The 56,048-nt window shown below is 63.9% G+C and carries 56 protein-coding genes and 1 tRNA gene (2 of these 57 cut by a window edge); 16 read left to right on the forward strand and 41 right to left on the reverse strand.

The features are described 5' to 3' along the window. Window positions 1-621: the start of a polyribonucleotide nucleotidyltransferase gene (gene pnp / locus DC522_RS08870; protein WP_116528343.1), read on the reverse strand. It extends 1,554 nt beyond the left edge of the window; the window shows 621 of its 2,175 coding nt (coding positions 1-621); its start codon is at window positions 619-621; its stop codon lies beyond the left edge, outside the window. A 289-nt stretch (window positions 622-910) separates the two neighbouring features. Then, window positions 911-1,180, reverse strand: a complete 270-nt coding sequence (gene rpsO, locus DC522_RS08875) for a 30S ribosomal protein S15 (RefSeq protein ID WP_116528344.1) — start codon at window positions 1,178-1,180, stop codon at window positions 911-913. Window positions 1,181-1,491: 311 nt separating this feature from the next. Here rpsO and DC522_RS08880 point away from each other — a divergent pair, with 311 nt between their 5' ends. Beyond that, window positions 1,492-2,010: a ferritin-like domain-containing protein gene (locus tag DC522_RS08880; protein ID WP_245444057.1), complete on the forward strand. Its 519-nt coding sequence runs from the start codon at window positions 1,492-1,494 to the stop codon at window positions 2,008-2,010. A 143-nt stretch (window positions 2,011-2,153) separates the two neighbouring features. Here DC522_RS08880 and truB read toward each other — a convergent pair whose 3' ends face one another. The 6 genes from truB to rimP all read right to left on the reverse strand — a co-directional run bounded on the left by truB (window position 2,154) and on the right by rimP (window position 9,633). After that, complete coding sequence (gene truB / locus DC522_RS08885; protein WP_116528345.1) at window positions 2,154-3,086, reverse strand: tRNA pseudouridine(55) synthase TruB; 933 nt, start codon at window positions 3,084-3,086, stop codon at window positions 2,154-2,156. 5 nt (window positions 3,087-3,091) lie between these two features. Next, a complete protein-coding gene (rbfA, locus tag DC522_RS08890; protein WP_116528346.1) occupies window positions 3,092-3,520 on the reverse strand; it encodes a 30S ribosome-binding factor RbfA in 429 nt (142 codons plus the stop codon). Window positions 3,521-3,674: 154 nt separating this feature from the next. Further along, window positions 3,675-6,677: a translation initiation factor IF-2 gene (gene infB / locus DC522_RS08895; RefSeq protein WP_116528347.1), complete on the reverse strand. Its 3,003-nt coding sequence runs from the start codon at window positions 6,675-6,677 to the stop codon at window positions 3,675-3,677. Then, window positions 6,674-7,345, reverse strand: coding sequence for an RNA-binding protein (locus DC522_RS08900; protein ID WP_116528348.1), 672 nt, complete (start codon window positions 7,343-7,345; stop codon window positions 6,674-6,676). The genes infB and DC522_RS08900 overlap by 4 nt, the downstream gene beginning before the upstream one ends. Before the next feature lie 32 nt (window positions 7,346-7,377). Beyond that, window positions 7,378-8,997 carry a transcription termination factor NusA gene (gene nusA, locus DC522_RS08905; RefSeq protein ID WP_116528349.1) on the reverse strand — a complete coding sequence of 540 codons (1,620 nt, stop codon included), beginning with the start codon at window positions 8,995-8,997 and terminating at the stop codon, window positions 7,378-7,380. Window positions 8,998-9,009: 12 nt separating this feature from the next. Continuing rightward, a complete protein-coding gene (rimP, locus tag DC522_RS08910; RefSeq protein WP_116528350.1) occupies window positions 9,010-9,633 on the reverse strand; it encodes a ribosome maturation factor RimP in 624 nt (207 codons plus the stop codon). Window positions 9,634-9,876: 243 nt separating this feature from the next. Between rimP and DC522_RS08915 the strand changes: the two genes are divergently transcribed. From DC522_RS08915 to DC522_RS08925, 3 genes are read left to right on the forward strand one after another with little or no spacing between them, the layout of a single operon-like run. Next, window positions 9,877-10,875 carry an efflux RND transporter periplasmic adaptor subunit gene (locus DC522_RS08915; protein WP_116528351.1) on the forward strand — a complete coding sequence of 333 codons (999 nt, stop codon included), beginning with the start codon at window positions 9,877-9,879 and terminating at the stop codon, window positions 10,873-10,875. Between the two features lie 2 nt (window positions 10,876-10,877). Then, a complete protein-coding gene (locus tag DC522_RS08920; RefSeq protein ID WP_116528352.1) occupies window positions 10,878-12,125 on the forward strand; it encodes an ABC transporter permease in 1,248 nt (415 codons plus the stop codon). Continuing rightward, window positions 12,122-12,823, forward strand: a complete 702-nt coding sequence (locus DC522_RS08925; protein WP_116528353.1) for an ABC transporter ATP-binding protein — start codon at window positions 12,122-12,124, stop codon at window positions 12,821-12,823. The genes DC522_RS08920 and DC522_RS08925 overlap by 4 nt, the downstream gene beginning before the upstream one ends. Before the next feature lie 171 nt (window positions 12,824-12,994). Here the strand turns inward: DC522_RS08925 and DC522_RS08930 are convergent, their stop codons facing one another. The 9 genes from DC522_RS08930 to miaB form a co-directional block, all read right to left on the reverse strand. Next, window positions 12,995-15,652: a cadherin domain-containing protein gene (locus DC522_RS08930; protein ID WP_165820100.1), complete on the reverse strand. Its 2,658-nt coding sequence runs from the start codon at window positions 15,650-15,652 to the stop codon at window positions 12,995-12,997. A gap of 273 nt (window positions 15,653-15,925) precedes the next feature. Next, entirely contained in the window at window positions 15,926-16,609 is a 684-nt protein-coding gene (locus DC522_RS08935; RefSeq protein ID WP_116528355.1) for a tRNA (guanosine(46)-N(7))-methyltransferase TrmB, read from the reverse strand. 6 nt (window positions 16,610-16,615) lie between these two features. Then, window positions 16,616-17,791 (reverse strand): methionine adenosyltransferase, encoded by a 1,176-nt coding sequence (gene metK, locus DC522_RS08940; protein ID WP_116528356.1) that lies wholly within the window; start codon window positions 17,789-17,791, stop codon window positions 16,616-16,618. A gap of 106 nt (window positions 17,792-17,897) precedes the next feature. Continuing rightward, window positions 17,898-18,311, reverse strand: coding sequence for a helix-turn-helix domain-containing protein (locus tag DC522_RS08945; protein ID WP_116528357.1), 414 nt, complete (start codon window positions 18,309-18,311; stop codon window positions 17,898-17,900). A 50-nt stretch (window positions 18,312-18,361) separates the two neighbouring features. Beyond that, window positions 18,362-19,969 carry an apolipoprotein N-acyltransferase gene (lnt, locus tag DC522_RS08950; protein ID WP_116528358.1) on the reverse strand — a complete coding sequence of 536 codons (1,608 nt, stop codon included), beginning with the start codon at window positions 19,967-19,969 and terminating at the stop codon, window positions 18,362-18,364. Continuing rightward, on the reverse strand, window positions 19,966-20,988 hold the full coding sequence (locus DC522_RS08955; RefSeq protein WP_116528359.1) for a hemolysin family protein: 1,023 nt from the start codon (window positions 20,986-20,988) through the stop codon (window positions 19,966-19,968). Before DC522_RS08955 ends, lnt begins: the two co-directional genes overlap by 4 nt. Before the next feature lie 32 nt (window positions 20,989-21,020). Continuing rightward, window positions 21,021-21,479 (reverse strand): rRNA maturation RNase YbeY, encoded by a 459-nt coding sequence (ybeY, locus tag DC522_RS08960; RefSeq protein ID WP_116528436.1) that lies wholly within the window; start codon window positions 21,477-21,479, stop codon window positions 21,021-21,023. Between the two features lie 14 nt (window positions 21,480-21,493). After that, window positions 21,494-22,588, reverse strand: coding sequence for a PhoH family protein (locus tag DC522_RS08965; RefSeq protein ID WP_116528360.1), 1,095 nt, complete (start codon window positions 22,586-22,588; stop codon window positions 21,494-21,496). A 66-nt stretch (window positions 22,589-22,654) separates the two neighbouring features. Further along, window positions 22,655-24,013 carry a tRNA (N6-isopentenyl adenosine(37)-C2)-methylthiotransferase MiaB gene (miaB, locus tag DC522_RS08970; RefSeq protein ID WP_116528437.1) on the reverse strand — a complete coding sequence of 453 codons (1,359 nt, stop codon included), beginning with the start codon at window positions 24,011-24,013 and terminating at the stop codon, window positions 22,655-22,657. A gap of 1,155 nt (window positions 24,014-25,168) precedes the next feature. Between miaB and DC522_RS08975 the strand changes: the two genes are divergently transcribed. Further along, entirely contained in the window at window positions 25,169-25,417 is a 249-nt protein-coding gene (locus DC522_RS08975; RefSeq protein ID WP_116528361.1) for a hypothetical protein, read from the forward strand. Window positions 25,418-25,552: 135 nt separating this feature from the next. On the opposite strand, the gene DC522_RS08980 is transcribed toward DC522_RS08975, so the two are convergent. Continuing rightward, window positions 25,553-26,236, reverse strand: a complete 684-nt coding sequence (locus DC522_RS08980; RefSeq protein WP_116528362.1) for a glutathione S-transferase family protein — start codon at window positions 26,234-26,236, stop codon at window positions 25,553-25,555. Window positions 26,237-26,247: 11 nt separating this feature from the next. Further along, window positions 26,248-26,487, reverse strand: coding sequence for a DUF1127 domain-containing protein (locus DC522_RS08985; protein ID WP_116528363.1), 240 nt, complete (start codon window positions 26,485-26,487; stop codon window positions 26,248-26,250). A 135-nt stretch (window positions 26,488-26,622) separates the two neighbouring features. Here DC522_RS08985 and gcvA point away from each other — a divergent pair, with 135 nt between their 5' ends. Beyond that, a complete protein-coding gene (gene gcvA / locus DC522_RS08990) occupies window positions 26,623-27,558 on the forward strand; it encodes a transcriptional regulator GcvA (RefSeq protein ID WP_116528364.1) in 936 nt (311 codons plus the stop codon). Between the two features lie 3 nt (window positions 27,559-27,561). Here gcvA and DC522_RS08995 read toward each other — a convergent pair whose 3' ends face one another. From DC522_RS08995 to fabA, 13 genes are all read right to left on the reverse strand, one after another. Further along, window positions 27,562-28,329, reverse strand: coding sequence for a 1-acyl-sn-glycerol-3-phosphate acyltransferase (locus DC522_RS08995; RefSeq protein WP_205769555.1), 768 nt, complete (start codon window positions 28,327-28,329; stop codon window positions 27,562-27,564). Beyond that, the gene (locus DC522_RS09000) at window positions 28,326-28,700 is read right to left on the reverse strand and encodes a Fur family transcriptional regulator (RefSeq protein ID WP_116528365.1); all 375 of its coding nucleotides are present in this window, start codon (window positions 28,698-28,700) and stop codon (window positions 28,326-28,328) included. The genes DC522_RS08995 and DC522_RS09000 overlap by 4 nt, the downstream gene beginning before the upstream one ends. A 133-nt stretch (window positions 28,701-28,833) precedes the next feature. Beyond that, window positions 28,834-29,319, reverse strand: a complete 486-nt coding sequence (locus tag DC522_RS09005; protein ID WP_116528366.1) for a GNAT family N-acetyltransferase — start codon at window positions 29,317-29,319, stop codon at window positions 28,834-28,836. Continuing rightward, complete coding sequence (gene tsaB, locus DC522_RS09010; RefSeq protein ID WP_116528439.1) at window positions 29,316-29,999, reverse strand: tRNA (adenosine(37)-N6)-threonylcarbamoyltransferase complex dimerization subunit type 1 TsaB; 684 nt, start codon at window positions 29,997-29,999, stop codon at window positions 29,316-29,318. Before tsaB ends, DC522_RS09005 begins: the two co-directional genes overlap by 4 nt. 67 nt (window positions 30,000-30,066) lie before the next feature. Further along, window positions 30,067-30,657 (reverse strand): malonic semialdehyde reductase, encoded by a 591-nt coding sequence (locus DC522_RS09015; protein WP_116528367.1) that lies wholly within the window; start codon window positions 30,655-30,657, stop codon window positions 30,067-30,069. A 70-nt stretch (window positions 30,658-30,727) separates the two neighbouring features. Further along, window positions 30,728-31,288, reverse strand: a complete 561-nt coding sequence (locus DC522_RS09020) for a NifU family protein (RefSeq protein WP_116528368.1) — start codon at window positions 31,286-31,288, stop codon at window positions 30,728-30,730. 232 nt (window positions 31,289-31,520) lie between these two features. Beyond that, entirely contained in the window at window positions 31,521-32,018 is a 498-nt protein-coding gene (locus DC522_RS09025) for a universal stress protein (protein ID WP_245444059.1), read from the reverse strand. A 253-nt stretch (window positions 32,019-32,271) separates the two neighbouring features. Beyond that, entirely contained in the window at window positions 32,272-33,312 is a 1,041-nt protein-coding gene (trpS, locus tag DC522_RS09030) for a tryptophan--tRNA ligase (protein WP_116528369.1), read from the reverse strand. 260 nt (window positions 33,313-33,572) lie between these two features. Next, a complete protein-coding gene (gene murJ, locus DC522_RS09035; protein ID WP_116528370.1) occupies window positions 33,573-35,087 on the reverse strand; it encodes a murein biosynthesis integral membrane protein MurJ in 1,515 nt (504 codons plus the stop codon). A 314-nt stretch (window positions 35,088-35,401) separates the two neighbouring features. Continuing rightward, window positions 35,402-36,028, reverse strand: coding sequence for a thioredoxin domain-containing protein (locus tag DC522_RS09040; protein ID WP_116528371.1), 627 nt, complete (start codon window positions 36,026-36,028; stop codon window positions 35,402-35,404). 96 nt (window positions 36,029-36,124) lie between these two features. Then, the gene (gene fabI / locus DC522_RS09045; RefSeq protein ID WP_116528441.1) at window positions 36,125-36,955 is read right to left on the reverse strand and encodes an enoyl-ACP reductase FabI; all 831 of its coding nucleotides are present in this window, start codon (window positions 36,953-36,955) and stop codon (window positions 36,125-36,127) included. A gap of 248 nt (window positions 36,956-37,203) precedes the next feature. After that, window positions 37,204-38,427, reverse strand: coding sequence for a beta-ketoacyl-ACP synthase I (gene fabB, locus DC522_RS09050; RefSeq protein ID WP_116528372.1), 1,224 nt, complete (start codon window positions 38,425-38,427; stop codon window positions 37,204-37,206). Between the two features lie 208 nt (window positions 38,428-38,635). Next, entirely contained in the window at window positions 38,636-39,157 is a 522-nt protein-coding gene (gene fabA / locus DC522_RS09055; RefSeq protein WP_116528442.1) for a 3-hydroxyacyl-[acyl-carrier-protein] dehydratase FabA, read from the reverse strand. Between the two features lie 248 nt (window positions 39,158-39,405). On the opposite strand from fabA, the gene irr reads away from it, so the two are divergent. Next, window positions 39,406-39,879, forward strand: a complete 474-nt coding sequence (irr, locus tag DC522_RS09060) for a Fur family transcriptional regulator Irr (protein WP_116528373.1) — start codon at window positions 39,406-39,408, stop codon at window positions 39,877-39,879. A gap of 160 nt (window positions 39,880-40,039) precedes the next feature. Further along, window positions 40,040-40,918 carry an EamA family transporter gene (locus tag DC522_RS09065; RefSeq protein WP_116528374.1) on the forward strand — a complete coding sequence of 293 codons (879 nt, stop codon included), beginning with the start codon at window positions 40,040-40,042 and terminating at the stop codon, window positions 40,916-40,918. 4 nt (window positions 40,919-40,922) lie between these two features. Here the strand turns inward: DC522_RS09065 and DC522_RS09070 are convergent, their stop codons facing one another. Then, complete coding sequence (locus DC522_RS09070) at window positions 40,923-41,069, reverse strand: DUF3096 domain-containing protein (protein WP_116528443.1); 147 nt, start codon at window positions 41,067-41,069, stop codon at window positions 40,923-40,925. Between the two features lie 100 nt (window positions 41,070-41,169). Continuing rightward, window positions 41,170-41,706, reverse strand: a complete 537-nt coding sequence (locus tag DC522_RS09075) for an SH3 domain-containing protein (RefSeq protein WP_116528375.1) — start codon at window positions 41,704-41,706, stop codon at window positions 41,170-41,172. 166 nt (window positions 41,707-41,872) lie between these two features. On the opposite strand from DC522_RS09075, the gene DC522_RS09080 reads away from it, so the two are divergent. The 3 genes from DC522_RS09080 to DC522_RS09090 all read left to right on the forward strand — a co-directional run bounded on the left by DC522_RS09080 (window position 41,873) and on the right by DC522_RS09090 (window position 43,978). Further along, a complete protein-coding gene (locus DC522_RS09080; protein WP_116528376.1) occupies window positions 41,873-42,865 on the forward strand; it encodes a D-glycerate dehydrogenase in 993 nt (330 codons plus the stop codon). 99 nt (window positions 42,866-42,964) lie between these two features. After that, complete coding sequence (locus tag DC522_RS09085; protein WP_116528377.1) at window positions 42,965-43,684, forward strand: Crp/Fnr family transcriptional regulator; 720 nt, start codon at window positions 42,965-42,967, stop codon at window positions 43,682-43,684. After that, a complete protein-coding gene (locus DC522_RS09090) occupies window positions 43,685-43,978 on the forward strand; it encodes a hypothetical protein (RefSeq protein WP_116528378.1) in 294 nt (97 codons plus the stop codon). Here the strand turns inward: DC522_RS09090 and DC522_RS09095 are convergent. Then, on the reverse strand, window positions 43,970-45,241 hold the full coding sequence (locus DC522_RS09095; RefSeq protein WP_245444060.1) for an NAD(P)/FAD-dependent oxidoreductase: 1,272 nt from the start codon (window positions 45,239-45,241) through the stop codon (window positions 43,970-43,972). The genes DC522_RS09090 and DC522_RS09095 overlap by 9 nt on opposite strands. A gap of 100 nt (window positions 45,242-45,341) precedes the next feature. Between DC522_RS09095 and DC522_RS09100 the strand changes: the two genes are divergently transcribed. Then, the gene (locus DC522_RS09100; protein WP_116528380.1) at window positions 45,342-46,079 is read left to right on the forward strand and encodes a sulfate transporter family protein; all 738 of its coding nucleotides are present in this window, start codon (window positions 45,342-45,344) and stop codon (window positions 46,077-46,079) included. Here the strand turns inward: DC522_RS09100 and DC522_RS09105 are convergent. Further along, on the reverse strand, window positions 46,005-47,105 hold the full coding sequence (locus DC522_RS09105; RefSeq protein WP_116528381.1) for a complex I NDUFA9 subunit family protein: 1,101 nt from the start codon (window positions 47,103-47,105) through the stop codon (window positions 46,005-46,007). The genes DC522_RS09100 and DC522_RS09105 overlap by 75 nt on opposite strands. Window positions 47,106-47,293: 188 nt before the next feature. Here DC522_RS09105 and DC522_RS09110 point away from each other — a divergent pair. Then, window positions 47,294-47,378: transfer RNA gene (locus DC522_RS09110), tRNA-Leu, on the forward strand. Between the two features lie 202 nt (window positions 47,379-47,580). Here DC522_RS09110 and DC522_RS09115 read toward each other — a convergent pair. After that, window positions 47,581-47,952: a KUP/HAK/KT family potassium transporter gene (locus DC522_RS09115; RefSeq protein ID WP_116528382.1), complete on the reverse strand. Its 372-nt coding sequence runs from the start codon at window positions 47,950-47,952 to the stop codon at window positions 47,581-47,583. Between the two features lie 158 nt (window positions 47,953-48,110). On the opposite strand from DC522_RS09115, the gene DC522_RS09120 reads away from it, so the two are divergent. The 3 genes from DC522_RS09120 (at window position 48,111) to DC522_RS09125 (ending at window position 49,788) form a co-directional block, all read left to right on the forward strand. Further along, window positions 48,111-49,124 carry a magnesium and cobalt transport protein CorA gene (locus tag DC522_RS09120; protein ID WP_116528444.1) on the forward strand — a complete coding sequence of 338 codons (1,014 nt, stop codon included), beginning with the start codon at window positions 48,111-48,113 and terminating at the stop codon, window positions 49,122-49,124. Between the two features lie 143 nt (window positions 49,125-49,267). Further along, entirely contained in the window at window positions 49,268-49,396 is a 129-nt protein-coding gene (locus DC522_RS36830; protein WP_256369844.1) for a hypothetical protein, read from the forward strand. Between the two features lie 146 nt (window positions 49,397-49,542). Beyond that, complete coding sequence (locus DC522_RS09125; RefSeq protein WP_116528383.1) at window positions 49,543-49,788, forward strand: hypothetical protein; 246 nt, start codon at window positions 49,543-49,545, stop codon at window positions 49,786-49,788. A 177-nt stretch (window positions 49,789-49,965) separates the two neighbouring features. Here the strand turns inward: DC522_RS09125 and DC522_RS09130 are convergent, their stop codons facing one another. The 4 genes from DC522_RS09130 to acnA all read right to left on the reverse strand — a co-directional run. Next, on the reverse strand, window positions 49,966-51,327 hold the full coding sequence (locus DC522_RS09130) for an NAD(P)/FAD-dependent oxidoreductase (RefSeq protein ID WP_116528384.1): 1,362 nt from the start codon (window positions 51,325-51,327) through the stop codon (window positions 49,966-49,968). Window positions 51,328-51,548: 221 nt separating this feature from the next. Further along, the gene (locus DC522_RS09135; protein ID WP_116528385.1) at window positions 51,549-52,427 is read right to left on the reverse strand and encodes a GntR family transcriptional regulator; all 879 of its coding nucleotides are present in this window, start codon (window positions 52,425-52,427) and stop codon (window positions 51,549-51,551) included. A 177-nt stretch (window positions 52,428-52,604) separates the two neighbouring features. Beyond that, window positions 52,605-53,570: a tripartite tricarboxylate transporter substrate binding protein gene (locus tag DC522_RS09140; protein ID WP_116528386.1), complete on the reverse strand. Its 966-nt coding sequence runs from the start codon at window positions 53,568-53,570 to the stop codon at window positions 52,605-52,607. 55 nt (window positions 53,571-53,625) lie between these two features. Next, window positions 53,626-56,048, reverse strand: partial view of an aconitate hydratase AcnA gene (acnA, locus tag DC522_RS09145; RefSeq protein WP_116528445.1) — the 3' portion only. The gene runs 283 nt beyond the window's last position; only the last 2,423 of its 2,706 coding nucleotides appear in the window; its start codon lies beyond the right edge, outside the window; its stop codon occupies window positions 53,626-53,628.

A 56,048-nucleotide genomic window follows, 5' to 3' on the forward strand; every position in this document is an offset into this window, starting at 1 on the left:
GAACATCACGGCGCCGAGCATCACATCCTCGGGCAGCTCCTTCGCCTCGGACTCGACCATGAGCACGGCGTCAGTGGTGCCGGCGACCACGAGGTCGAGCGAGGTCTGCTCCATCTCCTGGAGCATCGGGTTCAGCTTGTACTGGCCGCTGATGTAGCCGACGCGGGCGGCGCCCACCGGACCCATGAAGGGAACGCCCGAGAGGGTCAGGGCCGCAGACGCGGCCACCATGGCCACCACGTCAGGATCGTTCTCGAGATCGTGCGAGAGCACGGTCACGACGACCTGGGTGTCGTTCTTGTAGCCCTCGACGAAGAGGGGGCGGATCGGACGGTCGATGAGACGGGAGACGAGGGTCTCCTTCTCGGTCGGACGGCCTTCGCGCTTGAAATAGCCGCCCGGGATGCGACCGGCCGCGTAGGCGCGCTCCTGATAGTTCACCGTGAGCGGGAAGAAGTCGATGCCGACCTTCGGCTCCTTGGCCGAAACGACGGTGGCGAGCACGGTGGTCTCACCGTAGGTGGCGACCACGGCGCCATCGGCCTGGCGGGCCATGTGGCCGGTTTCGAGCGTGAGCTTGCGCCCACCCCAGATCAGTTCTTCGCGTTGAATATCGAACATGTTTCGTCTTTCATGACAGCAGGAGCGGGGGCTCGATGCCATGAGCAAGACGGCAAGAGGCTCACGCAGCGAAAACATCCGCTGTCCCAAGCCCCTTGCGATCCTGCCATGGTCATCGCGTCGTCCGTCTCCTCAAAGGGACGCCGGGATTTCCTTTGTCTCACCAGCGCCGGAGCGAAGGTCGGATGCTTTCATCCGATCCGTTCGTGAATACCGGAGATGATCCTTTCTCGATCAGGTCCGGAAAAACCGTCCGGAGCCGTACTCCGGACGGAAGTCGTTTGAAAGCTTAGCGGCGGATGCCGAGCTTCTCGATCAGGGTCTTGTAGCGACTCTCGTCCTTCTTCTTCAGGTAGTCGAGAAGCGAACGACGCGACGAGACGAGCTTCAGGAGGCCACGACGGGAGTGGTTGTCCTTCGTGTGGGTCTTGAAGTGACCGGTCAGGTTGTTGATCCGCTCGGTCAGAATGGCGATCTGCACCTCGGGGGAGCCGGTGTCGCCAGCCTTCTGCGCGAATTCCTTCACAAGCGCGTTCTTGCGCTCAGCAGTGATCGACATCGCATATCCTTTCAGGTTTGCTTGTTCGTGAGGACCTCAGGCTTCAGGCCCAAGATCGGTTTCGTCCGGGAAGGCCGGGCCGGGATGTCGTCCAGCGCGGTCTGTCACCCGAGACGGTCTTCTGGAGGGTCATCCCTCCAGAGGCGGGCGCACCATACACGAACTGCGAATAAGTGCCAGCGGAATCGTTTTTGCCAAGTTAGGCCAAGGAGATGGCCGGTTCCGCCACGTCTGTCGCCGCAACGGCCGGAACAAGTTTTCGCGGCCAATGTTGGTGAAGCAGATACTCCCCAATATAGGAACCCGACACCATGACCGCCAGCACCGCAGGCATGATGGATCTGACCTCAAACGAAACCGTGAAGAACATCTTCATCACCGGCCTTCAGAACGCGCATGCGCTTGAAAAAGAAGCGCTGCAGCTGATGCAGCGCCAGGTCGAGCGCTTCGAGCATTATCCAGAAATGTCGGACCTGTTGCGCACTCATATCGCCGAGACGGAAGGCCAGGTGCGCCGCCTCGACGAGATGCTGCATACCTTCGGCGAGGATCGCTCGCTCCTGAAGGACATGGCCACTCAAGTGATGGCCAATATGGCTGCCGCCGGCCACATGCCGATGGCCGACGAGGTTCTGAAGAACACCTTCGCCAACCACGCCTTCGAGAATTACGAGATCGCGGCCTACAAGTCGCTGATCGCGATGGCCGAGGCGGCCGGCCATCAACGCTTCGTCCCGGCGCTGCAGGAGACGCTGCGGGAAGAGGACAAAGACCGCTCAACTCATCCGCGACATGATCGAGCCGATCACCCGCAAGTACCTGATGCGTGAGGCTCAGGGGCTGAAGGCGGATCGTTGATCTGACAAGTTTCATCCCGGACGGCATAGCCGATCCGGGATCGTCTTCAGAATAGAGCGTCATTCTCGTCGAACGATCCCGGGTTCTGCTTCGCAACCCCGGGATGACGTGTTGCTCAAGCACCCAGGTTGAACACCCGATGCGGCACCAGCTCGCCGCGCTCGATGTCGCCCACTGCTACAAGCACACCATTGCATGTCGCATAAGCCTTGCCCGAGAGCGGCGCGTCGCGGCCGCGCAGGATGATGGACTGGCCGCGCATGAGGCGGTTGGCCATGTCGCGGCTGACCGCAACCGACGGAATCTCGCTGAGCGCGGTCTCGACCGGGCGCAAAGCCGCCGGGTCGGTGGCAAGATCGTCCACCGTCACCGCATCGTGCTCCGAAAACGGTCCCACACGCGTGCGCCGGAGTGCCGCGATGTGGCCGAGGCAGCCCAATGCGCGGCCGAGATCGCGGGCGATGGCGCGCACATAGGTGCCCTTGCCGCAATCCGCCTCGATTACCGAGCGGTTGCCATCGTGATGCACGAGCGCGAGGCGGTCGATCTCCACAGTGCGCGGCTGCAGCTCCACCACCTCGCCGTCGCGGGCAAGGTCATAGGCGCGCTCGCCCTGGATCTTGATGGCCGAGAAACGCGGCGGCACCTGCTCGACCTGGCCGGTAAAGCGCGGCAACAGGGCTTCGATGTCGGAGGCTTCCGGCACCTTGTCCGTGCGCTCGACCACATCGCCCTCGGTGTCGTCCGTGTTGGTCTCCGCGCCCCAGGCGACGGTGAAGACGTAGGATTTGCGCCCGTCCATGATGAAGGGCACCGTCTTCGTGGCCTCGCCCAGGGCAATCGGCAGGATACCGGAGGCCAGCGGATCGAGGGTGCCTGCATGGCCTGCCTTCTTGGCCGAAAGGCCGCGCTTGACCACCGCAACCGCATGGGTCGAGGTCATCCCGACGCCCTTGTCGAGAATGATCCAGCCATTGACGTCGCGCTTCTTCGGGCGGTCGCCGTGAGGGCGACGGTGAGGGCGCTCTTCAGGACGTTCTTCAGTCATCGCTCTCACTCGTCGTTGTCGTCGTCGGCCACATCGACACCGGTCCTGCCGGTATCGCGCGCCACGCGCTCCGAGCGCAGCAGCGCATCGATGCGCGCGGCCTCATCGAAGCTCTCATCGCGGCGGAAGCGAAGGTCGGGCGCGAATTTCAGGTTCACGCGGCGGGCGACCTCCTGGCGCAGGACCTTCTTGTTCTTCTCCAGCGCCTTGATCACTGCATCCTCGTCCTTGCCGCCGAGCGGCATCACATAGGCGGTCGCGAGCTTCAGGTCCGGCGACATGCGCACTTCCGGAATCGTGATGACGTGCCGGTTCAGCACGTCGTCCTGAAGATCGCCGCGGGAGAGCACTTCCGCCAGTGCGTGGCGCACGAGCTCGGCCACGCGCTGCTGGCGCTGGGACGGGCCGGTGGTTTGTTCGAAACGTTTTGCCATTGTCATCCTCCGGGATTGGACCGGATCTTTGCGGAATGTCATGGCCGGGTTTATCCCGGCCATCTCGATTGAATGGAGATGCGCCCATCAAAGCGAGATCACCGGGACAAGCCCGGTGATGACGCATTGTTCTGAGATGGATGTGAAGCGGCTTTTACAGCGTCCGCTTCACCTCTTCCACGCGATAGCACTCGATGATGTCGCCAGCGCGCATGTCCTGATAGTTCTCGAAGGCCATACCGCATTCCTGGCCCGAGGTGACCTCGCGGGCATCGTCCTTGAAGCGCTTGAGCTGCGAGAGCTTGCCCTCGTGGATGACCACGTTGTCGCGGATGAGGCGGACATGAGCGCCGCGCTGCACTACGCCGTCAAGGACGCGGCAGCCCGCGACCTTGCCGACCTTGGACACGTTGAACACCTCGAGGATCTGCGCCTCGCCGAGCCGCTCTTCGCGCAGCGTCGGAGCCAGCAGGCCCGACATCGCCGCCTTCACGTCATCCACGAGGTCGTAGATGATGTTGTAATAGCGGATCTCGATGCCGGCACGCTCGGCGGCCTCGCGCGCTTCCTTGTGGGCGCGCACGTTGAAGCCGAGGATGATCGCCCCGGAGGCTTCCGCCAGCGTGACGTCGGATTCCGAGATCGCGCCGACGCCGGCCTGGATGATGCGGGCGCCCACTTCCTCGTTGCCGACCTTCTCGAGAGCGCCGGCGATCGCTTCGGCCGAGCCCTGCACGTCCGCACGGATCACGAGCGGGAACTCCTTGCGGCCCGCTCCGGCCTTCAGGTCGCGCATCATGTCGACCAGCGTACGACCGGCCGAGCCCATGCGGGCGGCGACGCGTTCGCGCTTCTGGCGAGCACGATACTCGGTGATCTCGCGGGCGCGGGCTTCGGACTCGACCACCGCGACGCGGTCGCCTGCTTCCGGCGTGCCGTTGAAGCCCAGCACCTCGACCGGAACCGAGGGACCGGCTTCCTTCACGTTGGCGCCCAGATCGTTGATCAGCGCGCGCACGCGGCCCCATTCGGCGCCTGCCACCACGATGTCGCCGGTGCGCAGCGTGCCGCGCTGGACGAGAACCGTGGCCACCGGTCCGCGACCGCGATCGAGCTTGGCTTCGATGACGGTGCCTTCGGCGGACCGCTCGGGATTGGCCTTCAGGTCGAGAATTTCGGCCTGGAGCTGGAGACCTTCGAGCAGGTCGTCGAGGCCCTGGCCGGTCTTGGCGGACACCTCGAATTCGAGGGTCTCACCGCCCATGGATTCCACGACGATCGAGTGCTGGAGCAACTCGGTGCGCACCCGCTGCGGGTTGGCATCGGGCTTGTCCACCTTGTTGATGGCCACGATCAGCGGCACGCCGGCCGCCTGCGCGTGGGTGATCGCCTCGATGGTCTGCGGCATGACGCCGTCATCGGCCGCCACCACGAGCACGACGATATCCGTCACCTTGGCGCCGCGGGCGCGCATGGCGGTGAAGGCCGCGTGGCCGGGGGTGTCGATGAAGGTGATCTTGCCGCCGAGCGGCGAGGTCACCTGATAGGCGCCGATATGCTGCGTGATGCCGCCGGCTTCGCCGGAGACCACATTGGTCTTGCGGATCGCGTCGAGCAGCGAGGTCTTGCCGTGGTCGACGTGGCCCATGATGGTGACCACGGGCGGACGGGCCGAAAGGTACTCGTCCGTATCCGGCGTGTCGAACAGGCCTTCCTCGACGTCCGATTCCGCGACGCGCTTCACCGTGTGGCCGAGCTCTTCCGCGACGAGCTGCGCGGTATCGGCATCGATCACGTCGGTGATCTTGTGCATCTGTCCCTGCTTCATCAGGAACTTGATCACGTCCACGGCACGCTCCGACATGCGGTTGGCGAGCTCCTGGATGGTGATCGTTTCCGGAACCGTCACCTCGCGAGAGATCTTTTCCTTCTGTTCCACCTGGCGGTGGCCCATCAGACGCTGGTTGCGGCGACGGAAGGAGGCGAGGGAGCGTGTGCGCTCGTCGTCGTCCGAGGTCGCAGTGGCGAGCGTCAGGCGGCCTCGGCGGCGCTCCTCACCAGGAGCGGCCTTCGGAGTCTTCGGAGCAGCCACGGGCTTTGCCGCGCTACCGGGGCGACGGGCTGTACGCGGTGCCTCCTCATCATCGATCTCGACGGCAGGGCCACGGGTCGCAACCGGCGGAGCGGTGCGGGCATTGGGCTTTGCCGTCGCCGGATCCGGAATGGCCGGAGCCGCTGGACGGGCCATATGGTTCAGGCTCGGCGGACGGCCGCCGGAGGTGCCGCCGGTCACACGAGGACCACCACCGAAGCCACCCGGGCGGCCTTCGCCGCGCGGACCACCTTCGGAGCGGAAACCGCCGGGACGACCTTCACCACGCGGCCCACCTTCCGAGCGGAAACCGCCGGAACGCTGGCCATCCGGGCGCGGACCGCCGGGACGACCCTCACCGCGCGGACCGCCCTCGGAGCGGAAGCCGCCGGGGCGACCCTCGCCACGCGGACCACCTTCGTGGCGCGGAGCCGGGCCACGGTCGCGAGCTTGTGCGGGAGCCGGTGCGGCGGGAGCAGGACGCGCCGCAGCCTCTTCGCCCAGGCGGCGGCGGGCCTCGTCCTCGGCGCGGCGCTTGCGCTCCTCGTCCTGACGACGGCGCTCTTCTTCCTCGCGCTTGCGGGCTTCGGCCGCTTCACGTTCCTTGGCTTCGGCAGCCTCGCGCTCGGCGCGACGGGCCGCTTCCTCGGCCTGGCGCTTGCGCTCTTCCTCGTCCCGACGGCGGGCATCAGCCAGCGCGTTCATGCGGGCGTCGCGCTCCTGATCGGAGAGCGTCTGCAGCACCACGCCGGACCGGGGCGCGTTGGAGGAGGGGCCGGAGCGCTGCGGGCGTCCACCCTGAGCCGGAGCTGCGGACCTTGCAGCCGGGGCAGCCGGCTTCGGCGCGGCAGCCGGGGCTGCAGCCTGTTGGGGGGCCGGCTTGTCTTCCTTGCCCCCCGTGGGGCCGACAGCAGGGCGACGCTTCACCGTCTCGACCACGACCGACTTCGACCGGCCGTGGGAGAAGCTTTGGCGCACCGTGCCTTGCTCGACGGGGCGCTTCAGAGACAGCGTCTTGGACGACACGTGGAGAGTCTTGTCGCCCTGGTTTTTCGTATCAGTCATTCCGCCTCAGTTCCTGCGGGTTTCAAAATCGTGGGTTCGCCGGTCTCGTTTCCGAGGCCAGATGGATTGGCTTCGAAGCCGCAATAGGTGCGGTAACGATGCCAGCGGTTCAGAAAGCCGTCGCTCCCAGCGCCCGCGACGAGGGCAGCATGTATCACATGTGACCGGCCTAATGCCAAATCCAATTCGTCATTCGACAATACTTGGATGACCGGAAAGCTAGATATTGCCTCACCGAGGCGTTTTCGCAACGGGTTCGCCAATTTTCTTCGCCCATCTTCAGCCGCCTCTGCGGCGTGAATAAGGGCAACGATGGGCTTATCCATGACAGCCGACTCAACTTTTTGGAAGCCGGTGATGACGCAGCCCGCCTTGTTGGCAAGGGCCAGCCCCTGCCGCAGGTCGTCCCGGAGCATGCGCTCGATGTCCCGGGAGAGGGTCTCGGAGGCTTTGGCCTCCGCCTTGAAGGCGCGGGAGAAGAGGCGGCGTTTCACCGCTTCGTCCACCATGGTGGACCGGGCCGTCACCCAGACGCCCCGGCCGGGAAGCTTGTGCTTGAGATCAGGCACGACCTGACGGTCGGGCCCCAGGACAAAGCGGATCAGCTCCGCGGGGCTTCGAGCCTCGCGGGTGACGATGCAGGTGCGCTCCGGTTCATGCCGCGGCACGGGTGCTGACCTCGCTTTGCCATGGCCGTTGTTTAAGACGGCTGAGCCTCGGTCTCGGCCTCTTCGGCCGATCCCTCGGTCTCTACGGTTTCTTCGGGCTCTTCGATCCAGCCGGCCTTCACGCGGGCGGCCATGATCATGGATTCAGCCTCTGCACGGGACACGTCGAAACCGTCGAGTGCGCCCTTGTAGCGGGTCGCATCGGCGCCCTTGCCCTCTGTCCAGCCGACGAGATCGTCGGTGGCGCAGCCGGCCAGGTCCTCGACATTCTTGATGTCGTTTTCGCCGAAGGCCACCAACATGGCGGTGGTGACGCCGTCGATCTCCTTCAGATCGTCGGAGACGCCGAGCTCGTTGCGGCGGGCCTCGTTCTCGGCCTCGATGCGGGCCAGGTATTCCTGGGCGCGGCTCTGGATCTCGGCAGCGGTATCCTCGTCGAAGCCCTCGATGGAGGCGACTTCGGCGGAATCCACATAGGCGATTTCCTCGACCGAGCGGAAGCCTTCCGAGGCGAGCAGCTGGCCCACCACCTCGTCCACGTCGAGAGCGTTCATGAACAGCTCGGTGCGCTCGGCGAATTCCTTCTGACGTCGCTCGGACTCTTCAGCCTCGGTAAGGATGTCGATGTCCCAGCCGGTGAGCTGCGAGGCCAGACGCACGTTCTGGCCACGACGGCCAATGGCGAGCGAGAGCTGGTCGTCGGGCACCACCACCTCGATGCGGTCTGCCTCCTCGTCGAGCACAACCTTCACCACTTCGGCCGGCTGGAGCGCGTTGACGATGAAGGTCGCCTGGTCGGGGGACCACGGAATGATGTCGATCTTCTCGCCCTGGAGCTCGCCGACGACCGCCTGGACGCGGGAGCCGCGCATGCCGACGCAGGCGCCGACCGGGTCAATGGAAGAATCGCGTGAGGTTACGGCGATCTTGGCGCGGGAGCCCGGATCGCGCGCCACGGCCTGAACCGTGACGATGCCGTCATAGATCTCCGGCACTTCGGACGCGAAGAGCTTCGCCATGAACTGCGGATGCGTGCGGGACAGGAAGATCTGCGGACCGCGGGTCTCGCGACGCACATCGAAGAGATAGGCGCGGATGCGGTCGCCCGGGCGGAAGGTCTCGCGCGGGATCAGTTCGTCGCGGCGGATGATCGCCTCGCCACGGCCCAGATCGACGATCACGTTGCCGTATTCGACGCGCTTGACGGCGCCGTTCACGATCTCGCCGATGCGGTCCTTGTATTCCTGGTACTGACGGTCACGTTCGGCATCGCGCACCTTCTGCACGATCACCTGCTTGGCGGATTGCGCCGCGATGCGGCCGAAATCGAACGGGGGCAGGGTGTCGGCGATCATGTCGCCCACCTGCGCCGCCGGATTGTGACGGGCGCGGGCTTCCGAGAGCGTGATCTCGCGGGAATCGTTCTCCAGCGCGCCATCCTCGACCACGAGGAGGTGGCGGGAAAGGCGCAGCTCGCCGGTCTTGGGGTTGATCTCGGCGTGGATATCGGTCTCGGCGCCGTAGCGGGAGCGCGCGGCCTTCGCGATGGCGTCCGCCATGGCGTCCAGCACGATCTGCTTGTCGATCACCTTCTCACGCGCGACCGCATCGGCGATCTGCAAGAGCTCAAGCCTGTTGGCGCTAACAGCCATCGAGGTCACTCCTTAATTCGGTTTTGTCTTGGACGGGCTGCGCGGTTCCGGCGCTTCCACCACGTCCGTGTCTTCATCGAGGTCGTCCGTGGTCGGCGCGGTTCCCCGGCGCAGCGATTCACGGATCAGGTCATCCGTCAGGACGAGATGCGCCTCGCCCAGATCGGTCAGCGGCAGGCGCGCGATGGGCTCCAGGCCCTCCTTCACGTCCGGAAGCTCGACCACGAGCTTGCCGTCCTCGACGCCCCGGAGAAAGCCCCGGAAGCGCTTGCGGCCATCCAGCGGCACGGCCATCTCGATCTTCGCCTCGTGGCCGGTCCAGCGCTCGAAATCGCTGACGCGCACGAGCGGGCGGTCGATGCCCGGCGAGGAGACCTCAAGATAATAGGCCGTGGAGATTGGATCTTCGAGATCCAGGACCGGCGAAATCGCGCGGCTCACGGCCTCGCAATCGTCCACCGACATGGTGCCGTCCGGCCTCTCGGCCATGATCTGCACGGTGCAGCCATTCGTGCCGGTCACCTTCACCCGCACGAGATTGAAGCCCAGATCCTCGATCACGGGCTCGACGATGGCAGCCACCCGGGCGGCCACGCCGTTCTCCGAAATCAGCCGCTTGTCGCGTTCGTTCGTCATGGCTCTCCAAAGCTCCGGCGTTCGAGCAATAAAAAAGAGCGGACCCGGCGGGGCCCACTCTCGACCAGCAGCTTGACGCTGCAACCAGAGCTGACACCGCAGATATACTGATTCAAGCCCAAAAAAGCAAGGGTCCTGCAAAGAAGCTTCTCTCACGAGCCCGTTGCCCTGATTCAGAAACATCACGTTATTTCGGCTTCAATGAGGCTATGCTAGAGGAAGGAGTTCCTCGGAGAGCCCGCCTTGAAGATCTCCCGCCTGCTTCTTGCCCTTGTGCTGCTACTTGCGGCCGCAGCCGCCTATTGGCGCCTCGGCAGGCCCCAAGAAGTCGCCATCGTCGCACCCACGCGCGGCGATGCGGCCGAAATCGTCTATGCCACCGGCGTGGTGGAGCCGCGCACCTGGGCCAAGGTCACGCCGCTCCTGCGGGAGCGGATCGTCGAGCTGTGCAATTGCGAGGGCGAGGCCGTGGAGAAGGGCGCCGTGCTCGCCCGCCTCGACAGCCGCCAGCCGGAGGCAACGCTTGCGGAACTGAGGGCCCGGCAGAAGCTGATCTCGGCGGATTACGATCGCATCGCCGCTCTCGTGGAGCGCCGGGTCGCGAGCGAGCAGGCCCTCGACCGGGCCCGCAGCGAGCTTGGTCAGGTCCAGGCTCTCATCGCGGGTCAGGAGACGCGCCTGGAATCCTATGTGCTTCGGGCCCCCGTGAGCGGCGTCGTCCTGCGCGAGGATGGCGAAGTAGGCGAGGTGGCCGAGCCCGGCACGGTTCTGTTCTGGGTCGGCGAGCCGAAGCCGCTGCTGGTGGAGGCCGAGGTGAACGAGGAGGACATCCCGCGTGTGGCGGTGGGCCAGCGCGCGGTTCTCAAGGCCGACGCCTTTCCGGACCGGGTTCTGGAAGCGACCGTCGATTCCATCACGCCGAAGGGTGATCCGGTGGCCAAGACCTACCGGGTGCGTCTCGCACTCCCTGAGACGACGCCGCTGCGCATCGGCATGACGGTGGAAGTGAACGTGATCGTGCAGGTCTCCTCCAACGCGCTTCTCGTGCCCACCAATGCCCTTCGCGGCGGCGCTCTCTTCACCATGGAGAACGGCGTCGCCAGGCGCCATGATGTGAAAGTCGGGATTCGCGGCGCGAGCAACACCCAGATCCTTTCGGGACTCGGTGAGAGCGAGCGGGTCATCGTGCCGTTTCCGGAGGATCTCGCTGACGGGGCGAAAGTGAGAGAAAAGGGAGGCTGAGCATGCGCCTCATCCTGGAACTGGCCCTGACCCATATCGCCGGACGCGGCCGCCAGACCATCGTGGCCATTCTCGGTGTGGCGCTGGGCGTCGGCTTTTCGATCGCCATGGCGGCGCTCATGCAGGGGACGGAAAAGGATTTCATCGCGCAGCTCGTCGACACCATGCCTCATGTGCAGATCAGCGACGAGCGCCGAACGCCCCGCCGGCAACCGGCGGAGGATCTGTTTTCCGCCGTGCAGTTCGAGGGACTGCGACCGAAGGAGGATCGCCGCGGCATCCTCAATCCCGCCGCCGCTTTCGCATCCCTGCGCTCCTGGGTGCCGGGCCGCATGGCGCAGAGTCTGCGCACGCAGGGCGTGGTTCGATACGCAGGGCGTGACGTCGGCGTGTCCATCATCGGCATCGAACCGGAGGTCGAAGCGACGGTCTCCTCCATCGCCGGCGATTTCGTTCAAGGAAGCTTCGATGCGCTCCAGGCTGGGGGCAACAACATCGTCGTCGGAGACACGCTGGCGCAACGCCTTGGCGCGTCCATGGGCACGACGATCCAGCTCGTCTCGCCCACGGGCCAGTCGCGCGGCTTCAAGATCGTCGGGCAGTTCCACACCGGCAGCAACGCGCGCGACGAGGGCGAAACTTATGTGCTCTTGAAGAACGCGCAGATTCTCTCGGAGCGGCCGAACGCCATCAACGACATTCGCCTTCGCCTCGACGATCCCGAGGCTGCACCCCGCGTAGCCCGTCAGGCGGAAGCGGAGCTCGGCTACAAGGCCGTGCCCTGGCAGGAGGCGAACGAGTCGCTGCTCGAAGCGCTCGTGGTGCGCAACGTGGTGATGTACACGGTGGTGGGTGCGATCCTGCTCGTGGCGGGTTTCGGCATCTTCAACATCATCTCCACCATCACGCACGAGAAGGCGCGCGACATCGCGATCCTCAAGTCGCTCGGCTTCACGCAAGGCAACATGCGCCGCCTGTTCCTCATCGAAGGATTGGCGCTCGGTGTGGCGGGTTCGCTTGTTGGTTGGCTGATCGGTTTCCTGTTGTGCTTCGCGCTTTCGCAGGTCGAGTTCAGGATCTCGGGTGGAGCTGTCGGCCGTGAGATCACGCGCCTGCCGCTCTTCTGGTCGCCCTGGCATTATGTGATCGCATCTGCCTTCGCGCTCGTGTCCTCGGGCGTGGCGGGCTATCTGCCCGCGCGGCAGGCGGCGCGCCTCAATCCGGTCGACATCATCCGGGGGGCCACATGAGTGCGCTGATCGAAGCCGGGCATCTCACCCGCATCCTGCCCGCCACTGTGCCGGTGACGCTGGTGCGCGATGTGTCGCTCACCGTCGGTGAAAAGGAATTCGTGGCGATCACCGGCCCGTCCGGCTCCGGCAAATCGTCGCTTCTCTATCTTCTCGGCCTTCTCGATCGTCCCACCAGCGGCACGTTGAAGATCGCGGGGCAGGACACGTCGCAATTGGATGACGACGAGCTGGCGCGCCTGCGACTCGAGAGCCTCGGCTTCGTGTTTCAGTTCCACTTCCTGCTGCCTGAATTCAGCGTGCTGAAAAATGTGGAGCTGCCGATGCGCAAGGCAGGACGCCTCTCCGCATCCGAAATGAGCGAGCGCGCCGCGAGCCTGCTGGAGGATCTCGGCCTTGCGGGCCATCTCGACAAACGGCCTGATCAGATCTCGGGCGGACAGCGTCAGCGCGTCGCCGTGGCCCGTGCGCTCGCCAACGATCCGCATGTGGTGCTTGCCGACGAACCAACAGGAAGCCTGGACAGCAAGAGTTCCGAGCAGGTCTTCACCATCCTGCAGGATCTGGTGCACAAGCACGGCAAGACCGTGATCGCCGTCACCCATGACATGGATATCGCCACCCGCGTCGACCGGCGCATCCATCTCGTCGACGGCAAGGTGGTGAGCGACGAGCGCGCCGTCCACCAGCCTGCTTGAAAGAGGGATTCTCTTGGCGCATCGTGCGGAACCGAAGGGCCACGTCAGTGACCCGAAGGGCCGCGTCAGCGAAAAGTGGACCCGGTTTTACGCCTCGAACGATGCGCTCTCTAGAGAAGGGAGCATCGGATTGGTCCCAAAAGTGCAAGTCCACTTTTCACGTCCGATGCTCTAGATGACGACGAAATCCGCGGAGGACAGATTGAGACCTGCCGTGAGCTGCGCGAACTTCACGGCCCGGCCCGCGCCATTGCCGTCCGCATCGTAGGAGAGCGCGCCGGTCTCCCTGTTGTAGATGATGCGGTCGCTGGCATTATGAGCTGTCGGTCCGGTCCAGAACGCATCCCTCGACAGGGTGCCGACCGGTCCGGCCTTGGTGAAGATCGAGCGGCTCAGCCAGATCGTGTCGTCCCTCACGCTGAAGTCGCGGATGGCGTCGATGTTGGTCGAGGCGAGCCTCGTGTTGAACACGAAGATGTCCTGACCCAGTCCGCCTTTCAGCACGTCGTTTCCGAGCTTGCCGTAGAAGCGGTCAGCACCTTCTCCGCCGACGAAGATGTCGCGGCCGCTCGTTCCGACAGCCATCTCGCTGGCCACATCGGTGAGATCGATCGTGAAGGTCTTGTCGAAGGTCAAACCGAGCTTGTCGATGATACGCACGGTGATCTCATGCGAGCTCGCCTGCTCGTAGTCGAGCTTGGTGCCCTGCTTCACCTTGAGCACATTGCCTGCCAGCTCGAAGCGCCCGCCGGCATTGTTCAGGAGCGTGTAGGAGAGCGTTTCATTGAGACCCGCATTCGGATCAGTCGCGCTCAGCACGCCCACGATCGTTCCGTTTGCGGCAAGCTCCAACGCGGGGGCCATGTCGAGAGCCATATCGGTCGGCTTTTGGTTGATCTCCTGCTCGACCCTCACCTCTACACTGGTTGAGTGATAGGTATAATCGGTCACCGTGATCGTGATATCGCGCGGAGCCGTGACCGTTCCCGTCGTGTCCTTATAGGTCAAAGCCCGGATGACCTCCTGGACGCGGTCCGGCGTTGCCTTCTCGTTGAACTGGATCGAGAGTTCCGAGCTGCCTGCAGGGGACAAGGCGATGAAGCCGATATTGATGCCGTTGACATAGATGCGGAGATTCCCGCCGGTCATTTCGAGGACCTGCACCGTCCCGATCGTGGCCACACTCAGGATATCCGTTGCGGTTCCTCCCGCGACGGAAGCCGTCAGGGACCGCAGAAGCTGATCGTCCTCGCTCAGGGTCGCATTGCGGCCGGCATCGATGAAGATCGCCGTGCCGGCAATACCGGCACTCTCATCGCCGTCGAGCCTTCCAAGATCAGGAGCCTCGTTGATGTAGCTTCCGCTGTTATCGGTGATCCGGGTGAAACCTTGCCGGAACAGGGCACCCTTTTCCTCGGACGTGAAGGTTCCGCCGCCAACCAGTTCAATCGTCGCACCCGAGACCAGCGATGCGCTCAAAAGGGGCGCGAAAGCCTTGTCCCCGATAGTGACAGCGGCTTCATCCGTGCGAAGAATGATATTGCTGAAATTAGTGATTGTCTTACCGGTGAGATCAATCGAGGTGCCCTTAAGATTCAGGGAATTCTCGTCTCCGCTCGTACCCGCGTCGCTGAAGGCACCGCCATCGATGGTTACGATTCCTGCGAGCTGAGAACCGGTGACCGTGATCCAGTCGTGTTGGTAGTTCGAGCCCTTGATCACCTCAATTCCGGTAAGGGTACCGAGTTGCGAAAGGTCAAAGTCGCCACCTCCGGAAAGCAGCAGGGTGTCCTCAGTTCCTTCGCCGCCGTCGAGAACATCGCCCTCCGTGAGCCCAAAAACATCGGTGGCGAAGGTGTCGTTGCCGGCAGCCCCCACGAACTCATCGTGCTTGATGTCGAAGATGCGGATATCCGCACCGCCGGACAGGACCTCGCCATGCACGCTCTTGGTTCGCCCCCCTTCATCCGTCAATTCTATGGAGATCGGCAAGGTACGGATCGAGGGATCTGGGTCTGTATGCTCGAAGACCAGCGAATGGAGGAGCGCTTCTACCATTTCGGCAGTGGCATCCGGGTTAAAGTCAATCCGGAGGCCGCCATCCATCATGCCGAGCGTGCCGAATATCGTCCCGTTGAACATGACCCTGCCGCCATCGATCAGTCCGTCCGGCACCGTGACCATGTAATCATCGGCTACCGCGATACGGCCAGGGCGCATTTCGATGTCTTCGAACGTCACTGTAAGAGAGCTGAGCTTGTCGTCCAGATTGCCGACAGTGGCGTCGGCTCCGCGATCAAGGAAGGCGCGGCCACCGGACGTATAAACCCTCTCTCCGGATAGGTTACGAATATCGGGTGCCGCATTCATATGGATACCATTATCGTCGATAATGGTATCGACGCCCTGGCGATGCAGCTGGGTTATCTCAGTCTCGGTGAAGGTTCCTCCGACGAGCCTTAGACTGTCGTTCTGGCTTTCCTTTGCATTGACCAGCAGCGCCAAGGCTTTGTTGCTGAAGGTCGCGTGAAAGGTCTTGCTAGCGACCTTGATCTGCGAAAATCCGCTGACGGACTTTCCTCTGAAATCAAAAGCATTGGACCCGGCCAACTGGAGAATATTGCTGCCTCCACCACCGCTGAGCGTCTTGACCCCTGCGAGCGTGCGAGCATCGAGATAGATCGTGTCGTTCCGGCTGGTTCCACGAATGGTCTCAATGCTTGAGAGCGTTGTCAAAGTAAGATCGAAGATGCCTCCGCCGCTCAGGCTCAAAGTGTCTGTACCCGCTCCTCCCCGGAAGACCGCTCCCTCCAGCTTATCGGCAGTCACTGTAAAGACATCATTTCCGCTCCCGCCGGTTGCTGCAGCAGAAGTCAGTGAGGATTGAATAAGTGTCGGCATGGAAACCCCGAATTACGAAATATTGTTATATAACAATATCGCCTCGGGATTGTTCCATGCGACATATGTCCTCGTTCCGCCTTCCGGAGCGGGTCCCAAAAGGAATAAAAAGCGCTTGGCTTTAGGGGGTGATTTCAGGCCGCGCTAGGTAGCTCGCTTGGGCGTCCCGCCTTCAGCAATACACCTCAGCGGCGACGAAAATTACGTCCTGACGAACGTCAGGTAGCTCGGCACGCGGCCTTCGCGGACGGCCTTGGCCTCGTAGCGGGTGCCCGGCCAGCCCTCGTAGGGTCTGCGCCAGTCATCGGCGCGCTCGGCGGTCCAGCGAAAATGCGGGGAGCGCAGCACCCGGGCGAGCACCCAGCCGATGTAATCGTCGATGTCGCTGGCAAAGCGCAGTTCCGCGCCGGGCTTCATGACGCGGGCCAGCGTCGTGAGCATCTCGTCGGAGACGAGGCGGCGCTTGCGCTGGCGGCGCTTCGGCCACGGATCGGGATAGAGGATGTAGACCCGGTCGAAGGAGGCCTCCGGCAGGGTCGGCAGGAGCTTGGTGACGTCGTCGTCCCACACGCGGATGTTGTCGAGCTTCTCGTGGTCGATGGCGGCGAGCAGTTTCGCCATGCCGTTCACGAAGGGCTCGCAGCCGATGAAATTGATGTCGCGATGGCTACGGGCCTGGTGGGCCAGATGCTCGCCGCCGCCGAAGCCGATCTCGAGCCAGGTTTCGCGTGCGCCGGCGTTCGGAAACTGGCCCGAGGGAACGCTGCCCGGAACCACACGGATCGCGGGCAGCAGGTTCTGGATTAGATCATCTTGGCCTGCGCGAAGCTTCTTGCCTTTCCGGCGCCCGAAGAAAGCGCCGGTCTTTTGAGATGCTTCGCTCATGGGGAATCAGAAGGCCGACTTGAGGGCGCTGGCGAGGTCGGTGCGCTCCCAGGAGAAGCCCCCGTCCGCTTCCGGCTTGCGGCCGAAATGGCCATAAGCGGAGGTGCGGGCATAGATCGGCCTGTTGAGGCCGAGCTGCGTGCGGATGCCGCGCGGGGAGAGGTCCATCACGTCCATGAGAACGGCCTCGAGCTTGTCCTCGCTCACCTTGCCGGTCTCGTGCAGGTCCACGTAGATCGACAGGGGCTTGGCCACGCCGATGGCATAGGAGAGCTGCAGGGTGCAGCGGTCGGCGAGGCCCGCGGCCACCACGTTCTTGGCGAGATAGCGGGCGGCATAAGCCGCCGAGCGGTCCACCTTGGTCGGATCCTTGCCGGAGAACGCGCCGCCGCCATGCGGGGCCGCGCCGCCATAGGTGTCCACGATGATCTTGCGGCCGGTGAGACCGCAATCGCCGTCGGGGCCGCCGATCACGAACTTGCCGGTGGGGTTCACGTGCCAGATGGTCTCGGACGAGATCCAGCCCTCTGGCAGCGTCTGGCGGATATGGGGCTCGACGATCGCGCGCACGTCCTGGGAGGAGAGGCTCTCGTCCAGGTGCTGCGTGGACAGGACGATCTGCGTGGCGGCGACGGGCTTGCCGTTCTCGTAGCGGACCGTGACCTGGCTCTTGGCGTCGGGGCCGAGCTTGGCGGCATCGCCGACCTTGCCCTTGCGGGCGGCGGTCAGGTTCTCGAGGATCTTGTGAGCGTAATAGATCGGCGCCGGCATCAGCTCCGGCGTCTCGTTGCAGGCATAGCCGAACATGATGCCCTGGTCGCCCGCACCCTCATCCTTGTCGGTACCGGCATCCACGCCCTGAGCGATGTGGGCCGACTGGGCGTGCAGGTAGACGTCGATTTCGGCGTTCTTCCAGTGGAAGCCCGCCTGCTCGTAGCCGATGTCCCTGATGGCATCGCGGGCGAGCTGGATCACCTTGTCCTTGGTGATCGAATCAGGGCCGCGCACCTCGCCGGCGATCACGACCCGGTTGGTGGTGGCCAGCGTCTCGCAGGCGACCCGCGCTTCCGGCGCGGCTGCGAGATAAGCGTCGACGACAGCATCGGAGATCCGGTCGCAAACCTTGTCCGGATGGCCTTCGGACACCGACTCGCTGGTGAAAAGATAGCTTGACCGCCGCACGATAGAATTCCTTTGAGGCAAACACGAAAAGCACGGCTCACAGGGGCCGTAAGCCAACATTCAGGTCATGCCTCAGGCCGTCGGAAAGGTCAAGCGAACGCGTTCTTTATGACGAACGTTCCTGCTCGTCCTGGGCCGCGAGCGATGCCACCAGCTGCACGATGCTTTTGCGGACCTTGGCGCTCTTGATGCTGGTAAAGGTGCGGATGAGCTGCAGGCCTTCCGGGGTCGACATGACGTCCGCAATGTAAGGCGTCGATTCCTCTTCCGCAAAGCCAGGCTCGGCTTTTCCGCTCTTGATGCCATTGAAGAAGAAATGGATGTCGACGCCCAGGATCTTGGCGATGTCGACGAGGCGACCCACGCTGATCCGGTTCATTCCTTTTTCGTATTTCTGGACCTGCTGAAAGGTAAGGCCAAGCATTTCACCAAGCTTTTCTTGGCTCATGCCAATCGAAATACGACGCATACGCACCCGTGTTCCGATTTCCTTATCAATCGAGCTGGTCGACTTCTTCATGGCCCCGGGCTTTCTTGTCAAAGCTGACGTATCGCCATGTCCTTATCATCTTAGATGCAGGACGCTCTTTGTTTTCGGCGTACAATCAAGGCCATTAAGCAGATCACAAGCATGGCCGTCAAAGAAAACCTACTTGTTTTTGCAGAAAGATTTGCTTTCACTGCAACTGGTAACTTTGCGTCTATGATACCTTCAACCCCAAGTGGAAGCCTGTCCACAATCCGGCCGTAAGGGTCAACGATTGCTGAGATTCCCGTGTTGGCGGCTCTCACCAGAGGTAGGCCTTCCTCCACGGAACGTAACCGTGCTTGAGCAAAGTGCTGGTAGGGTCCGGTGGTCTGTCCGAACCAGCCATCATTGGTGACGTTGAGGATGAGGTTCGGGCGGGCGCCCTCGGGCAGGATCTCGCCAGGAAAGATCGCCTCGTAGCAGATCGAGGCGGCCACCGGCGGCAAACCCGGAACGGAGAGCAGCCGACGCTTCTCGCTGGGCTCGAAGCCCCCTGGGATATGCACGAACTGGCGCAGGCCCACGGCCTTGATCAGGGTATCGAGGAATTTCGGCACGTATTCGCCGAAGGGCACCAGATGAACCTTGTCGTAGGAGCCGAGAATGGTGCCGCGATCGTCGATCACCTGGATCGCGTTGTAGAACTTGCCGACCGCCTCGCCCGGCAGGGGTTCGTCCATGCGCGCGGCGCCCGTGATCAGCACGGAGCCCGGTTCCAGAAGTCCTCCGATCTGGGCGAGCGAAGCCGGGTCGCGGTGGAGAAGGAACGGGAAAGCCGATTCCGGCCAGATGATATGAGTGGCATCGGCAGCGGTTTGGCCGTCACGGCCGGTGCTCGCGCTCAACGTGAGATAGCGCCGCATGATCGGGTCGCGATTGCGCGGGTTGAATTTGGCATCCTGCGGCAGATTGGGCTGCATGATGCGAAGGCGCACGTTCTCGACGGTGGCTGTCGGCCCGGACGGAACGCGCCAGAAGCCGAAGGCCGCCATCGCGAGAAGCAATGCCGCAGCAAGGCTCGGCACAGCCCAGCGCTCACGCGCCGTGCGGCCTGTGACGGTCAGCGCGGGAGAGGCACAGATCGCGATGGCGAGGAAGCTCAGGCCATAGAGACCGACCAGGGAGGCGCTCTGCATGAGCCAGAGATTCTGACCCAGCGCCATGCCGGGATTATTCCAGGGAAAGCCCGTGAAAAGATGGCCGCGCAGCCACTCGCTGACCGAGAGTCCGAAGGCAAGGGCGAAGACGCGTGAGGCATCGGGCAGCCACAGAAGGCGGGCGAGCGCAAAGCCGAAGGCGGTGAAGAAGGCGAGCAGCGCCGGAAGCCCCAGGACGCCGAAGGGCAGGGCCCAGGCGAATTGATCCGCCTCCACGAGGAAGGCCGCACCCAGCCACCAGAGCCCGGCCACGAAATATCCGAAGCCCCAGAACCAGCCGATGAGAGCCGCCGATTTGAGGGGAGCCCAACGGGAAGGACCCGCCTTGCCGGCCCCGTCGATGAGCCACACGGCGGGCGTGAGCGACAGGGCAAGCGCCGGCAGGAAGCCGAAGGGCGGCATGGCGAGCGCGCCCAAAGCTCCCGCTGCAAAGCTAAAGATCCAGCGGCGCCATCCCCGGGCGAGGATGGCGCGATCGGCGATAAGGGTCATTCCGCCGCAGCGCTTTCAGGGCGCGGGGCAGATGATTCCACCTCGACCTCGGTGGATGGGGCATGCCGGAGGATGCGCAGGCGCTTCACACGACGGGGATCGGCATCGAGCACCTCGAATTCGAGGCCCTTCGGACCCTCGATCACCTCGCTGCGCGAGGGCACGCGGCCCGCGAGCGTCACGATGAAGCCGCCGATGGTGTCGATGTCCTCGGCGCCTTCCTCGTCGGAGAGATCGACGCCGAGCGTCTCCGTCACTTCGTCGAGGCTCGCGCGGGCGTCGGCGACGTAGGTGCCGTCGGCCGCCTTCGTGATGGTGACCTCCTCATCCTCGTCGTGCTCGTCCTCGATATCGCCCACCACCATTTCCACGAGGTCTTCGATGGAAACGAGGCCGTCCGTGCCGCCATATTCGTCGATCACGAGGGCCATGTGGGTGCGGGTCGCCTGCATCCGCACCAGGAGGTCGATGGCCGGCATGGAGCGCGGTACGAAGAGCACCGGGCGCAGGATATTGGCCTGAGCCAGGACCATGGACAGATCGACCTGCCCGAGGCTCGGCGGGGGCGTCTCGTCGCTCGCTCCGGATTCCGAGGCGCCGCCGTCGGCGCGCATGGCGATGAAATCGAGGAAGTCCCGGATGTGGACCATGCCCTTCGGGTCGTCGAGAGTCTCGCCATAGACCGGCAGACGGGAATGGCCCGCCGTGCGGAAGAGGCTGAGCAGCTCGCCGAGATTGGTGTCGGATGCCACCGCCACGATATCGGCGCGAGGCACCATCACGTCTTCCACCCGGATGCGGTGGAAGGAGAGCACGTTCTTGAGCATCGCCCTTTCCTGGGGCGAGAAGTCCGTGTCCTCGACGGATTCCTCGAGGGCGTCCTCGAGATCATGGCGGATGGATTCGCGGGGCTTCAGCCCCAAGCGAATGAGGACCCGGTCATACCAATGGTCGCGTGAATCGTCTTGTTCAGCGAGGGTTCGGACAGGTCGGTCGCTACGACTTCGATCTTCGTTCATGTCAGTTGAGTATCAGCCTAAACGTCAGCCGTTCATGCTGCCATATCGCGATAGGGATCGGCGATGCCAAGAGTGGCGAGCGCCTTCACCTCGAGAGCTTCCATGATCTCCGCCTCCGCCTCGGTTTCGTGGTCGTAGCCGAGGAGGTGCAGAACTCCATGGACGATCAAATGGGCAAAATGATGCGCGAGCTCCTTGGATTCCTCCTCGGATTCGCGCACCAGCGTTTCATAAGCTAAAGCAATATCGCCCAAATGGCGAGGCCCCGTCGCCCCCGGCTGCTCGGGGGCTGGGAAAGAAAGCACATTGGTGGGCTTGTCCTTGCCCCGCCAGGTGCGGTTCAGCTCCTGGATCTGGGCATCGTCGGTCAGCATCACGCTCGCCTCGAATTCACCATTGGCCTCGTAGGTCACGGCCAAAGCGGCTGAAGCGGCCTTCCGGGCGAGGGCCTCCACATCCGGGATCTTCTCCCAGTCGCCCTCCTCGATCATGATGTCGAGTTCGATCACGGTCTTACGTTCCGTTCGCGATACGATTGTTCCTGCGGCGGCTCCTGCTTCGTGGCCTTGTCGTAAGCGGCCACGATGCGGCGCACCAGATCGTGGCGCACCACGTCCGCCTCCCTGAAGGTCACGCGGGAGATGCCCTCGACCCCATGCAGGATGCGCACGGCCTCGACGAGGCCCGATTTCTGGCCCGGCGGCAGGTCGATCTGCGTCGGGTCGCCGGTGATGATCATGCGCGAGCCCTCGCCAAGGCGCGTCAGAAACATCTTCATCTGCATGGAGGTGGTGTTCTGCGCTTCGTCCAGCAGCACCAGGGAGTTGGTGAGCGTGCGCCCGCGCATGAAGGCGAGCGGCGCGATCTCGATCATGCCGGTCTGAAGGCCACGATCCACGTGTCGGGCCTCCATGAAGTCGTAGAGCGCGTCGTAGATCGGGCGAAGATAGGGATCGACCTTCTCGCGCATGTCGCCCGGCAGGAAGCCGAGGCGCTCGCCCGCTTCCACGGCGGGACGCGAGATGATGAGGCGGTCCACCTGGCCCGCCTCCAACAGCGAGACGGCATAGCCCACGGCAAGCCATGTCTTACCGGTGCCCGCAGGGCCTTCGGCAAAGACCAGCTCGTTCTGCTTGAGAGCCTTGATATAGACGTTCTGCGCCGCGTTGCGGGCCCGTACCACGCCGCGCCGGCGGGTGGCGATATGGTCGAAGGCGGAGAGACCTGGCGTTGCGGTTTCCGCGTCCGGGAAGAGGGTGCCCTGCAGGGACGATTCCTCGATCGTGCCGTCCACGTCGCCGGGGCCGGGCGATGCGCCCTGGCGGGCGCGGTCATAGAGCGTTTCGAGAACGCGTCGAGCAAGTTCCGAGGATTCCGGCGTGCCCTTCACGGTCACCCGGTTGCCGTTGGCGATGGCAGCCACGTTCAGGCGGCGCTCCAGATGCGCGAGGTTCTGGTCGTACTGCCCGAAAACAAGGCTGGCGAGGCGGTTGTCGTCGAAGGTGAGGATGATTTCGGCCTCTTCCTCGACGCCGGGATGGGAAGTGCTGGAGGGTTGTCCCTTCTGCGCTCGTGCGGTCGCGTTGTCCGCTGGCCTCAAATGCCTCTCCTCATGTTTTCCGCCACGGGGTTATGGCGAAAGAAACTCTCTTCGGAGGAGAAAGTGTCAGGCCGCGGCCTGATTGCCGGGCTTCACCACTTCCCCGAACAGGCTGTTCGAGCCTGCCTGCGTCATCCGTACCGTCACGATATCACCAATTTGATGACAGTCGGTCTCGATCTGCACAGCCTGCAGATAAGGCGACTTGCCGGCCATCTGGCCCGGGTGACGACCCGGCTTCTCCAAGAGAACGTCCAGAGTCTGACCAACGGTTCCGCGATTGAAAGCCTGTCTTTGCGTTTCCAACAGGTTTTGGAGACGCGCCAGACGCTCGGCCTTCACGGCCTCGGACACCTGGACCTCCATCTCGGCCGCCGGCGTTCCGGGGCGGGGGCTGTATTTGAACGAGAAGGAGCTGGCAAAGCCCACATCGGCCACGAGGCGCATCGTGTCCTCGAACTCCGCATCGGTCTCGCCCGGAAAACCCACGATGAAGTCGGAGGAGAGAGCCAGATTGGGCTGAGCCTTGCGGATACGCTCGATCAGGCGGCGGTATTCGTCGCCCGTATGCTTGCGGTTCATCTCGTCGAGGATGCGGTCCGAGCCGGACTGCACGGGCAGGTGCAGGTAAGGCATGAGCGCCGGCAGGTCGCGATGGGCGGCGATCAACTCGTCATCCATGTCGCGCGGATGACTCGTGGTGTAGCGGAGCCGCGCGATGCCGGGGATCTCGGCGAGGCGATGCAGCAGGCGGCCGAGCGACCAGATGGAGCCGTCGGGGCCTTCGCCGTGATAGGCATTCACGTTCTGGCCGATGAGCGTGAGCTCGCGCACGCCGGCATCGGCAAGACGCACAGCTTCATCGATGATCTTGGTCACAGAGCGGGAGACTTCCGCGCCACGCGTATAGGGCACCACGCAGAAGGTGCAGAACTTGTCGCAGCCTTCCTGGATCGTGAGGAAGGACGACACGCCCCGGTTCCGGATCATGGCCTTCGAGGGCTTGGGCAGATGATCGAACTTGTCCTCGATGGGGAACTCGGTGTCGACCACGCGCTCCGAGCGCGCTTTTCTGAGAAGCTCCGGCAGGTTGTGATAATTCTGCGGGCCCACCACCACGTCGACGGCAGGCGCGCGGCGCAGGATTTCCTTGCCCTCGGCTTGGGCGACGCAGCCCGCGACCACGATCTTCGTCTCCTGGCCTTGGGTCTGCCGCTCCTTCTTCAGCTCGCGCACGCGGCCGAGCTCCGAATAGACCTTCTCGGCGGCCTTCTCGCGGATATGGCAGGTGTTGAGGATGACGAGGTCCGCCTCTTCCACGGCCTTGGTCTCAGAATAGCCTTCGGTAGTCAGCATGTCCGCCATGCGCTCGGCATCATAGACGTTCATCTGGCAGCCATAGGATTTGACGAAAACTTTCTTCACGAGATCGGCCTGTCTGCTTGCAATGCGGGCGGTCAAAGATCGAGCGCCCTTTTAAGCCTTTTGGGCATCAATGAGAATAGCGGCCCTTTGGCTCAAGGCCTCGAAGGATTTCCATGTCCGTCATCGGCCTAGAGCATCAGACGTGAAAAGTGGACTTGCACTTTTGGGACCAATCCGATGCTCCCTTCTCTAGAGAGCGCATCGTTCGAGGCGTAAAACCGGGTCCACTTTTCGCTGACGCGGCCCTTCGGGTCCGCACGAGGCGCTAGTGCCGGTGATTCCGAGCCAGTGAGGCGCATCCCTCTCAGCCGGGTGGCAAGAACGGCAGAGAGTGTCCGTCTGGTGTGCACAATCGGATATCAAACGGATATCAAAGAGCCAAGCGGAAGCGACCTCATCAGGGCGTGAGAGCCGCCGAGGGTGAGCGATCGAGGGGGACGCGAGGAGCGGTCCGGCTCAATGGATGAAGTTTGAGAGGAACCGGATGGCTCCTCGCGCACGGTTCTTTTAGGCGGACAGGCGAGCCATGGCTCGGCGATTGTCGCAGGCGGACACCGCATCCTTTCCAGCGGGCAGCCTGTGACCAACCGTGAGCCGCAGCCTGGGCCTCCCGTCGCATGGGTCTGCGTTGAACCCATGCACGGGACCGCTCCCGACCCCACTCTTGCGACGCCTCACGAGCGCACCCCTCGGCAGGCCGGGACAATGCACGGTATAGCCGACGTTAGGACAAAAGTCAAGAACGAAGAAAGAACATTCTCCGGCTGTCCAATCCAGTTCTCCGTCATCCCCGGGCTTGTGCCGGGGATCCCGCTTCGGTGAGGCGCGGCGTTCCTCCTGACCGGGATGGCCGGCACAAGCCCGGCCATGACGGGGAGGATGACCGGAAGGCAGCGAATCCATTGACCCTTCACCACCTTCAGGTGTTATCTCGTAGCCGGAGCCGGGCGCACCCGGTTCCGGGGCGTGAGAACCTCAACCCATGGTGGCCGGTATCGGCCGTGAACGATGCCTTCCCAGCTACGGCCGGGGAGGCGGTGACGCATGTCCAGGGCGCAAGCCTAAAGGTCATCGCGGTCGTCCATGGGCGGCTTCTCAACTCCCCGACCACCAGCGGTGCTGGTGGTCGCTTCGCTTCACAAGGGGAGTGTCGCCATGGTGTTCCGCCGCAAACCGAAACCGCCGCTCGCGCAGGCGGAGAAGCTGGTGCAGGAGGCCGCCACCCTCATCTACCGCTACTGGCGCGACAGGGATTACATGCCGAGCAGGTCCGATCTGACGATGTTCCACCAGCTGGAGGAGATGCTTTTTCACAGCCACGCCGCCGTGCGCCGCATCGCCATCCGCATGGAACGGCGCTTTCACGGCGAGCCGGAAATCGACGAGCACAAGTGGTCACGCTGATTTCTCGCCATCCCCGGCGGCCAGAAGGGCCGCGAAGGGGATCCATAGAACTGCGGGTTAAAGTGGATTCCCTTCCCTCCGATGGCTGCGCCATCTCCAGCCGGGAATGACACAGGGACAGCCTTTCAAGGCGGCCTATTCTCTGTACGCACCCTCGACGGGAGCGGACAAGTCGCGATCCGCGGCGCGGATCTCGGCTGTCACCCTGGCGAAGGACGGGCGCTCGCTGAGCCTCGCATACCAGGCGGCGAGCGCCTTGTGCTCTTTCAGGGACGGGCCGCCCAGACGGCGGGTCCAGAACACGGTCATGAAGACTGCAAGATCCGCCACTGAGAAAGCCCCGCAGAAGTAATCCTGGCCCTCGAGCCTGCGGTCGAGATCCACATAGTGTCGTCCTAAAACCGCCTCTGCCTCTCGCGCCTTGGCTTCCTTCTCGGTCCAGCGCTGCAGATCGTCGGGCTTCGGTTCGGTCCGGTGCATCAGCGCGCGCAACGGCACCAGCATGACCTCGTCGGCGAAGAGATCGAGAAGCCTGCATCGCGCCCGCGCCTCCGCGGTCTTCGGATGAAGCGCGGGATCGGGGTAGGCGTCCTCCAGATATTCGAGGATCAGGGTGGAATCGTAGAGGGTCAGGTCCCCGTCGACGAGGACGGGGACCTGACCCTTGGGATTGGCGGCCAGCACGTCGGGGTGCTTGGGGCTGTAGCCCTTGGTCTGGCTGAAGGCGACCTGGATGCGCTCGAACGGCAGCCCCTTCTCGTGAAGGGCGGTTTCGACCTTGCGGGAGAAGAGGCTCAACGGGCCGGAATAGAGCTTCATGGATCAGCCTTTCATCGTCCGAGCGCCGGCGGCAGGTAATCCCGCCAGGAGGCGGTATTCAAACCCTCCACATCGGCGCGTGACAATCCGATATCGGCCAGCGCCCTGTCATCCATGCTGTACAGGACCCGGGCGTTCCTGCGCCGGTCGAGCCAGGCCTCGTAGCGCAGAAGCAGCGTGAGCAAGGTGCTCCGTCTCTCACGAGTGGCGGTCCTGAACCCAAGATTTACTGCGGTATGTCCGATTGCCATGACAGGTCTCCATAAGGGCTTTTGCAAAGGCGTTTTGCTGGAGAAAACTCTGCTCCTGTGCTAGCTTCGTGGCAAACGAGAAGTCCTTGACTGCTGCCCAAGCAAAACTTGGGTGAACACCCGCTGGATCAGCCCATGTCCCGTCGCCGTCTGCCACCCCTGAATGCCGTGCGCGCCTTCGAGGCTGCGGCCCGCCATCTGAATTTCGAGAAGGCCGGCGACGAGATCGCCGTCACCGCAAGCGCGGTGGGCCAGCAGGTGAAGGCGCTGGAAGCCTGGCTCGGCCGCCCTCTCTTCGTGCGCCAGCCCGCGCGCGGCGTGGCCCTGACGCCCCTCGGCGAGCGCTATGCGGCCTCCCTGTCGGAGGTGCTCGACAAGCTAGACGAGGCGACGGCGCAGGCCCTGCGGCCGAAGATGTCCAACGTGATCACCGTCAGCGCCATGCCGAGCCTGGCCTCGAACTGGCTCATCCCCCGGTTGGGCGCCTTCCGGGAGCGGCATCCCGAGATCGATGTGCGGGTTTCGGTCTCGATGCGCCTCACCGACTTCGCCCGCGAGGACGTGGACATCGCCATCCGTTTCGGGCGCGGCCATTATCCGGGCCTGCGCACGGAACTTCTCATGGAGGAATATTTCTTCGCCGTGTGCAGCGCGGCCCTTCTCAGGGATCCCGCGCGGCCTCTGCGCGAGCCTGCCGGTCTCAAACATCACACGCTGGTGCACGAGGCCGTCGAAGAGGTACCCGACTACATCACCTGGGATCGCTGGCTCGAGGCGGTAGGCGTCGAGGGAATCGACACATCGCGCGGCCCACGCTTCACCCACACCTATCTCTGCCTGCAGGCGGCGGCCTCGGGGCAGGGCGTGGCTCTCGCCACGAATGTCCTGATCGGCGATTACCTGGATGCGGGCCGTCTCGTCCGGCCCTTCCCGCATCAGGTCAAGGGCGCTTATCAGTATTACATCGTCTGTCCGGAAGCGAATGCCGACAAACCGGCCCTCGCCGCCTTCCGCGCATGGCTCCTGGAGGAGGCAACGGCTCAGGCCGAGACGGAAGCCGCGAGGCAATAGATCTCAAGCCGCCTTCAACGCTCTTCTTACCGCGCGCTCCGCTGCAAGCGTCGCTTCCTTGCGCTTGCCGTTGAAGGGGATCGGCTCGCCCCAGGTCACCACCACGTCGATTGCGTGGCCCTCGACGAAGAGGGCGAGATGGGGCGCGAGATCCATGTCGCCGTACCAGGCAATGAAGGGCCGGTCGCGGCGCGTGATGGGAAGGCCGTTGCGTCGGGTGTAGGAAATCGCGAGCGGCTGCAGGAAAACCTGCTCGACGCTGTCGTGCATGAGCGTCGTCTGCGCAGCACCCACGAGAGAGGAGCGGAAGGGGAGGAGCCGGTTGCCGTCGCTCGTGGTGCCTTCCGCAAACAGCACGATCACCTCGCCCTTCACGAGCCGATGGGCGAGCGCGTCGTTGACCTCCGCCGTCGCCCTGCGGCGCTGCCGGTCGATGAAGACGGAGCGCTGGAGCTTCGCGAGCAGACCGACGACAGGCCAGCCTTCGATTTCGGATTTCGCGATGAAGGAGAGGGGATGCACCGAACCGATGACGGGAATGTCGAGCCAGGAGACGTGATTGGCCACGACGAGTGTCGGCGCATCTCCCGGTGGCGTTCCCTTCTCGATCACGCGCACATGGAAGAGTTTCAGCAGGATGCGGTGAAACAGCACCGGCAGATGGTGCACGATGTTCCAGCCGAAGCGCATGGCGAGCAATTGCAGGGGCACGAGCACGAGGCTGCACAGCGCCAGCACCAGAAGCTTCAAGAACACGACGATCTTCGTCACGCGTCGTCCTTGTCCAACGGCACCGCATAGAGTTCGAGGCGGTGATAGACGACCTTATAGCCGAGACGCCTGGCGATCTCGGTCTGCAAGGCCTCGATCTCGTCCGACTGGAATTCGATCACGTCGCCAGTCTCTAAATTGATGAGATGGTCGTGATGCTCGCGTGCCGCCTGCTCGTAGCGGGACCGTCCATCGCGAAAATCGAGGCGTTCCAGAATGCCTTCCGTCTCGAAGAGCTTCACGGTGCGGTAGACGGTGGAGAGCGAGATGCGGTCGTCCACCTCCGCGGCGCGCCGGTGCAGCTCCACCACGTCGGGGTGATCGGCGGCATTGTCGAGGATCTGCGCGATGATCTTCCGCTGGCCCGTCATGCGCAGGCCCTTGTCACGGCAGGCGCGCTCGATGGCTCCTGGGCGACGAAGTCTTCCGGTACTGCTGGTCCGTGCTGACAAGGCTGAAAACCTGTTTCCTGCAGATGCTTATACGGGAGTTGGTCAGAAGGGGCTATAGGCCCAGCGCCATGGTGAGCGCCGCCACCCGGCTGCCATCCGCCTTCTGGTAGTAGCCTTCGCGCCGTCCGGTTTCCTTGAAGTCGAAGTGCCGGTAGAGGGCGATAGCCGGATCGTTGCCCTCCTCGACCTCCAGATGGACAATCCGCACGCCCCGGCGGGAGAGCTCGTCCAGGTGCCGCTCGAGCAGGGGAATGGACAAGCCCCTGCCGCGCGCCTCCGGGGCGATGGCAAGGGTGAGGATCTCGGCCTCGTCGAGGACGATGCGCGACAGCACGAAGCCGGTAGGCTTCGTGGCCGGTCCGAGAAACAGCCCGTCTCCCACCACGCCGCGCTCGGCGAGCAGCCGTTCGAGCTCCAGCGTGCTCCAGGACCGCGCGAAGGAAGCCCCATGGATGGCCGCCATGCGCGAAGCCGCATCGCTGCTCAAGGGATCGATGCGAAAGCCGCCCGGCTTCTTGAAGAAGTCGAAGAAGCTCATTGGCGGGCGATGCGCGCGCCATCCTGCGGCTTGGCGTCGGGATCGCGAAGATAGAGGGGTTTGGGCAGAGCCTGATTCGGATCGGCGAGAGCACCGAGACGGGCAACCCAGGCGATCTCGGGAGCCTGCTGCACGTCGGTCACATGGGCCTCGACGCCCTGCGCGCGCGCTTCCGCCGCCAGCAGCGCCGCGGCCGAGCCGCTGATCAGGAGGGGACCCGAGCCCAGGACGCGGATCGCTTCGCGATAGCCCATGAGGCTCGGCTGGATGATCGTGCGTCCGCCCGGGGCGATGGCCTGGATGTAGATGTGGCCGTGCTTGGCATCGAGGGCGGCGGTGAAAAGCCCGCGCCGTTCCTTGACCATGAGCGGAGCCAGGAAGGCCGAGAGGGTGGCAACTCCCACCACCGGAATGCCGGCGGCAAGCCCGATGCCGCGGGCGGCCGAAATGCCGACGCGCAGGCCCGTATAGCTGCCGGGCCCCACCGTCACCGCCACCCGGTCGAGAGTCTCGAAGCCGCCTTCCACCCTGGAGGCGACGCGCTCGATGAGCGGCAGCAGGGCCTCCGCATGGCCGCGCTCCATGAAAAGGGTCTCGGCCGCCAGCGGCTCGGCATCGCCCGCCTGCCAGATGCAGGCCGAGCAGGCGCCAAGCGCCGTATCGATGGCAAGAACGCGCAACATTCGCCTCCGTCGGATCGTCAGGCTTCTTTAGAGCATCACCGCGAGATGAGGAAACCCGGTTTCGTCACTCGATCCGGCAGAATTCTTCGAAAGCAAAGCGCGGCTGGCGGGGATGGAGCTTTTCGGGCAGGCCGTAGCCGAGATTGATGAGGAAGTTGGACTTGGTTTTCCCGTCCGGGAAGAAGGTCCTGTCCACGCCCTCGCGGTCGAAGCCGCCCATGGGGCCGCAATCGAGGCCGAGCGATCGCGCCGCCATGATAAGGTAGGCGCCCTGCAGCGAGGAGCCCTGCAAGGCGGTGCGCTCGATGGCGTCGGGCTTGCCCGCGAACCAGCTGCGCGCATCCTTGCTGTGCGGGGCAAGGAAGCCGAGCTTCTCGTAGAACTCCATGTCCTGGGCCACGATCACGGTGGCCGGCGCGCTCATGGTCTGGCGCACATTGCCCTCGTCGAGATGCGGTTTGAGCTTCTCCTTCGCTTCCCGCGACACCACGAAGACGAAGCGGCCCGGCGAGGAATTGGCGCTGGTCGGCCCAAGCTTGGCGAGATCGGCAACGGCCCGCAGGGTTTCCTCGGGAATCTTTCGGTCCTCCCACCAGCGATGGGTGCGGGCGTTGCGGAAAAGCTGGTCGAGGACGGCATCAGGGAGAGGAGGCAAGGCGAAGCTCCAAAGAAAAAGCGCGGCATGAAGGCCGCGCTGTTGAATACTAAGGGTTCTTGAAATCCGATCAAACGGCCTGGACTTCGCGCACGTCCGGCAGGAAGTGGCGCAGCAGGTTCTGGATGCCGTGGCGCAGCGTGGCGGTCGAGGAGGGGCAGCCGGAGCAGGCGCCCTTCATGACGAGATAGACCACGCCGTCCTTGAAGCCGCGGAAGGTGATGTCGCCGCCATCGCCCGCGACGGCGGGGCGGATGCGGGTTTCGAGCAGCTCCTTGATGGTCTCGACGGTCGGAGCGTCGGCAGGATCGAAGAACTCCTCGCCGTCTTCCTCAACCGCGCCGTAGCCGTTCGAGAACAGTGGCGCGCCGGTCATGAAATGCTCCATGATCGCGCCGAGAATCGCAGGCTTCAGGTGCTGCCACTCACCATCCGCCTTCGTCACGGTGATGAAGTCGTAGCCGAAAAAGACGCCGGTCACGCCGGGCACGGCAAAGAGGCGCTGCGCCAGGGGCGAGAACTCGCCCTGCCCGGGCGTCTTCGCCTCGAAGGTGCCTTCCGGCATCACGACGCGGCCGGGCAGGAACTTCAACGTGGCGGGATTGGGGGTGGCTTCAGTCTGGATGAACATCGCTTTGTTGTCCTCTGGCGCCGGTTCAAGGCCGGCCGAGTGGTGGGCTTAGAATCGTTCTAACAGGTTTCAGGCAAGATGTGGAATGGGGGAGTGAGGATTCCAAGAGGAGAATGAATAACCCGTCATCCCGGGGCTGCGGAGCAGAACCCGGGACCGCAAGACGAGAATGGCGCCTTATCCTGGAAAATACCCCGGATCTGCACTGCGCATCGTCCGGGATGACGCTTGTTCATCCCGCCAGCGCGTCGATTTCCTCGTCTGTGAGTCTGCCCGGCACGATCACGATGGGAACCGGGAAGGTGGAAGCCGCCTTGCCGGCCAGATTCGTGACCAGGGGGCCCGGACCCTCCTTGCTGCTGCCGGCGGCGAGCACGAGGAAGGACACGTCCTCGTCCTCGTTGATCAGCTTGATGATCTCGTCCGCCCGCTTGCCGACGCGGATCACCTGCTCGGGCTCCACACCGGCGGCGCTGCGCGCCTCACGGGCGGCGGCTTCCAGCAGCTTGGCCGCCTCTTCGCTGCCTTCCTCGATCATGACTTCGCCCACGCCGAGCCATTCGAAATCGTCCGGCGGATCCACCACGGCGAGCATGAGCATGCTCGCCCCGGTGCGCGCGGCGCGGCGCGAGGCGAAATGGATCGCCCTCGCGCATTCCGGCGTCTTGTCGACCACCACCATGAATTTGGGCCGGTGGCCTGCCTCATAGGATCGGCGCTGGCCGCTCACTGTACGCTCTCCTGCATCAGCCTGATGCTGCCTTGCCCTAAGAGATAGGGCAAGTTCAGGCGAAAAGTGGACCCGGTTTTCCGCACCCAACGATGCGCCGCTTGAAAACGGAGCATCGGATAGGTCCCAGAAGCGGAATGCACTTTTCACGTCCGATGCTTTAGAGCTGTTTCCATTGGCCTGGAATCAGCCCTCTTCTTTGCCCGGCCGCATTGTTTGACGGTGAACCGGAGCCACTTCACCGAAAAATGCTCTAGCGCGAGCGGACGAAGCCGACGATATCCTTCACCGAGTCCATGGTCTGCGCTGCGATCACGCGGGCACGATCCGAGCCGTCCACGAGGATTGCATCGATATGGCCGGGATCGGCCATGAGGCGGCGCATCTCACCCGCGATGGGCGCGAGCTTCGTCACCGCCACGTCCACGAGAGCGGCCTTGAAGCCGGAGAACTGCGACCCGCCATGCTCGCGCAGCACGTCCTCCGCCGTGGTGCCGGTGAGCGCGGCGTAGATCGAGACCAGGTTCTCCGCCTCAAGTCGGCCCTTCAGGCCTTCGACCTCGGAGGGCAGGGGCTCGGGGTCCGTCTTCGCCTTGCGCACCTTCTGGGCGATGGTGTCGGCATCGTCCGTCAGGTTGATGCGCGAATAATCGGACGGGTCCGACTTCGACATCTTCTTCGAGCCGTCGCGGAGCGACATGACGCGGGTCGCCGGGCCCTGGATCATGGGCTCGGTGAGCGGGAAGAAGGCATCGCCATAGCCGTTGGCGGCAATCGAGGCGGCGTAGTCGTTGTTGAACTTCTGGGCGATGTCGCGGGTCAGCTCGACATGCTGCTTCTGGTCCTCGCCCACCGGCACATGCGTGGCGCGGTAGGCCAGGATGTCGGCGGCCATGAGGCTCGGATAGGCATAGAGGCCGAGCGAGGCGTTCTCGCGGTCCTTGCCGGCCTTCTCCTTGAACTGCGTCATGCGGTTCATCCAGCCGATCCGGGCGACGCAGTTGAACACCCAGGCGAGTTCGGCGTGCTGCTGCACCTGGCTCTGGTTGAAGATGATGCTCTTCTTCGGATCGAGGCCGGCGGCAAGATAGGCGGCCGTCACCTCGCGGATCTGGCGCTTCAGGTCGGCGGGGTCCTGCCAGACGGTGATGGCGTGCATGTCGACGACGCAATAGATGCATTCCATCGTCTTCTGGAGTTCGATCCAGCGGATCATCGCGCCAAGATAGTTTCCGAGATGCAGGTTGCCCGTCGGCTGCATGCCTGAGAAAACCAGTTCCTTGAACTCCGCCATCGTCTTGCACTCCCACGCCGGACCGGGTTGGACGCCGGTCCGCGATTGTCTTCCATGTTGCGTTGCGGCGCGGTTATGACAGGGCCACGCCACGATGCAAGCGTTTCGAGCATCGGACCCAAAAGTGGAAACCGCTTTTGGGGTCGATCCGATGCTCTCTTGTTTTGCTGGCGCATCGTTGAACGCGGAAAACCGGATCCACTTTTCGCTGGCGCGGCCCTTCGGGTCGCTGACGCGGACCTTCGGTTCCGCACGATGCGTTAACGGAATGCGGCCACGTCGTCACGGGTCACCGCGCCTGTCAGCCATGCCGCGAGGGCATAAAGCGCGAGCCCGCCCAGGCAGAAGGCGGCGAGCGAAAGGCTGTCCGTGGGTGCAAGCATCCGCTGAACTCCCCACAGCCCCAGGCTCATGAGTGCCGTGGAAAAGGCGATGCGGGTCAGTCGGCTCATGAAGCGTCCATCCGGATGCCACAGGTCGATTCGCTGAAGCAGCCAGGCCATGGCAGCGGCATGAACGAAGCAGCCCAGGCTGATGCCGAGAGCGATCCCGACAGGTCCCCAGCGCAGCGCGAGCAGCACGCCGCCCATGAGCGTGACGAGGATGCCGAGAAGCGTTCCGGCCATCGTCATGCGCAGGGCGCCACGGGCGAAAAGTGTCTGGCTCAGCACCTTTCCGGCGGTGGCGAAAGGCAGGCCGAGGCTTAAAGTAGCGAGCACCAGCGCCGTTCCTTGAGTATCGGACGGGAGAAAGGCTCCGCGCTCGAAGAGCACATGGGTGATGGGAAAGGAGAGAATCAGCAAAGCCGCGCTGGCCGGCAGAGCGAGCAGCAGCGCCACCTCCAATGCCCGGTGCTGAGCGGCGACGATTGCTGTCGTTTCTCCCGCATGATGGTGCCTGGCGAGTTGCGGAAGCAGCACGCTCGATCCGACCGCCGCCATCAGGCCGAGCGGCAGCTGCATCACGCGCTCGGCGTAATAGAGCCAGGAGATGCCGGAGGGCCAGAACGAGGCTACCTGCGCTCCCACCAGAATGAAAAGCTGAACCGCACCGCTCGCAACGAGCGCGGGAAAGCCCGCCAGCAGCAGTCTCCTGAGGCCCGAGGACCAGCGCGGCCGGCCGAAGCGCACGAGTTTTTCACCGCCCTGCCGAAGCGCTGCCAGCACGATGAAAAGCTGGATAAAGCCTGCCAGGCTCGAAATGCCCGAAAGCCATGCGGCCTTCTCATCGAGCGGAAGCGCGAAGACGGTTTCGAGCGCCACGAGCGTCAGGATCAATCCGACATTCACCGCAAGCGGCGCGAAGGCCGTTGCCCGATAGCGTCCGCGCATGTTCAGGACGGCAGCGGCAATCGAGGAGAGCGTGACGGCGATGACGATCGGAAAGGACAGGCGCGTGTAGAACGCGACCAGCGCGAGGGTCCGTCCATCGTCATGCAGGCCCGGCGCGAGGAGAAGCGCGAGAAGGCCGGCAGCAATCTCCACCACGGCGGTGAGCCCGAGAAGCGCCAGCGCGAAGACGCCGAGCACATCACCAGCCATTGTGGCCGCCTCATCCGGCTTCAGCCGGCTCAGCTGCGGCACGAGGGCCGGGTTGAGCCCGCCTTCGCCCACGATGCGGCGCACGAGATTCGGCAGGCGAAAGGCCGTGAGAAACGCATCCGCCACGGGGCCCGCGCCCAAGGCCTGCGCGAACAGCATGTCCCGGGCGAAGCCCAGAATGCGCGAGGCGATGGAGCCGAGGCCGACCAGAAGGGAGGAGCGGATGAGCGACATGGATCATGTCGCGCTTAAACCTTTCCGCTGAAATTGTCTAAGAAATGGTGATGGAACGGGCGCCATCTGTTCCCTTCCCGCAAGGGGGAGGGAAACCAGCGCTCTATTCTGCTGGCATGCTGCGGTCGGGAGTGACATCTCTTCGTCATGGCCGGGCTTGTCCCGGCCATCCCGATCCGAAGAGCGCTGCGCCTCTTGTAAACGAGATCACCGGCACAAGGCCGGTGATGACGCGGGGATGATGGACGGAGCATCGCGCTTGGGCTGTGCGCCCCAGCTTCATCCCTCCCGCAAGGGGGAGGGAAGATCGCCCTCTATCCCCTCGCGCGCGCAATCGCCTCGCGTTTCTGGGCGAGCGTCATGCCGCCGACGTAGGATTCCGTGCCGACGAGGAAGGAGGGCGTGGCGGAAAAGCCGAGCGAATCGCCGAGCTTGAAGGCGTCCTTCATCCACTGCGTGGTGCGCTCGGAATTCGCCGCTTCCTCCAGGCGCTTGGTGTCGCCGCCGAGGCGCTCGATTTCCTTCAGGGCCCGCGCGCCGTCGACCGCCCCTTTAAGCTTGAAGAGGGCAAGATGCAGCGGCAGGTAAGCGTCAGGACCGTAGAGTTGGAAATAGGCCAAAGCTGCCTTGGTGGCCGTAACGGACGGAATGCCGAGCACGGCGAAATTCACCAGCACATAGGTCAGATCCGGCTCCGCCTTCAGGAGCGCGGGCAGGTCGGCCGCCGACTTCCTGCACCAAGGGCAGTTGTAGTCGAAGTATTCGATCATGATCACGTCGCCGTGCCGGTGCCCGAGCTTCACGGCAGCATTCAAGGCCATCGTGTCCTCGACGAGCTCGATCGGAACCATCTGCGGCTCCGGCGCAGACTGGGCAAAAGCAGGAACGCTGGCGCTGGAGGCGGCGAGGCCGGCCAGAAGGGTGCGGCGGGACAGGATCATGGAAAAACGCTCTCGAACAACGAGCGCCTCTGGTGCCGTTCGATCATGTCGGGAGCAAGGCCAAGCTTTGCTCCCTCATGCACTTGTGAAAGTGCCTTAACCTTCTTCTCCCGTCACGCCGGCGGCGTCCTGGGCTTTCAGCACTTCCGGACGCGGCATCGAGATGATGTTGTAGCCGGAATCCACGTAGTGGATCTCGCCGGTCACGCCGCTGGAAAGGTCGGAGAGGAGGTAGAGAGCCGAGCCGCCGATCTCCTCGATGGTCACCGTGCGGCGTAAGGGAGCATGCGCCTTCTGGTAGGTGAACATGAGGCGCGCATCGCCGATGCCGGCGCCCGCGAGCGTACGGACCGGGCCTGCGGAGATGGCGTTGCAGCGAATTCCCTGAGGACCGAGGTCGGAGGCGATGTAGCGCATGGAGGCTTCGAGCGCCGCCTTCGCCACGCCCATCACGTTGTAGTTCGGCATCACGCGGGTGGAGCCGCCATAGGTGAGGGTGAGAAGCGCACCGCCGTTCTTCATGCGCTTGACGGCGCGCTGGGCCACTTCCGTGAAGGAGAAGCAGGAGATCACCATGGTGCGCGAGAAGTTCTCGCGGGTGGTGACTTCCGTGTAGGAGCCCTTGAGCTGCGACTTGTCGGAGAAGCCGATGGCGTGGACCACGAAGTCGATGGAATCCCAGCGCCTGTCGATGGCCTCGAATGCGGCGTCCACGGAGGGAAGGTCCTCCACGTCGCAGGGGATCACGAGGTCCGAGCCCAGCGACTGCGCCAGAGGCGTCACGCGCTTGCCGAGCGCCTCGCCCTGATAGGTGAAGGCGAGTTCCGCGCCGTGCTGCGCCAGAACCTTGGCGATGCCCCAGGCGATGGAATGATCGTTCGCGACGCCCATGATGAGGCCGCGCTTTCCTTGCATCAGACCGCTCATGCGGGTCCCCCTCTGCGTCGGCTCCATGTTGGGATGCCGATCGTTAGCAAACCGTGCATCCCGAGCCTTGGTCTTGATTTCAATGAGCGTGTCCATGCGAGGTCCCCCTTGGAAATTCGGGACATCGCACGGCGTTGTCTCAGGTTTATGACGTCCTGAGAGCTGTTTCCACTGACGTGGAATCATCTCTCATTTTTAGTTGCCGCATCTTTTGGCGGCGAACCGTGTCCACTTCGCCGAAAGATGCTTTAGCCGTTGTGGCGGCTGAAGACGAGTGTGGCATTGGTGCCGCCGAAACCGAACGAGTTCGACAGAACCGTGTCGATCTTGGCATTGTCGATGCGCTTGCGGACGATATTCATGTCGGCGAAGGCCGGATCGATCTCGTCGATATGAGCGCTTTCGCAGATGAAGCCGTTCTGCATCATCAGGAGCGAATAGATCGCTTCCTGCACGCCGGTCGCGCCGAGCGAGTGACCGGTGAGCGACTTGGTGGCCGAGATCGGCGGGCACTTGTCGCCCGAGCCGAACACCTCGCGGATCGCCTCGATTTCCTTCTGGTCGCCGACCGGGGTCGAGGTGGCGTGCGGGTTGATGTAGTCGACCGGGTTGTGCACGTCCTTGAGTGCCATGCGCATGCAGCGCACCGCGCCTTCGCCCGACGGAGCCACCATGTCGTAGCCGTCGGAGGTCATGCCGTAGCCGACGATCTCGCCATAGATCTTGGCGCCGCGGGCCTTGGCGCGCTCCAGCTCCTCCAGCACCAAGACGCCCGCGCCGCCGGCGATCACGAAGCCGTCGCGGTTGGCATCATAGGCGCGGGAAGCCCGGGCAGGCGTGTCGTTGTACTTGGTGGACATGGCGCCCATGGCGTCGAAGAGATTGGACAGGCTCCAGTCCAGATCCTCGCAGCCGCCGGCGAACATCACGTCCTGCTTGCCGTACTGGATCATCTCGTAGGCGTTGCCGACGCAGTGATTGGAGGTCGCGCAGGCCGACGAGATGGAATAGTTCACGCCCTTGATCTTGAACCAGGTGGCAAGCGTCGCCGAGGCCGTCGAGGACATGGCCTTCGGCACGGCGAACGGGCCGATGCGCTTGGGACCCTTGTCGCGGGTGATGTCGGCGGCCTCGATGATGGTTCGGGTGGAGGGGCCGCCCGAGCCCATGATGATGCCGGTGCGCTCGTTGGAGATGTCGCTCTCCTCGAGTCCTGAATCGCGGATCGCCTGGTCCATGGCAACGTGATTCCAGGCCGTGCCGCGGCCGTGGAAGCGCATGGCGCGGCGGTCGACGAGCGAGTCCACGTCGATCTGCGGGGCGCCGTGGACCTGGCAGCGGAAGCCGAACTTCTCGTAATCCTCGGCCTTCGCGATGCCGGACTTCGCTTCGCGCAAAGAGGCCAGCACCTCCTGCGTGTTGTTGCCGATGGACGAAACGATGCCCATTCCGGTGACGACGACGCGCCTCATAGCCTACCTCTTCATAGGATCTTGGATGCCAGCCTTATGCCCACACAGGTAAGGTCTGGCCGGCTCAATCTCAACCGCGAGCCTGCGGGCGGATCGGGAAACGATCCATCAGACTCGATGGCCTCGCCGCACGCGGCAGGGCCGGTTTTTCGAAAAGATCATGTTTTGTCAACATGATGGAACTTTGGCACTGCCCTTAAGGAAGGCCTTAGCCGCCGACCGGAGCCTCCGCCTGGAACAGGCCGACACGCATGTCCTTGGCCTCGTAGATCCGGCGTCCGTCGGCCTCGAGCCAGCCATCGGCGATGCCGAGCACCAGCTTCGAGCGGAAGACGCGCTTGAGATCCACGCCGTAGACCACCTTCTTCACGGTGGGCAGAACCTGATCGGAGAATTTCACCTCGCCGACGCCGAGCGCGCGGCCACGGCCGGGCGAGCCGCCCCAGCCCAGGAAGAAGCCGGTCAGCTGCCAGAGAGCGTCCAGCCCCAAGCAGCCCGGCATCACCGGATCGCCCGCGAAGTGGCAGGGGAAGAACCAGAGGTCCGGGCGGATATCGAGTTCGGCGCGCACATGGCCCTTGCCGTATTCGCCGCCCTCTTCCGAGATGGAGGTGATGCGGTCGAACATCAGCATGGGAGGCAGCGGCAGCTGGGCGTTGCCGGGGCCGAACAATTCTCCGCGCCCGCAGGCAAGGAGCTCTTCGTAATTATAGCTGGACTGGCGGGCCATGCCGGGTGCCGATCCTTTCATCGCGTCGTCTCAAAAGCGGCCTCAAGATGTCCTAAAGGCCTTCAATGCGGGCTCTGGTAGCACAGGCTTGGCCATCCATCAAAGGGACCCGGGCGCAGAGCAGCAATTCTTTTGCCGCCTCCTAAGGATGATACCTTAAGCGCGACCGCGGATCACCTTGCGGCGACCCCCTCGCTTTCCTATGATTGTGATGATAGAAGCGCTCGTTCCCTCAAACAGTTCCGACAATGACCGACCCTTTGTCCGCCTACATTGAGTCCACGACGGCTCCTGCCCACCGGAAGGGATGCCCCCTCTCCGAGCTGCGGGACAAGCTTCGCCGTGTCGGCCTGCGCCCCACCCGGCAGCGCGTCTCTCTGGGCTGGCTCCTGTTCGGCAAGGGTGACCGCCATATCACGGCCGAGATGCTCTTCGACGAGGCGAGCCGCGCCCGCGTTCCGGTGTCTCTCGCCACCGTCTACAACACCCTGCACCAGTTCACGGAAGCCGGCCTCCTGCGCCAGCTCGCCGTCGACGGCTCCAAGGCCTATTTCGACACCAATCCCACCGAGCACCACCACTTCTTCCTGGAAGACGTGGGCGAGCTCGTGGACATGCCCGCGACCTCCGGCGTGAGCGTGGCCGACCTGCCCGAACCGCCCGAGGGCATGGAAGTGGCTGGCGTCGAGGTGATCGTGCGCCTGCGCCGCAAGTCCGCTTAACAAATCGGAGCAGAGTTTTAAAGCATCGGACGAGAAAAGTGGACTTGCACTTTCGGGATTGATCCGATGCTCCCTTCTTGAGCGGCGCATCGTTCGGCGCGGAAAATCGGGTCCACTTTCCCGCACGATGCGCTAAAAGCGGCAGCCTGGATTTTTCCTCATGCCGCTCACACACTCTCTCGTCGCCGTTCTGGTCGCCATCATCTGGGGCTTGAGCTTCGTCGTCATCAAGCTCGGGGTTGGCTCCATGCCGCCCCTGCTGCTCTGCGCGCTTCGCTTCTTCTTCGCTGCCCTTCCCGCCATCTTCTTCGTGCCGCGCCCCAAGGCATCCTGGGGGAACATGGTGGCCTACGGCTTCTTCCTTGGGGTCGCCCAGTTCGGCCTGCTCTTTGCCGCGCTCGCCTTCGGCATGCCGGCGAGCCTCGCCTCCCTCGTCATGCAGGCACAGGTGTTCTTCACGATCCTGTTCGCTGCCCTTTTCATGGCCGAGCGGCCCGGCCCTCACCAGATCATGGGCGGCCTCATCGGCTTTGCGGGCCTCGTGATCATCGCCGTCCCGCGGCTCTCCGGGAGCGGAGGGGTGCCGTTCCTCATGACCGTGGCCGCCGCCGCCTCCTGGGGCGTGGCCAACATCGTCTCCAAGCGAGCGGGCCGGGTCGACATGCTGGGCTACATCGTCTGGGCGAGCCTTGTCGCGCCCCTGCCGCTGCTCGGCCTGTCGCTTCTGCTCGATGGGCCTGACAAGGTGGTCTTGGCGCTCATGAACATGGACGCGGGCACCTGGGGCGCGGTCGCCTACCTCGCCTATCCCACCACGGTCTTCGCCTTCGGCGTCTGGGCCTATCTGCTCTCCCGCCACCCGGCGGCGACCGTGACCCCCTTTGCCTTGCTCGTGCCGGTGGCGGGCATCCTCGGCTCGTCCCTCATCCTGGGCGAAGCCATGCGGCCGGTCGAGGCCGTCGGCGGGGCCGTGATCGTGGCAGGGCTGGCGCTGAACGTGTTCGGAGCGCGGCTCCTGAACCGTCGGAGAGCGGCCTGATTGATCAGCGTAGCAGACCGAACCCCACCAGCGCGTAGGCGATCAGGAAGATCGCCACGAAGATGTTGAGGAAGCGCGGCGCCACGATCGAGGCGATGCCGAGGATCAGGGCGAGGATCGGAAGGAGCTTGAAACTCAGATTGATGGACATGGAATCGAACCCGGAAAACAAGGGATGATACCTTGTTACTTACGCGGCCATTCCTTGATAAATCGGAAAGAGTTCCGGGCCTGCGACATCCGATCGAGCCTTATTCGATCTGTTCGTCGGGATAGACGCCCCAGAGCTTTTCCTGCTGCACGTAGCCGTCGAGATCCCGCGCATTCTCCATGCTGATCATGACGCGGCACCATTTACCGTCGCAGGCTTTCACGTTGGTGATCACGCCCGGCTGCATCTGGGCGACGACGCCGGCCTTCGGTTCGGGCCTGTCGAGCAGGCTGATCGGCGGCTCGCCCTTCTTGGCCCAGGGCATCACCAGAGCGGTGCGCCGGCCTGACAGGAGGGAGTGCAGCACCCAGCCTTCCGTGCCTTCCGAATCGCGGATGCGCCGCCAGGTTTCGTATTCGGCGATGATCTCGACAGGCAGGCCCGCGCGCTGGAACACCCAGGCGGTCCGATGGTCCTTGGAGGGACCTTCGCGCAGGTTCACGCGGTCGGTCTTGAGGCTCACATAGCGGGGAACCGGCAGTCCGGTGCCGAGGCGCCCTCCGGGGGGCTGCTGCTGCGCCAAGGCCGGCACTGCGCTGACCATAAAGGCGGCAATGGCGACGACGATCTTGCGCATGGAACCCCTCTCGGCGACTTTGTGTCTGCTCAAGCCTCTGATAGAGAAGCTTGGCCAGCGCCGCCACGCGGCGGCTCGTCGCCATTAGTTGCCGAGACAGGGTTAAGGGAGCGTGAAAACCTTACCTTGACCCAGCCGTTTTCATGCGGGGGATCGCTTAAAGCCGATGAGAAAGAGACCTGTCGTCGTCGTTACCCGCCGTCTGCCCGACGTGATCGAAACGCGCCTGCGCGAATTGTTCGACACCCGTCTCAACCTCGAGGACAAGCCCCTCTCCCGCGAGGAGCTGACGGAGGCGGTTCGCGCGGCGGATGTTCTCGTGCCCACCATCACGGATGAGATCGACGCCGCGCTGCTCGAGCAGACAGGCCCGAATCTCAAGCTCATCGCCAATTTCGGCAACGGCGTCGACAATATCGACGTGGCGGCGGCGGTGGCGAAGGGCATCACGGTCACCAACACGCCGGGCGTGCTGACCGAGGACACGGCGGACATGACCATGGCGCTGATCCTCGCCGTTGCCCGCCGCATCACGGAAGGCGCCAAGGTGATCCCGGAAGGAGACTGGGCCGGCTGGTCGCCCACCTGGATGCTGGGACGGCGCATCACCGGCAAGCGGCTCGGCATCGTCGGCATGGGCCGCATCGGCCAGGCGCTCGCCCGCCGCGCCAGGGCCTTCGGCCTGTCGATCCACTATCACAATCGCCGCCATGTTCCGCCGAAGATCGAGGCGGAGCTGGAAGCCACATACTGGGAATCCCTCGACCAGATGCTGGCGCGCATGGACATCGTGTCCGTGAACTGCCCGCACACGCCCGCCACCTATCACCTGCTCTCGGCGCGGCGCCTGAAGCTGATGAAGCCCGATGCGATCCTCGTGAACACGGCGCGCGGCGAGATCATCGATGAAGCGGCGCTCACCAAGCTCATCGAATCCGGCGCCATCGCGGGCGCGGGTCTCGACGTCTTCGAGGAGGAGCCCGCGGTCAATCCGCGCCTCGTGAAGCTTGCCAAGCAGGGCAAGGTGGTGCTGCTGCCGCATATGGGCTCGGCCACGCACGAGGGCCGCATCGCCATGGGCGAGAAGGTGATCGTCAATATCAAGGCCTTCATCGACGGCCACAAGCCGCCGGATCGCGTGCTGCCGAGCATGGTGTGATGCGCAAAGGGGAGAACCCCCTGTCATATAACATATGTGAGTGCGGGCTTGGGCTTGGAGCGGCCAGAAGGGTTTTTCATTCCTCGATGAAAAGCCTTCATGCCCAACCCCCTCGTTCTCAAGCTCGAACAGCGCGACCGGCTCTCGGATGACGAGAAGCGGGTTCTCGAAAGCGCGATCTCGCGCGTTCGGGTGGTCGAAGCCGATGAGGACATCGTGCACGAGGGCGAGCATCCGTCCGAGAGCAACTTGCTGCTCGACGGGTTTGCCGCACGCTACAAGATCTTTTCCAATGGTCGTCGGCAGATCACGGCGATCCATGTGGCCGGCGACTTCGTCGATCTTCACAGCTTCCTTCTGAAGACGATGGATCATGGCGTGCTGGCGCTCACGCCATGCCGCGTTGCCGTGGTGCCGCACGCGGCGATCGAAAGAATCACGGACGAGCATCCGCATCTCACGCGTCTCTTGTGGCTCAACACGCTCGTCGACGGTGCGATCCATCGCGAGTGGCTCACCACCATGGGGCGCCTCTCGGCCACGGCCCATATGGCGCATTTCATCTGCGAGCTTTTCCTGCGCCTGAAAGCGGTCGGCCGTACCGACGGCGACACGATTCAATTGCCTCTCACACAGGCGGAACTCGGCGACACGTTGGGGCTTTCCACCGTGCACGTGAACCGCGTGCTGCAGGAGTTGCGGAAAGAGGGGCTCATCCGCTGGCAGGGCGATGCCCTGACGATTCTCGATTGGGAGCGCTTGGAAAAAGTGGGCGAGTTCACCCCGACCTATCTCAACCTTCAGCACGAGCATCGATAGATGCCCGAGCAGTCCACCCCGAACATCAGCCTTCAGCCCGTCTCCGTCATGAGCGACGGCGGCAGCCATGAGGGGCGCCTCGTCTTTTCCGGCAGCGATCTCGTTGCTGTCCTCGCCAAGGTGACGGCAGAAGAGAATGCAGGCAGCCGCAGCCGGACCGGCGGCTGGTTCCTGGAGGCAGGGTTTGGCCCCTGCAGTATTCTCATGACTACCCGACCGTCGGTTTTCCCAACACTGGACGAAGCCGTCGTCTGGGTGCGCGAGCGGCTGGGATCGGGATTGGCCTCATCGTGAGGCTTTGAGCCATCCGGCGATTTCACCCGCTGCCCGCTCGCCCTCTTCCCAGGCTCCTCCGGCCGTGCCCCATTGAGCGCGGGAGAGCGCCTCGCCCGCAAACCAGATCCGCTCACCCACGGGGGCCTTCAGGCTGTCACGAATGGGAGCACGGCCCGGTGGAATGACGGCCCATGAGGCCCGCGACCAGGGATCGTTGCGCCACGTCGTGGCATGCATGACGCTCAAGTTTCGAAGAGCGCGATAGCCGAAATGCTCGGTCAGAATCTCCCGTGCGAACCGCGCCGGCGCATGGGCATCGCGCCGGTCGAACCGCGCCGCATGGGGCTGGTCGAGCTCGAAGAAATGGAAGGGCGTGTTGTCGATGCGCGTGAGAAGGCCGGGCGGCGAACGATGCGTGCCGGTGAGTGTCGCGAGCCGGTCGGGGCCTCGGAAAGGCGCGTCGGGCCAATGCAGGATCACGTGCTCATACACACCTTGGGTAAAGCCGTGGATCGCCTGCTGCACCTCGTACGGCAAGGCGGGCGCGAAGCGGATCGCATCCGTCTGCAACACGGCCATGGGCGTGGTGATGATGGCAGCCTTCGCCCGAAGGGTTCCGGCAGAGCTTTCGATTCGCACGCCCGGTCCCGACCAGTCGATGGCGTGAACGGCAGCGCTCAAGCAGATCGGCAGGTTTTTCCCGAGCCTTGCCACATAGGCCCCGAGCCCGCCCGCGATGAACAGGTTGTCCGCATATTCCATGCTTGGGAAGTCGTGCAGGCTCACCTCATGGAGCGGCCGGCCTGAGACGAGGCCGTGAATGTCCGACACACGATGCCCCTGTGGTCCCATGCCCGGCGGCAGAGCCTTTGCGGCGGGCTGGTCCTCCCGGGCTTTCGCGGCTTGCGTCATCGCCCGGTCGGCCATGGCGAAGGCACGATGGAGAGCGGCTGATCGCACGCGGCTTCCCGGCTTCCCGCGCACATAAAAATGCCCCTCCGTCGGCGCGCGGCGTAAGGGTTCGCCCCGCTCGAACCCGAGCTTCACCAGAGGGTTGATGGGACCTGCATGAAGCCAGTGGGCGCCAAGATCCACCGGGTGCCCTTTGAAGGATCGTGTGACGGTGCGCCCGCCGATGCGGCTGCGCGCTTCCAGGACGGCAACAGTAAGGCCGGAGGCGAGAAGCCGCCGCGCCGCCCCGATGCCGGCGCTGCCCGCGCCGACGATCACCACATCGGGTTCTTGAGAAAGATTGATGGCAGACGAGCTGTCGAGCGGCACGGATTTCCCCACCCCCTCGCGATTCGAGAGGTTCGTTCATAAGTAAAGGCCACGCCTGCCGCTGACGAGGCGGCATTGTCAGAAGAAAGACGAACGAGACATGCTGATCCAGACGGTCATTGCCGCAGCCCGCGATGTTTTCTCGCCGGCGCTTCGGCGCATCCTGTGGAAGTCCATCGGCCTGACGATCGCGCTGCTGGCGCTGGTCTGGCTCGTCCTGACGCGCCTGTTCGACACCTTTCTTTCGACACACGATCTGATCGCGAGCTACCCGATTCTCGACGTCTTCGCGTTCTTTCTCGCGGGCTTCGGCCTTTTCCTGGGACTGTTCTATCTGCTCCCCGCCGTCTCGGCGATCGTGGCGGGTTACTTTCTCGATGATGTGGCCGAAGTCGTCGAGCGCAAACACTATCCCGCCGATCTGCCGGGAAAGGCGCTGCCCCTCGGCAAAGCCATTCTCTATGGCCTGCGCTTCGGTGCCCTGTCGCTGGCCGTGAACTTGGTCGCCCTGCTCCTGCTCTTCGTGCCCGGCATCAATATCGGCGTGTTCTTCATCGCCAACGCCTATCTTCTCAGCCGCGAATATTTCGAGCTGGCGGCAGGTCGTTTCTGGAGCCCTGAAGAGGTCAAGCGCCTGCGCTACGAGCACCGGGGAACGGTGCTCGCGGCAGGCGCGGTTCTGGCGGGTCTTGTTCTCGTGCCGGTCTTGAACCTCATCACCCCGATCTTTGGAGCGGCGATGATGGTTCACCTGCACAAGGGCTTAATGGCTCGACGGCTGGCCGACGGCCGGCCCGGAAGCCCGCTCCGGGTGGAAGTCGGACGTCGCGCCTCCTGATTTCGCAGCCAGCAGGTCCGGCGTCGTGGGCGCTGCGTTGCGCTTGAGGTCGAACTGGCCGGTCTTGCGGAAGCGGATGAGGTAGGACGGCACGATGGCCTCAATGGTGGTGGGCGTGATGCCCAGGCCCTGGAGGGTGCGGCCCTCGCGGATGGCGGCTTCCGACACCACGTTGTCCTTCTCGAGCAGGATCGCCTGGTCGTGGGTGGTGACGATCTCGTCCGGCAGCAGGCCGAGAGTGAGCTTGTCGAGCCCGCCCATGACCGTGCCCTGGAAGCGGGCCACCGCATTCGGCACGGGCACGATCATCCGCTTGCGCTCGATGACCTCGCAGACGAACTCCATCATCTGGCGCATGGTGCGGATTTCGGGGCCGCCGAGCTCGTAGGTGCCCGGCTTCACCGCGCCGTCGACCGCGCGCGCAATGGCCTCGGCGACGTCGCCCACATAGACCGGCTGGAAACGGGTATCTGCGCCCGGCAGGGGCAGCACCGGCAGCATGCGGGCGAGCGACGCGAAACGGTTGAAGAGGCTGTCGCCCTGTCCGAACATGAGCGACGGGCGCAGGATCACCGCATCCGGACGGGCTTTCAGCAGGTTCGCCTCGCCGGCAGCCTTGGAGCGGGCATAGGCCGATTCGGAATTGGCATCGGCGCCGATGGCCGAGACATGGATGACGGACACCGCGTTCTTGGCGGCCTCCGCGATCAGGGCAGGGGCTTGCGCCTGAAGCGTGTCGAAGCGCTGGCGGCCGCCTTCCTGCAGGATGCCGACGAGGTTGATCACATGGTCGGCTCGCGCCACCGCATGGGCGATCGAGTCGGGATAGCGCACATTGGCCTGGATCGCGTGGACCTGCCCCACTTTGCCCATGGGGAAGAAGCTCGCCCGGTTCGGCTGGCGGGTGGCGACCAGCACGCGGTAGCCGCGCTTGGCCAGGAGGCTCACCACATAGCGGCCGAGAAAGCCCGATCCGCCGAAGACCGTGACAATTTGCTGCTCAGGCGTGCGAAGCGCACCGATCATGAAAAGCCTCCTGTCCGCCAAGACTTGCAAAGGACTTGCAAGGGAGCTTGGGGGTGAATTTGGAATGTCTCTAGTCAAACGACGTCCCCCTGTGAAGGGGCGTCGCACCAAGAAAGCGCACGAACCGCATTTTCAGTGATTGACGCGAAGCCCCAAGCACCTTAAACGAACCCTCGCCGAACAGGCATGCCCAGGTGGCGGAATTGGTAGACGCGCTGGTTTCAGGTACCAGTGGTGCAAGCCGTGGAGGTTCGAGTCCTCTCCTGGGCACCAACCCTCTCTCGAGGGTTGAAGTGTTGATCTTCTGACAGAATTGATCCGGCGACCGGTACACGACCCGGCACGGATGGTCGCGATCATATGGGTCGCAAAATGGCCTATGCTGGCAGGCGCAGCGATTCAGCAAATCTGCAAGCGCTGCGAGACACTCCTGGTGAGAGCACGCCGGCAAACAAGATCTTCCTCATGAATCCGATCAGATGGTCATCCGGGCCCCCACCTCGACCGCCCGGTCCTCGGGGATGCAGAACTGGTCCGTGATGTCGCTCGCGGACCGCGCCAGCGGGATGAAGAGGTAATCCTGCCAGAGCGGCAGGCCTGACTGCGCCGAGGCTTGCAGCGCCCGCCGCGACAGGAAGAACGACGCGTTCGCCAGGTCGAAGTTCGCCGCCTCCAGCGCCCTGGGCACGTTCGGGTGCTCCATGAAGCCGAAGCGCACCGTCACCCGCGAGAACCGCTCCGAGAGCTTCTCCGTGGTGATGCGGCCTTCATCGGGACGGCGCGGGATCTCCTCGGTCACCACGGTCAGGATCACGTTCCGATCGTGCAGCACCTTGTTGTGTTTCATGTTATGCAGAGCAGGGCGGCCGAATCGTCCTGAGCGTAGGGTATTCGGCGTCTTCGTGGCCTGACGTAGCTCTGCGGCACAGAGTTGCCCTTGGGGAGAGGTGGGGTGTCGGCTCCTCCACGGCGGCACCCTGTGGGGCTGAAGGGCGTTGATTGATCATGGCGAACTCTCTCAGGCTCGTTGCAGCGCAGGCTGAAAAACCACCAGGAGTGGTCGCGTCGGCCGCCTATGCGGGTGGTCGGCGTTTGGCTGATATTGCCGTCGAGGAAGCCGGCGAGTGGTCGCGCAAGCCCGGACACGTAGTCTGGATCGGCCTGCACGAGCCCGGCTTGGACCTCCTGCGGCGACTCCAACAGGAATTCGGCCTGCACGAGCTTGCCATCGAGGACGCCCTCAAGGCGCACCAGCGGCCCAAGCTCGAACAGTACGGCGAGGCCTTCTTCATCGTTGCGCGCACGGCCCAGATGCTGGACGGGCGCATCGCCTTTGGCGAGACCCATCTGTTCGTTGGACAAGGTTATGTGGTCTCCGTCCGCCACGGCGCCTCGACGTCTTATACTCCCGTGCGCGAACGCTGCGAGGCGGCTCCCAAGGCGCTCTCAGAGGGCGAGGACTTCATCCTCTATGCCATTCTCGACTTCATCGTCGACAACTACATGCCGGTCATCGAGACCATCCAGGCGGAAGTGGAGGAGATCGAGGACAGCGTCCTGGGCGCGAACCCATTACAGGATCAGATGACACGGATCTACCAGCTCCGCCGGGATCTGCTGCGCCTGCGTAACGCCGCCGCCCCGCTGGTGGAGGTCTGCCGCCGCCTCGAACAGCCGGGTCTGCCGGGGGTGGATGCTGCGATGCAGCCGCTGTTCCGCGACGTCTCCGACCACATCCGCCGGGTACAGGAGGAGATCGAGTCTTTGCGCGAGGTGCTGGCGTTTGCGTTCGAGACCAGCCTGATGACAGGGCAGGCGCAGCAGACCGAGATCACGCGCAGGCTGGCAGCCTGGGCGGCGATCCTGGCGGTGCCGACGGCGGTGGCCGGCATCTATGGCATGAACTTCGACATCCTGCCCGAGTTGCACTGGAGATACGGTTATCCGTTCGTGATGCTGATGATCGCAACGGTGTGCGGATGGTTGTATTGGCGCTTCCGGCGGGACCGCTGGCTGTGAGCGCATCGTGCGGAACCGGAGGTCCGCGTCAGCGAAAAGGGGACCCGGTTTCCGCCCCCAACGATGCACCGCTTTAAAGAGAGAGCATCGGATCGATCCCGAAGTCCAAGGCCGCTTTTCGGGTCCGAGGCTCTATACCCCAAGTGATCCTGATCATCCTGCTCGGCATCTTTCTGACCATGCCCTACGCCCGCATCGGCACCAACGTCATCGGGTTCAGGATCGGACACTTGATATGGCGGGGCGCGCTGCCGAACAGCGGGCGAGCCTGATCAAGGGAGTGGTGCGGATCACGATGCCGTCATGCTGCGGTGTCAGGGCGGTGATGGCGGATTCACGCCTTCCTGGAGTTGCCCCTCGTCTTGGAGAGACTCGACACCAATTGAGTGGATGACGCACGGATCAAAGGAGGTGAGGGATGCAGCTCAGCGAGACCGCCTGCGAGATCCTTGACTTCTTGCGTGAGACACACCGGAAGCCCGGCGCTCGCATGACCATGGCAACCTTGGACGCGCATTTCGGAACGGATCCGGCTGTCGCCGTGGCTGTTTCCGAGTTGAAGCATAATGGATACGTGACCACACCCGACGCCGGGACAATCGAACTGACCGATCGAGGCTTCGATGCGCTCCATCGCAGAGATTACCGCACAGACCCCGAATGAAAAGGGATCGGCAGGCGACCCTCGACCCGGGCAGGTGTCGGCTAGAGCCTCGGGCGTGAAAAGTGGACTTGCCCTTTTGGGGCTCATCCGATGGTCCTTTCCTAGAGGAGCGCCTCTGGGGAGCGGAAAACCGGATCCCCTTTTCGCTGACGCGGCCCTTCGGGTCCGCACGATGCGCTAGCGCCAGTCTGCGCCCGACGGAGCCGCCTGGTCGCTCCGGGGCTCGCGGCTCACTTCGACCGAAGAGGCCCGGGGCCGCACCTTTTCCGCCTGTGCGGCTTCCTGCTCCACAGGGCTGTCGACGATGAGGCGCGCCCCGCGCTGGTAGGTCAGGTAGTTCCAGAACCAGCTGAACGCGACCACGGCCCGGTTGCGCAATCCGATCAGAAAATAAATGTGCGCGAAGCCCCAGAACAACCAACCGAGGAAGCCTTTGAGGTGAACATGATCGAGCCGCACCACCGCCGCCTTGCGCCCGATCGTGGCGAGGTCACCCTGGTGCCGGTAGCGGAACGCACCGGGCGGCGTCCTGTGCGAAGTCCGCGCTGTAATCACCTCGGCCACATAGCGCCCCATCTGCTTGGCGGCAGGCGCGATGCCGGGCGCCGCCTTTCCGTCAGCATCCACCACTGCAGCAGTATCCCCGATCGCGAAGATCTCCGGCCGGCCTGGGATTGTCAGGTCGGGGCCGACCTTGGCCCGCCCGGCCCGATCCCTTTCGGCTCCGATCCACTCGGCCGCCGGGGAAGCGACGACACCCGCAGCCCATACGATCGTGCCAGCCTCGATCCGTGTATCCTCCAGGTCGACCCCACGCTCATCACAATTGATGACCCGGGCCGAAGTCCTGACCTCTACGCCCATCCGTTCCAGCGCCTGCCGCGCATAATCTGACAGGTCGGCCGGAAAGGCGGGCAGGAGCCTGGGCCCGGCCTCAATGAGGATCACCCGAGCGGCGTGCGGATCAATCCGGCGGAACTCGGCCGGCAGGGCATGATGCGCCACTTCCGCAATGGCCCCGGCCATCTCGACGCCTGTAGGGCCGCCCCCCACCACCACGAAGGTGAGAAGACGCTTCTGGTCTGCCGCGTCCTCCATCAATTCCGCCTTCTCGAAGGCCATCAGGATCCTGCGGCGGATGGCGGTCGCATCCTCGATCTGCTTCAGTCCCGGTGCGACAGAAGTCCATTCCGGATGGCCGAAATAGGAGTGCGTCGCGCCTGTGGCGAGGACAAGATAATCGTAAGGAATGGTCACGGATCCGACATGGACGAGTCGCGCATCGACATCGACACTCGTCACGTTCGCCATCAGGACAGTGGCGTTCGTCTGCCGCCTGAGAATGCCCCGGATCGGCCAGGCGATGTCCGCGGGCGACAGGGCCGCGGTGGCGACCTGATACAGCAGGGGCTGGAAATAATGGAAGTTATGGCGGTCGACGACGGTCACGTCGACCGGAGCGCCCGCCAGGGACTGTGCGACCGTCAATCCACCGAACCCAGCCCCGATGATCACGACCCTCGGCATGTTGGCGGCCATGGTGCTCTCGCTGTCGTTGCATTGGGGCGGTGCCCCGCGTGAGGGTTTCGCCTGCCAGCCAATCGATGCCGATCAGGGATGTTCCCCAATCGAAGTGGTTTTGCAGGGATAATCACAGACGCACACTTCCCTTAGAGACAAGGCTACACGATTGGGACAAGCGGATGGTCCGATCGCTCTTCGCTTTCAACTACTGGCCTCTCCTATCCGGGCCGTCCTGCTCAGCGCTCCAGGATAGGCCTGATCTCCTGAAGGTTTTCGATGGTGTGCTCCAGGTGGCGGCGCAGCGCCTGCGAGGCTTCCTCGTTTTTGCCGCGTTCCAGCAGATCGAGAATCTGGAGATGCTCTTCGCATTGCTGGCGATAGCGCTTGCGGTCGATCATCGAGCGGTATGACAGCAAACGGCGGACGCGGTTGATGCGCCGGACGGCTTCGAGAAAAAACGGGTTGCCCGACGCTCCGATGATCGCCTCGTGGAACCGCACGCCTCGTTCGTGGAGCGCATCGGCACTGTCCGTTTCGATGGCACCGCCGAGAAGCCGTAGCTCCGCCTCGCGGCACCGCGCCGCCGTCTCGGGATCAAGGTGGTAAGTGGGCTCAAGCAGGGCGGCAGGTTCAAGAGCCAGACGGACGCGGTAGGTTTGCTCCAGGCTTTCAGGCGTGGTGAGCATGGGCGAAAAGGACCAGCCATAGCCAGGCCGGCGCTCGGCCCAGCCTTCCTGCGCGATCCGACCCAAGACGGTGTTCAGTTGCGCCTTCGTGGCCCCATAGGTTTCCTTCAGATAGGCCTCGGAGGCTGGATCCGGCAGGCGACCGTGGAGATGATCCTCGGCGATCCTGAAATAGATGTCGGAGGTGTCGTCTCTTGCGACGAGACCCAGTGTTTCCGGTGAAGCGTCTTTGGCTTCCGACACGAAGTAGCCCCGGTTGCGCTCATGGGTGAGGACGCCTTTCGTGGCGAGCAACTGCAAAGCCTGGCCGATGGGAAAGCGGGAGACGCTGAAGCGTTCGGCGAGCTCCTGTGCCGTGACGTGCGTTCCGACCGCCAGTCTGGACCCGCGAATATGCTCCAGGATCTGTGCGGCGAGCCCCTCGGTCATTTCCCGTTTGTTCCCGGATGCGGGTTCACTGACTGAGACACTCATCGAAAAACCTGACCTCGCCCCTGGAAACGGAGCTCTTCTTTCCTGCGATTCCCGCCCGGTATAGCACCGCACTTTGAAATTCGCAGGAGAGTGGCTGGGAGATCGTCGACTCAATCTCCCAGCCGATTGTCATCAGGACTTCACGAGCCCGACCGAGCGCAGGACGTCGCCGACACGCACCTGCTCTTCCTTGAGGAAGGCCGTGAAGGGTTCGCCGGCAAGATAGAAGTCCTCCCAACCCCTCTGCTTCAGGATCTCGGCCCATTCCTTGGACTTGACCAGCTTGTCCATGGTGTCGGTCAGAGCCTTCTTCTGGTCGGCCGTGATGCCCGGGCCGGCCATGATGGCGCGCCAGTTCACGACTTCGACATCCATGCCCTGCTCCTTGAGGGTCGGAACGTCGGCGTTCGCAAGCCGCTTGCCGGACGAGATCGCAAGCGCCCGCAGCTTGCCGGCCTTGATCTGGCTCTCGAACTCGCCGTAACCGGAGATGCCGGCCGTCACGCGCCCGCCGAGCATCGCCGCGAGGGCTTCGCCGCCCCCCGAGAAGGCGATGTAGTTGACCTTCGACGGATCGGAACCTGCCGCCTTGGCGAAGAGCGCCGCGAGGATGTGGTCGGCGCCGCCTGCGGAACCGCCGGCCCAGGTGACCTTCGCCGGATCGGCCTTCACGGCATCGGCCAGCTCCTTGACCGATTTGATCGGCGAGTTGGCGGGCACGACAATCACGAGCGGATCGCCGGTGAGACGCGCGATCGGGGTCACCTGATCGAGAGTGACCGGCGACTTGTTGGTGAGGATCGCGCCGACCATGGTGATGCCGTTGACCATGAGCTGGCTCGGGTCGCCCTTCGCCTGGTTGACGAACTGGGCCAGACCAACCATTCCGCCGGCACCCGTGACATTGGTCACCTGAACGCTCTTGGCGAGACCCGTCTGCGTGAGCACCTGCTGAATGGAGCGGGCCGCCGAGTCCCAGCCGCCGCCCGGTCCCGCCGGAGCCATGATCTTGAGTTCCTGCTGCGCGAAAGCCGACGAGGCGACGAGCGTCAGAGCTGCAACGGCAACGCCGCGGATTGTCTTGGTGAAGTGGCTCACGAGTTCCTCCCTTAAAGGTTGCGTGAGATGTTGAACGCAAAGTGGATGTTGCCGCTCAGCGTCTGATGGTCGGCGAAGCCTCTCGCCGAGTCCTTTCACCGTTGCCGGTGAACTCTGGTGCGGGCGTCTCGCGGCTTGTGGCTTCAGCGTTGATGACGCGCTGCAGGATGAGGGGGATGATGCCGCCGTTGCGCAGGATCTCGACCTCAAGCCCGGTCTCGATGGCGGCGGTGGCGATGAATGTTTCACTTGTTCCCGATGCGCGCCGGATCGTGACAGGCACAGGGCCGCGCGGGCTGATCCGGTTGGGATCGGCTTCGATGAGGATCTGATCGCCAGGGCGCAGGTGCAGATTGCCGGGATGCCGATCCGCCGGAAGGCGCAGGGGCAGAATGCCCATGCCGATCAGGTTCGAGCGATGAATACGCTCGAAGCTCGAGGCCAGGACTGCGCGTGTCCCGAGAAGCGCTACGCCTTTTGCAGCCCAATCCCGCGATGAACCCATGCCATAGCGCTCGCCTGCCACGACGACGACGGAGGATCCTTTACGCGCGTAGCGCTCGGCGGCTCGCCACAAAGGCAGGTGCTCGCCCGATCCCGCATGGAGCGTGAAGCCCGGTGCGATCTGTGGATCGAGCAAGTTGCGGACGGACTTGTTGGTGAACAGGCCTCGGACCATCGCCTCCCAATTGCCGCGCCGGGATGCGAAGACGTTCAGGTCGCGACGGTTTTCGCCGCGCTCGACGAGATACTCGGCGGCTTCACCGACCTGTGGAATCTGCCCCGCGGGTGAGATGTGGTCGGTGGTGATGTCGTCGCCCAGCACGAGCAGCGGATGCGCCGCGTAAGTGCCCAGCAGCGTGCCCTTGCCGAAACCCGCGAAGGGCGGGCGGCGGATATAGGTCGAGCCCGGATCCCAAGGGAAGAGATCGGTGGCAGGAGCATCGAGCACCCGCCATGTCTCGCTGGCCTCGGCTCTTTCATAAGAGACGTCGTAGTCGCCGGCATTCATCGCCGTGCTGAGAGCCGCATCGATCTCATCACCGCTCGGCCAGAGATCGGCGAGCCTGATCTCTTCGCCCGATGCTGCACGCCCGATCGGATCCACGAGAATGTTGCGGTTCACATCGCCTGCGAGCGCGAAGGCGACGACGAGCGGAGGCGAGGCCAGGAAACCGGCTTCGAGCTGCGGATGAACGCGTCCCGGGAAGTTGCGGTTGCCGGACAGAACGGCGACGGGAAGAATGCCCCATTCTGTCATGGCCTGCTCGATGATCGCAGGCAACGGACCCGAATTGCCGATGCAGGTGGTGCAGCCATAGCCGACGATGCCGAAGCCCACCGCTTCGAGATCCTTCAGCAATCCGGCGCGGCGGAGATAAAGCTCGGCTGCCGGCGATCCGGGCGCCAGCGATGTCTTCACCCATGCAGGCGGCGTGAGGCCGAAGCGGCGCGCCTTGCGGGCGACGAGGCCTGCGGCAACCAGCAGTCTCGGATCGGACGTGTTGGTGCAGCTTGTAATCGCCGCAATGGCAACGGAACCATGGCCAGGTTGCCCATCAGAAACCGGGCGGCCCGCGAGCATGGGAGCGAGCGCTTCGACCGTTGCTCCGGCTGAAATGCGGTCCTGCGGACGGCGTGGTCCTGCCAGGCTGACCTCAACTTCATCGAGATCGATCTCGATCGTGTCGGTGTAGCGTGGGCGGGCTTTCGGATCGAACCAGAGGCCCTGCCGCTTGGCATATTCTTCCACGAAGCGGACATGCTCGGCGGAGCGGCCTGTTTCGCGTAAATAACGCAGCGTCTGCTCATCGATGGGGAAGAATCCGGAATTGGCGCCGAATTCCGGCGTCATGTTGGCGATGACGGCGCGGTCGCCTGCGGAGAGTGTCGAAACGCCCTCGCCATAAAACTCGACGAAGCGATCTGCCAGATCGATGCGCCGGAGGCGCTCCGTCACCGTCAATGCCAGATCGGTCGCGAGCACGCCCTGCTTCAAGCGTCCAGTGAGGCGAACGCCGATGATGTCCGGCACGCGGATCATCACGGGCATGCCGAAGAAAACGCTTTCCGCCTCAAGCCCGCCGACGCCCCATCCGAGCACGCCGATGCCGTTGATCATCGGCGTGTGGCTGTCCGTGCCGATCAACGTATCCGGCACTGCCCATGACGCACCATCGCGCCGGGATGTGGTCACGACGCTTGCCAGCCGCTCGAGATTGAGCGTGTGCATAATGCCTGTGCCGGGCGGATGCACGCGAACGCCTGTGAGAGCCCGTGTGGCCCATTTCATGAAGCGGTAGCGTTCGGCGTTGCGCCCGAATTCGCGCTCCATGTTGCGCAACAGCGCATCGGAGGTTCCGAACACGTCGACGGCGACGGAATGGTCCGTGGAGACATCCACGGGCAGGACGGGATTGAGCAGGCTCGGATCGTGCCCTGCTTCCGCGAGCGATGCGCGCATGCCGGCGATATCCA

Source organism: Microvirga sp. KLBC 81 (genome assembly GCF_003075415.1).
In the GTDB taxonomy this organism is placed as follows: Bacteria; Pseudomonadota; Alphaproteobacteria; order Rhizobiales; family Beijerinckiaceae; genus Microvirga.

What these genes read in the sequence shown, in the direction of transcription:
- DC522_RS09105 (WP_116528381.1), bottom strand. Translation starts at nt 47,105, where the DNA reads ATGATCGGTGCGCTTCGCACGCCTGAGCAGCAAATTGTCACGGTCTTC.
- DC522_RS09020 (WP_116528368.1), bottom strand. Translation starts at nt 31,288, where the DNA reads ATGTTCATCCAGACTGAAGCCACCCCCAATCCCGCCACGTTGAAGTTC.
- DC522_RS09080 (WP_116528376.1), top strand. Translation starts at nt 41,873, where the DNA reads ATGAGAAAGAGACCTGTCGTCGTCGTTACCCGCCGTCTGCCCGACGTG.
- rpsO (WP_116528344.1), bottom strand. Translation starts at nt 1,180, where the DNA reads ATGTCGATCACTGCTGAGCGCAAGAACGCGCTTGTGAAGGAATTCGCG.
- DC522_RS09040 (WP_116528371.1), bottom strand. Translation starts at nt 36,028, where the DNA reads ATGATCCTGTCCCGCCGCACCCTTCTGGCCGGCCTCGCCGCCTCCAGC.
- DC522_RS08955 (WP_116528359.1), bottom strand. Translation starts at nt 20,988, where the DNA reads ATGAACGAAGATCGAAGTCGTAGCGACCGACCTGTCCGAACCCTCGCT.
- DC522_RS09120 (WP_116528444.1), top strand. Translation starts at nt 48,111, where the DNA reads ATGGCGAACTCTCTCAGGCTCGTTGCAGCGCAGGCTGAAAAACCACCA.
- DC522_RS09090 (WP_116528378.1), top strand. Translation starts at nt 43,685, where the DNA reads ATGCCCGAGCAGTCCACCCCGAACATCAGCCTTCAGCCCGTCTCCGTC.
- DC522_RS09085 (WP_116528377.1), top strand. Translation starts at nt 42,965, where the DNA reads ATGCCCAACCCCCTCGTTCTCAAGCTCGAACAGCGCGACCGGCTCTCG.
- nusA (WP_116528349.1), bottom strand. Translation starts at nt 8,997, where the DNA reads ATGGCTGTTAGCGCCAACAGGCTTGAGCTCTTGCAGATCGCCGATGCG.
- DC522_RS08945 (WP_116528357.1), bottom strand. Translation starts at nt 18,311, where the DNA reads ATGAAGAAGTCGACCAGCTCGATTGATAAGGAAATCGGAACACGGGTG.
- ybeY (WP_116528436.1), bottom strand. Translation starts at nt 21,479, where the DNA reads ATGATCGAGGAGGGCGACTGGGAGAAGATCCCGGATGTGGAGGCCCTC.
- irr (WP_116528373.1), top strand. Translation starts at nt 39,406, where the DNA reads ATGACCGACCCTTTGTCCGCCTACATTGAGTCCACGACGGCTCCTGCC.
- murJ (WP_116528370.1), bottom strand. Translation starts at nt 35,087, where the DNA reads ATGTCGCTCATCCGCTCCTCCCTTCTGGTCGGCCTCGGCTCCATCGCC.
- DC522_RS09070 (WP_116528443.1), bottom strand. Translation starts at nt 41,069, where the DNA reads ATGTCCATCAATCTGAGTTTCAAGCTCCTTCCGATCCTCGCCCTGATC.
- DC522_RS08925 (WP_116528353.1), top strand. Translation starts at nt 12,122, where the DNA reads ATGAGTGCGCTGATCGAAGCCGGGCATCTCACCCGCATCCTGCCCGCC.
- fabI (WP_116528441.1), bottom strand. Translation starts at nt 36,955, where the DNA reads ATGAGCGGTCTGATGCAAGGAAAGCGCGGCCTCATCATGGGCGTCGCG.
- truB (WP_116528345.1), bottom strand. Translation starts at nt 3,086, where the DNA reads ATGACTGAAGAACGTCCTGAAGAGCGCCCTCACCGTCGCCCTCACGGC.
- DC522_RS08985 (WP_116528363.1), bottom strand. Translation starts at nt 26,487, where the DNA reads ATGGCAATCGGACATACCGCAGTAAATCTTGGGTTCAGGACCGCCACT.
- rbfA (WP_116528346.1), bottom strand. Translation starts at nt 3,520, where the DNA reads ATGGCAAAACGTTTCGAACAAACCACCGGCCCGTCCCAGCGCCAGCAG.
- DC522_RS08935 (WP_116528355.1), bottom strand. Translation starts at nt 16,609, where the DNA reads ATGAGCGAAGCATCTCAAAAGACCGGCGCTTTCTTCGGGCGCCGGAAA.
- DC522_RS08980 (WP_116528362.1), bottom strand. Translation starts at nt 26,236, where the DNA reads ATGAAGCTCTATTCCGGCCCGTTGAGCCTCTTCTCCCGCAAGGTCGAA.
- DC522_RS09135 (WP_116528385.1), bottom strand. Translation starts at nt 52,427, where the DNA reads ATGACCGAGGGGCTCGCCGCACAGATCCTGGAGCATATTCGCGGGTCC.
- lnt (WP_116528358.1), bottom strand. Translation starts at nt 19,969, where the DNA reads ATGACCCTTATCGCCGATCGCGCCATCCTCGCCCGGGGATGGCGCCGC.
- DC522_RS08880 (WP_245444057.1), top strand. Translation starts at nt 1,492, where the DNA reads ATGACCGCCAGCACCGCAGGCATGATGGATCTGACCTCAAACGAAACC.
- trpS (WP_116528369.1), bottom strand. Translation starts at nt 33,312, where the DNA reads ATGGCGGAGTTCAAGGAACTGGTTTTCTCAGGCATGCAGCCGACGGGC.
- fabB (WP_116528372.1), bottom strand. Translation starts at nt 38,427, where the DNA reads ATGAGGCGCGTCGTCGTCACCGGAATGGGCATCGTTTCGTCCATCGGC.
- DC522_RS09000 (WP_116528365.1), bottom strand. Translation starts at nt 28,700, where the DNA reads ATGACGGGCCAGCGGAAGATCATCGCGCAGATCCTCGACAATGCCGCC.
- DC522_RS09065 (WP_116528374.1), top strand. Translation starts at nt 40,040, where the DNA reads ATGCCGCTCACACACTCTCTCGTCGCCGTTCTGGTCGCCATCATCTGG.
- fabA (WP_116528442.1), bottom strand. Translation starts at nt 39,157, where the DNA reads ATGGCCCGCCAGTCCAGCTATAATTACGAAGAGCTCCTTGCCTGCGGG.
- DC522_RS09075 (WP_116528375.1), bottom strand. Translation starts at nt 41,706, where the DNA reads ATGCGCAAGATCGTCGTCGCCATTGCCGCCTTTATGGTCAGCGCAGTG.
- DC522_RS09115 (WP_116528382.1), bottom strand. Translation starts at nt 47,952, where the DNA reads ATGAAACACAACAAGGTGCTGCACGATCGGAACGTGATCCTGACCGTG.
- rimP (WP_116528350.1), bottom strand. Translation starts at nt 9,633, where the DNA reads ATGACGAACGAACGCGACAAGCGGCTGATTTCGGAGAACGGCGTGGCC.
- DC522_RS09125 (WP_116528383.1), top strand. Translation starts at nt 49,543, where the DNA reads ATGCAGCTCAGCGAGACCGCCTGCGAGATCCTTGACTTCTTGCGTGAG.
- DC522_RS09005 (WP_116528366.1), bottom strand. Translation starts at nt 29,319, where the DNA reads ATGAGCTTCTTCGACTTCTTCAAGAAGCCGGGCGGCTTTCGCATCGAT.
- DC522_RS08975 (WP_116528361.1), top strand. Translation starts at nt 25,169, where the DNA reads ATGGTGTTCCGCCGCAAACCGAAACCGCCGCTCGCGCAGGCGGAGAAG.
- infB (WP_116528347.1), bottom strand. Translation starts at nt 6,677, where the DNA reads ATGACTGATACGAAAAACCAGGGCGACAAGACTCTCCACGTGTCGTCC.
- DC522_RS09100 (WP_116528380.1), top strand. Translation starts at nt 45,342, where the DNA reads ATGCTGATCCAGACGGTCATTGCCGCAGCCCGCGATGTTTTCTCGCCG.
- gcvA (WP_116528364.1), top strand. Translation starts at nt 26,623, where the DNA reads ATGTCCCGTCGCCGTCTGCCACCCCTGAATGCCGTGCGCGCCTTCGAG.
- DC522_RS09130 (WP_116528384.1), bottom strand. Translation starts at nt 51,327, where the DNA reads ATGGCCGCCAACATGCCGAGGGTCGTGATCATCGGGGCTGGGTTCGGT.
- DC522_RS08920 (WP_116528352.1), top strand. Translation starts at nt 10,878, where the DNA reads ATGCGCCTCATCCTGGAACTGGCCCTGACCCATATCGCCGGACGCGGC.